The organism is Citrobacter werkmanii, from assembly GCF_008693645.1.
Taxonomy (GTDB): Bacteria; Pseudomonadota; Gammaproteobacteria; order Enterobacterales; family Enterobacteriaceae; genus Citrobacter; species Citrobacter werkmanii.
Window position 1 is genome coordinate 2,874,305 of the sequence record NZ_CP044101.1, and the last position, 57,671, is coordinate 2,931,975.

The following is a 57,671-nucleotide window of genomic DNA, read 5'->3' on the forward strand; positions in this document are numbered from 1 at the left end:
TGAACTTCCGAACCGTTATTACGCACCAGAGTCTGCTTTTCAGCAAGCTGCACACCCGCTGGCACAACTGCCGCCGTGGCCACATTTCCAGCGATTAGCGCAGTGAGGATCCCCGCAGCTACTAAACTTTTTTTAGTGATGTTCGTCATTGTGTTTGTACTCCCTCATTATTATGGCTGGTTTTTTAACCAGACTGTTAATCCTGTCAGGATCCCTGTACGGCACCGGAGATTTTCTGCCGTCAGGTGGTTTATTGTTTTACTGCTTGCTATCACCGACTTTATTTATTCTGGCGATTCGTACGACCGCCTTGCGTCGATTATCTACGTGTCTCCCCTGCCGGAAACACGCTATTACCCTGTTGAGAGAAAACAAGTGAAAATCATTCTCATCAACGTCAATTCTTCTGCAAAATACCTGGCCGGAAAGTACCAAATGCGTTTCTTCACCGCCAATACATTTTACAAATTTGTTAACCAATTCTCTTTTATTAGAAATAAATCTCGCTGACAAAGGCTTACGAATGAAAATTCATGGCAATAAAACATTAATAATCAATGGATTGGCTGATGGGCATAGTTGACGTCCCTGTCCGGTATCAACACCATGCCAAAATGCACATAAATTTAACAATTGATTATTAATTAGCACATTCATCTAAAAAAAACGCTGAAATAACTAATAACATTTCGATAATCCCACAGCAAGCCCCAGAGTATGATGTTAATAAAATAACAGCAATATCGTGCTCCCTCTGACGCAGTGCTGAGTGTTATATCCATAAAATCAATGAATAACTAAATCGTTAACCATCAGCATTTTTCATTACTGTTATGCTGATTATCAACTTTAGTGAGAAGTTTTACTGATAATGAAAGGAAACGGAGCCAACAGCGGCTCCGTTTATAGTGAAGAAGGAATATCAGGCAAGCAAACCGGGGAAAATGGATTTGATACCAGTAACAATGAATTCAATCCCTAAGGCCATGAGTAACAGCCCCATAATACGCGTAATAACGTTGATCCCCGTTTGCCCCAGCAAGCGCACTAACCACGGCGCCATGCGAAACAGCCCCCAACAACACAAGGCAAACAACGCAATCGCGATAAAAAAGCCAAACAGATTAATCGCACTGTGGTAACGCGTCCCCCAAACGATGGTCGAGCTAATTGCCCCCGGTCCCGCCATCAGGGGCAATGCCAACGGCACCACGCCAATGCTTTCACGAATGGCGGTTTCTGATTTTTCCTGTTTGTTCTGCTTATCTTCGCCAAGTTTGCCACTAATCATCGACATCGCGATAGTCACAACCAGAATACCGCCGGCAATCCTGAACGAATCTATAGAGATACCGAAAAGTTGCAGGATACCGTCGCCCAGGAACAGCGAAGTCCACAGGATGATAGCGACCGACAGGTTTGCCGTGAGATTGGTTTTGTTTCGCGCAGCCGCAGTTTGGTAGCTGGTCATACTGATAAAGACCGGGATGATCCCTACCGGGTTAACCAGGGCAAATAACCCAATAAAAAATTTAAAATAAACAGGAAAATCAAATAGCGTTTGGATCACGGTTAGCTCCGAAGCGTTAGCCGGATAAAATGAGTCATAAAAATTGGAAAAATCCGCGCTGAAGATACGCCTTTTGTCAGCATACTTCACCTTCTATCTGCGTATATCTACGTAAATACGCTACTAATACTTAGTGTTATTAATATGTATTAAATATGCTAATGTGATTAGCATTCACCACCTCAATTTTTTAACACTTACCGAGAAACGCTAAAAGGGCCTGCTGAAAGGTGTCAGCTTTGCGAAATCTTGATCCAGATCACGCAATTACTACTCAGAAGTGAGTAACCTTGCTTACGTCCCCTGGAGGTAAAGCGTAAAAGTTATCTGGCGCTTGCGTATAAGCTCTTTTAGTAAATCAAGGTAAAGTGGACGTTAATTAACCGTTTGATTTTCAAACCGTTACACAAATTTTCGTCGGTCTGTCTATACTCTCGTATCGAGCAGATGATTTACTAAAAAAGTTTAACATTATCAGGAGAGCATTATGGCTGTTACTAATGTCGCTGAACTTAACGCACTTGTAGAGCGCGTAAAAAAAGCCCAGCGTGAATATGCCAGTTTCACTCAAGAACAGGTTGACAAAATCTTCCGCGCCGCCGCTCTGGCTGCCGCAGACGCTCGAATCCCTCTCGCGAAAATGGCCGTTGCCGAGTCTGGCATGGGCATTGTCGAAGATAAAGTGATTAAAAACCACTTTGCTTCTGAATACATTTACAACGCTTACAAAGATGAAAAAACCTGTGGAGTGCTGTCTGAAGACGACACTTTCGGTACCATTACTATTGCTGAACCGATTGGTATCATCTGCGGTATCGTTCCAACCACTAACCCGACTTCTACTGCTATCTTCAAATCGCTGATCAGCCTGAAGACCCGTAACGCCATCATCTTCTCTCCGCATCCGCGTGCTAAAGATGCCACTAACAAAGCTGCTGACATCGTTCTGCAGGCGGCAATCGCTGCTGGCGCGCCGAAAGACTTGATCGGCTGGATCGATCAACCTTCCGTAGAACTGTCTAACGCGCTGATGCACCACCCGGACATCAACCTGATCCTTGCGACCGGTGGTCCAGGCATGGTTAAAGCGGCATACAGCTCCGGTAAACCGGCAATCGGCGTAGGCGCAGGTAACACCCCTGTTGTTATCGACGAAACCGCTGATATCAAACGTGCTGTTGCATCTGTTCTGATGTCTAAAACCTTCGATAACGGCGTAATCTGTGCTTCTGAACAGTCTGTTGTCGTGGTTGACTCTGTATACGACGCAGTACGTGAGCGTTTCGCCACTCACGGCGGCTACCTGCTGCAGGGCAAAGAGCTGAAAGCTGTTCAGGACGTTATCCTGAAAAATGGCGCGCTGAACGCCGCTATCGTTGGTCAGCCAGCCTACAAAATTGCTGAACTGGCAGGCTTCTCCGTACCAGAAACCACTAAGATTCTGATTGGTGAAGTTAAGGTTGTTGACGAAAGCGAACCGTTTGCTCACGAAAAACTGTCTCCGACGCTGGCTATGTATCGTGCGAAAGACTTCGAAGACGCAGTGGACAAAGCTGAAAAACTGGTTGCGATGGGCGGTATCGGTCATACCTCTTGCCTGTACACCGACCAGGATAACCAGCCAGAACGCGTTGCTTACTTCGGTCAGATGATGAAAACCGCGCGTATCCTGATCAACACCCCTGCTTCTCAGGGTGGTATCGGTGACCTGTACAACTTCAAACTCGCACCTTCCCTGACTCTGGGTTGTGGTTCCTGGGGTGGTAACTCCATCTCTGAAAACGTTGGTCCTAAGCACCTGATCAACAAGAAAACCGTTGCTAAGCGAGCTGAAAACATGTTGTGGCACAAACTTCCGAAATCTATCTACTTCCGTCGTGGCTCTCTGCCAATCGCGCTGGATGAAGTGATTACTGATGGTCACAAACGTGCGCTGATCGTGACCGACCGCTTCCTGTTTAACAATGGCTATGCTGACCAGATCACCTCTGTTCTGAAAGCGGCTGGCGTTGAAACCGAAGTGTTCTTTGAAGTTGAAGCTGACCCGACTCTGACCGTTGTTCGTAAAGGCGCTGAGCTGGCTAACTCCTTCAAACCAGACGTGATTATCGCGCTGGGTGGTGGTTCCCCGATGGACGCCGCGAAAATTATGTGGGTTATGTACGAACACCCGGAAACCCACTTCGAAGAACTGGCGCTGCGCTTTATGGATATCCGTAAACGTATCTACAAGTTCCCGAAAATGGGCGTGAAAGCGAAAATGATCGCCGTCACCACCACTTCCGGTACCGGTTCTGAAGTAACACCGTTTGCGGTTGTGACCGACGATGCAACCGGTCAGAAATATCCGCTGGCTGACTACGCCCTGACCCCGGATATGGCGATTGTCGATGCCAACCTGGTGATGGATATGCCGAAGTCCCTGTGTGCGTTCGGTGGTCTGGATGCCGTTACTCACGCTCTGGAAGCTTACGTTTCCGTACTGGCTTCTGAGTTCTCTGACGGTCAGGCTCTGCAGGCGCTGAAACTGCTGAAAGAAAACCTGCCAGCGTCCTACCACGAAGGTTCCAAGAACCCGGTAGCCCGTGAGCGTGTACACAGTGCAGCGACCATCGCCGGTATCGCATTTGCGAACGCCTTCCTGGGTGTATGTCACTCCATGGCGCACAAGCTGGGTTCTCAGTTCCACATTCCTCACGGTTTGGCGAACGCCCTGCTGATCAGCAACGTTATTCGTTACAACGCGAACGACAACCCGACCAAACAGACAGCATTCAGCCAGTACGACCGTCCGCAGGCGCGTCGTCGCTATGCTGAAATCGCCGACCACCTGGGTCTGAGCGCACCGGGCGACCGTACTGCCGCGAAAATCCAGAAACTGCTGGGCTGGCTGGACGAAATCAAAGCTGAACTGGGTATTCCTAAGTCTATCCGTGAAGCTGGCGTGCAGGAAGCTGACTTCCTGGCACACGTTGACAAACTGTCTGAAGATGCGTTTGACGACCAGTGTACTGGTGCTAACCCGCGTTATCCGCTGATTGCTGAGCTGAAGCAGATTCTGCTGGATACCTACTACGGCCGTGAGTACAGCGAAGGTGAAACCACCGCTAAGGCTGAAGCAGTAGCTGCACCGAAAGCTGAGAAAAAAGCGAAGAAATCCGCTTAATTCCTTCAGAAAAGTTTTAGTCTGACTATAAACGGTCCCTTTTCGGGACCGTTTTTTTTGCACCTTACACGACCAAAATCAGGTAATACCTGACTCAACCACTTGTAAGATATGGCCTGGTGAAGATTACTTGCAGGGAGGAAGCCAGGATGGCGTCAGAAGAGCGTGTGACAGGGTAGAGACACGCATGAATAGTTGTGCCTACCCTGTGTTTATAAGCGCCCAGAAGCGCATAGGGTTAATCGTGGCTGTGTCGTTCTTGTATTGCCGTCAGAGAGCCTTCAGACTGCGCTTGCTTATAATGCTTACGGCATACCGACACATAGCGCTCGTTTCCGCCTATAACCACCTGCTCGCCTTCGTTAAAAGGTCTTCCGGCCTGATCAAGACGTAGCACCATGCTGGCCTTACGGCCACAGAAGCAAATAGTTTTTAATTCAACCAGCTTATCTGACCACGCAAGCAGGTATTCACTGCCGCAGAATAGCTCACCACGAAAATCGGTGCGTAAACCGTAACACAACACGGGAATATCCAGCCGATCGACAACTTCAGATAATTCATAAACCTGTTGTCGCGTCAGAAACTGAGACTCATCAACCAGTACACAGTGAATTCTTTGCTGCGCATTGTCGGCGCGAATCTCTTCGAACAATGATGAATTTTGGTTAAACAATTTTGCAGGTGACGACAGACCTATACGTGAACTTACTTTTCCAGTGCCAAAACGGTCATCAATTTCCGCTGTATATACTACAGCGCGCATTCCACGTTCCTGATAATTGTACGAAGATTGCAGCAATGCAGTCGACTTACCGGCATTCATTGCAGAATAGTAAAAATATAGCTGTGCCATTGACCGTAGGCCCTCATCTGGGGAAATAAATATGGGCGGGATTGTAGCATATTTCACGAACATGTCGGTGCAGCGTTGTCCCGAAAGACGTATAAAGAAGCGTACCGACTCGCTCAGCGCCGCCTTAATAACCAGAGAATGCAGGTGCTCTTTATGGCTGGGAGTATGATAGCGCGACGTCTTAACCCAAACAGGCTGGGGCTGAACCGTATATACACATTCTTTCACAAATAGTGCTCATGAAATTGATCGGCCTCGCTTATCAAGGGTCGACAATTAAGAAACCGTTCCCTTATTGTTATTGAATCGCCCCACCGCCGCCATGTAATAGCGAATTCACGTAAGCAAAACTAATACAAAAGGTTGAAATCACTGCAAAGTGATACTATTTGAACACGATAAAATGTGACCTGAATCTTGAATTTTTACTCTCAACCGTTGAGAAGCCCCCCCGCCAATAAGCCTTTTTTATGCCCAACATCACGGAGAATTTAAGACAGAGGAATTAATTCTGATACTAAATAAAGCGCAATTTTGAATTCCTTACATTCCTGGCTATTGCACAACTGAAATTATCGCTCTATTATTAGCTCAACAAACCACCCCCAATATAAGTTTGAGATTACTACAATGAGCGAAGCACTTAAAATTCTGAACAACATCCGTACTCTTCGTGCGCAGGCAAGAGAATGTACTCTGGAAACGCTTGAAGAAATGCTGGAAAAATTAGAAGTTGTAGTTAGCGAGCGTCGTGAAGAAGAAAGCGCTGCCGCTGCTGAAGTTGAAGAACGTACTCGTAAACTGCAACAATATCGTGAAATGCTGATTGCTGACGGTATTGATCCGAACGAGCTGCTGAATAGCATGGCTGCTGTTAAATCTGGCACCAAAGCTAAACGCGCTGCGCGTCCGGCTAAATATAGCTATGTTGACGAAAACGGTGAAACTAAAACCTGGACTGGCCAGGGTCGTACACCGGCTGTGATCAAAAAAGCGATGGAAGAACAAGGTAAACAACTGGACGATTTCCTGATCAAGGAATAATTCAGAAATGGTTTGCTTAAAATCCCGCCACTGGCGGGATTTTTTTTACCTGTACTTCGCATGGCCCCTACCCGGATTAGGTATAAAAAAAACGGCGCTGGATTAACAGCGCCGCTCTGACCTGATAATTACTGGCGGTTACTTCTTAATACCCATCTCTTCTTCCAGCCAGGCTTTAAATTCAGCGCCGAGGGTATTATGGCGAATACCATATTCAACGAACGCCTGCATATAGCCCAGCTTATTACCACAGTCATGGCTTTTGCCCTTCATGTGATAGGCTTCAACCGTTTCTTTTTCAATCAGCATATCGATAGCGTCAGTGAGCTGAATTTCGTCACCCGCTCCCGGAGGCGTTTTTGCCAGCAGAGGCCAGATATCCGCACTGAGAACATAGCGGCCCACGACTGCCAAATTAGATGGCGCAACATTCGCTTTCGGCTTTTCAACAACGCCAACCATCGGCACGCTTTCGCCCGGCGCTAATTCAACGCCTTTACAATCCACTACGCCATAAGCGGTAACATCTTCTACGGGCTCGACCATAATCTGGCTGCTGCCGGTTTCATCAAAACGATGAATCATTTCGGCGAGGTTTTCACGGGATAAATCTGATTCATATTCATCCAGAATTACGTCTGGCAGAATAACCGCAACCGGTTCATCGCCAACAACCGGGTGCGCGCACAATACTGCGTGACCCAGACCTTTAGCCAGCCCCTGACGTACCTGCATAATAGTGACATGCGGCGGACAAATAGATTGCACTTCTTCCAGCAGCTGACGTTTTACACGTTTTTCCAGCATAGCTTCTAACTCAAAGCTGGTATCGAAGTGGTTTTCAATGGAATTTTTAGACGAGTGAGTTACAAGTACAATTTCAGTGATACCCGCAGCAATACATTCGTTTACCACGTACTGAATTAATGGCTTATCAACCAACGGTAGCATCTCTTTCGGGATTGCCTTCGTAGCCGGTAACATCCTGGTTCCTAATCCCGCAACCGGGATAACGGCCTTTTTGACTTTTGAATTAATAGCAGCCATTTAAAACTCTCCTGGACTGTTCATGTATTGAACGTGTTCATCAATCTGTATCGCATCCAAGTATATCAGTACAGCGGTAAGCCTCTGGTCTGAAAAGGACGCACGTCGGTATAATTAAGACAAATACGAATAAATCTGGCGCTGATAGTAGCACTCGCAGCATGAGGGAGGTGAAGCAATTTCATTCCTCCCTCGCTCAATTGTTCATTCCGCAGACAACATCAGGCGCAGGCGACCACCCGCCCCCCAAATTTGGCACTGCCATGACTCACAGCGCTGGCTCAACTGATTAAGATAGGTATTGCCAAGCGTTCCCAACGGTACGCCATTGCTGATTTGTACCTGATGGGAACCGGTATTTAATGTCGCATTCAGTCCTGCTGATACCAGAATCAGGTTTTTTAACCCGCTGTGGTAATACCCTACCAGCAAGGGAAACTGGCCGGGTAAATTAGCCTGACGCAGCAAATGGTTCACCTGTTTCAATAATGCCCCTAACTCTGGCAGCCGCTGATTTTGTTGCGTCAGTTGCTCCTGCAGCAAACCGTTAAATAGGGCTCGCAGTAATAATGCGGCCAGCACGCCATTATCCCCTGCCCGCGTGACATCCAGACAATAAAAAGCAAGGTCGTGATCCGACAGCGGCGCAATATCCAGCACCAGTCCCGGTTGATCGGCGGCAACCAATTGCCGATAGTTTATGCGACATTGTGAAATCACTTGCGATACAGGAGGCTGTAGCTCCTGCAACAGCTTTGCTGCAGCGGCAGGATCGTCCACCATGGCATCCCAGTCGCGAAACAGCCGCTCTTCTTCTTCAACCCGCGAATTGAACATATTGGGATACAGGCACGCAAAAACCGTTTCTCGCAGACGATTAAGATCCTTCACCGGTTTCAGAAGAACGTCGTCCACACCGAGTCGCAGCGCTTTGGCTATATCAGACATGTTTTCCGTCGCTGAAATCACCAGTATTGGCGTTTGATCGCCCCGATTGCGTAAATACTCAACCAGTTTAAGACCGTTCATTCGTGGCATTGCCAGGTCGCAGATCATCAAGTCAGGCGTAAAATGGCCAAGTAAATCCAGTGCTTCAAGCCCATCGCCGGCCACCGCCGTTGTCGCTCCCAAAGAGGAAAACCATGAGTCCATGAGTGAGCGGAATACCGGCTCATCCTCAACGATAAGAATCTGTTTTCCGACCAATGGCTGCGTCATATTCTCCCCCCTGACTGGCTTTAATAAATAGTGGCATGCTATTGCTACTCACGCCTGTCAGATTTAACTTAAGTATTGATAAAAAATGCCTAGACGTTGGTCTTCACCAGAGGTAGAAGCTCATCCATTTTCTTCTCAACCGCCAACTGCCCGGCAGCAATTGCTGCACTGGCGCGGTGGAAATCCAGCGTGGATATTTGCGGACAAAACGGCTGAATCAGGATATCAGGCGGGTCGCCAGCCATACGGTTACGTTTCAGACGATTTTCCAGAACCTGAATAGAGGTTGTCATGATCTCCATCGCCGTCGGCGCGGTCACTGTCCGCCTCGCCGTAATGTTGCTCAGACGCTCTTTCAGACGGCCATGCCATGAGAGTTCGTCAGCGCCATCGCCTGATTCAGCATCGCTACTGACGTTGAAGGAGAGTAAATCTTGCTGCATAAGGTGCGCATCGTGTTGCAGGTCGACCGCAATAACGATATCGGCGCCCAGCGCACGCGTCAGGGAAACGGGGACGGGATTCACCACTGCGCCATCGACCAACCAGTAGCCATTATGCGCTACAGGGGACATCAGACCAGGAATACTGCAAGATGCCCGGACAGCCAGGTGCAAATCACCTTCGGTGAACCAGAGTTCCCGACCCGTACTTAAATTGGTTGCAACAGTTGCGAAACGGCGTGTGCATTGTTCAATCGCTTCTACCGGCATGACATTACGGTACTGGTTGAACACACGTTCTCCGCGCAGTAGTCCTCCCCTGCGCCAGGAGAGATCCATCAGGCGTAAGACGTCCCAATAACTGAATGAACAAACCCACTGTTCGAGTGCAGGCAACTTATTGCAGGCGTAGGCAGCGCCAACCAGCGAACCAATGGAGCACCCTGCCACAATATCAACATCAATCCCCATATGCTTAAGGGCTTTAATCACGCCGATATGCGACCAGCCGCGCGCCGCGCCGGAACCTAGCGCCAGCCCAATTTTAATTTTTCTCATTGTACGTACAAACTTCCCCTGGCTTGCAGACGTAGCAACATCGCTACCGCTCAGTTAACATAGTGCCACCCTGGCGTTTTTACGCCGTTTTTTTATTCCAGGGAGTACTTTGTGTCTCAGCTTTGTCCCTGTGGTAGCGCTGTCGAGTATAGCCTATGTTGCTACCGTTATGTGTCCGGCGCGCAAGTAGCACCTACGCCGTCACACCTCATGCGTTCTCGTTACTGCGCTTTTGTGATGAAAGACGCAGATTACCTTATCAAGACCTGGCATCCGGACTGCCATGCCGCTGCGTTTCGTGACGACATTATCGCAGGATTTACGCATACCGAATGGCTGGGGCTGACCATTTTTGAGCAACACACGGCAGATTCAGAAAATATTGGCTACGTCAGTTTTGTCGCGCGGTTTTCTGAACAGGGAAAAACTGGCGCAATTATCGAACGCTCTCGTTTTTTAAAAGAAAACGGTCAGTGGTACTATATAGACGGTACACGCCCTCAAATTGGACGAAACGACACCTGCCCTTGTGGCTCGGGTAAAAAATTTAAGAAGTGCTGCGGCTAATCAACGCCCGACAGTATCAATTTTGCAAACATTCTCAATAGGATCACCGCTGCAAATGCATTCATTACAACGAAAAGTGCTGCGTACTATTTGCCCGGACCAAAAAGGTCTGATCGCGCGCATTACAAATATCTGTTACAAGCATGAACTGAATATCGTGCAGAATAATGAGTTCGTGGACCACCGTACCGGGCGCTTTTTTATGCGTACCGAGCTGGAGGGCATTTTTAATGATGTCACGCTGCTTGCCGATCTTGATAGCGCCTTACCAGATGGCTCCATCCGTGAATTAACGCCGGCAGGACGCCGCCGTATCGTTATTTTGGTCACCAAGGAAGCGCATTGTCTGGGCGATCTGTTAATGAAGGCCAATTATGGCGGGCTGGATGTTGAAATCGCTGCGGTGATCGGCAACCACGAGACGCTGCGTCCTTTGGTTGAGCGCTTTGATATTCCGTTTGAACTGGTCAGTCACGAAGGTTTAACCCGTGACGAACACGACCAGAAAATGGCCGATGCTATCGACGCGCACCAACCTGACTATGTCGTGCTGGCAAAATACATGCGCGTACTGACCCCGACCTTTGTTTCACGCTTCCCGAATAAGATTATCAATATTCACCATTCATTCCTGCCGGCGTTTATTGGCGCTCGCCCATACCACCAGGCTTACGAGCGCGGGGTGAAGATCATTGGCGCAACGGCCCACTATGTGAATGATAACCTCGATGAAGGCCCTATCATTATGCAGGACGTAATTCATGTTGATCACACCTACACCGCAGAAGACATGATGCGTGCCGGCCGTGACGTTGAAAAAAATGTATTAAGTCGCGCGCTGTATCAGGTTCTGGCTCAACGCGTATTTGTTTACGGTAACCGAACGATCATTCTGTAATCGATTGATAATTTAATTGGTTACCTTTACATCTTTACGCGTAAAAATCAGGCAACCAGTTCTTTTTTATCAACGGAATACTTTACAGGGGCGCATCATCTGTTATGATGCGCCCCGCTTCCAACAGAAGCAGGCCAGTAATAAGCATTACCCCGTGGTGGGGTTCCCGAGCGATCATAAGGGAGCTGACTGCAAATCTGCCGTCATCGACTTCAAGGTTCGACTCGAGCGATAGTGAGAGAACGTTGCCGCAGGCAACGGCCCGAAGGGTGAGGAGCTTTAGCTCCGAATAATCCTTCCCGCTATAGAATGCGAGCAGCATAATGAATATACCCTGTGGTGGGGTTCCCGAGCGGCCAAAGGGAGCAGACTGTAAATCTGCCGTCATCGACTTCGAAGGTTCGAATCCTTCCCCCACCACCATTCATTCCTGTAGATTCATAAAATTAGTATACCCCTGGTGGGGTTCCCGAGCGGCCAAAGGGAGCAGACTGTAAATCTGCCGTCATCGACTTCGAAGGTTCGAATCCTTCCCCCACCACCATCATTTCTCTGCCGCACTTCAGCGAAACCAAACCTTATTGCCCTATATTCTGCCTATGCAGGAAGGATGAGAAGCTTCGACCAAGGTTCGATTCGAGCGTCAGCGAGAAAGCGTTGCCGCAGGCAACGACCCGAAGGGCGAAGCGCGCAGCGCGCAGCGCGGAGTCATCCTTCCCCCACCACCATCACTTCATAAAGCATCAACACCCAATCCAACTGCAATGCCCTATCGTGCCCGCAATAGGCCTGATGCGCTGCGCTTATCAGGCCTACAGAGAGCTGACGTCTGCGTAGGCCGGATAAGGCGGTTACGCCGTCATCCAGCAAACAGGCATAAAAAAACCCCGCCGGAGCAGGGTTTTGTCTTACACAGATAACCGATTAGTGACGCGCGCGTACAATCTGGTATTTGCGGGTCAGATACTCGACCGGAACGCTCCAGATGTGCACCAGACGCGAGAACGGGAACAGCAGGAACAGCGTCATACCCAACACCAAGTGCATGCGGAAGATAAACGCCACGCCATCCAGATATTCAGACGCGCCGCCGTGGAAGGTCACCACAGTTTGCGCCCAGTTCACCAGTTTCATCATCTCGCTACCGTCCATATGCTGAGCGGAGAACGGAATGGTCAGCAGGCCAAGGGCGCACTGGATAACCAGAATGGACAGCACCAGAATATCCGCACCAGTGGTGGTGGCCCGCACGCGTGGGCTGAACAGACGACGTTTCAGCAGCAGCACGCCGCCGACCAGACACATCACGCCTGAGGCGCCGCCCGCAAACATAGCCATCTTTTGTTTCACTTCCAGCGGTAGCCACGCTTCGTACATCCAGTGCGGCGTCAACATGCCCAGAAAGTGCCCGGCAAAAATGCCCAGGATCCCGATATGAAACAGGTTTGACGCCAGGTTCATCCCTTTGCGATCCAGCATCTGGCTGGACGCCGCGCGCCAGGTATATTGTCCATAGTCATAACGCAGCCAACTGCCGATCAGAAAGACAGAACCCGCGATGTACGGATAGATGTCAAAGAAGAACGTATTCAGGAAGTGCATTATTGCTGTCCTCCGGTGGTGATATTCAGATACTGCGGCGCAACGGCCCCGGCAAAACGACGCTGGTGAGCGGAGATTTCCGACTCGCCACACCCCTGATCGGCGAAGAATTTCACCTGCTCTTCTTCCCAGACCGCATCAAGCGCTTGTGGTGTATCATCACGCGCTTCATCCGCAATTTTTTCAGCCACTTTGTCGCTGTCGATAACGGTATTCGCCAGTTTTAGCAGCAGATCAAACAGCACCGCATAACGGCTGTCACGCTGTTGCAAGCGAGCGCTGAGCAAAGCCAGAATCGGCGCGATATCCTGTAAACCACCTAACGCTTCGCTTTTCGGCAACTGCGCAAGGTATTCCAGATACAGCGGCAGATGATCGGGAAGTTCACGGCTGTCGAGCTGCAAACCGTGCTGCTCATACTGTGCCATCAGGTCAACCATCGCCTGACCGCGATCGCGGGACTCCCCGTGAACATGTTCAAACAGCAGCAGCGATGTGGCGCGGCCCCGGTCAAACAGTTCGCTGTAGGCGGCCTGTACATCCAGCATGTCCTGCGCGGTTAAATCGCGCAGGAAAACGCCCAGGGTCTGGGCATCCTCTTTATCCAGGTTCTCAGATGACGCGAGTGCATCGAAAAGCTCCTGCTGATGCTGCCATAAGGCAGCATCCGGGTACTCGAGCAGACGCGAAACAATGACGAGTTCAATCATTGGTGCGGCTCCGTTTTGCTGGTCACATCAACAGCGTCGATGCGGCGGCTGTTGAACAGATTGAATTTGGTATCAGAACCGTGGCAACCATCGCCGAAGGTAAAGCCACAACCGCTTTTCTCCGGGAATGCCTCACGCGCCAGTTCACGATGGCTGCTTGGCACCACGAAACGATCTTCGTAATTAGCAATCGCCAGGTAACGATACATTTCCTGTGCCTGCGCTTCGCTTAATCCCACCTCTTCCAGCGCACGGGTATCAACTTTTCCGTCAACAGTTTCCGCACGTTTGTAGTGACGCATTGCCAGCATACGTTTCAGCGCCAACAGTACCGGCTGAGTGTCGCCAGCGGTCAACAGGTTCGCCAGGTACTGAACCGGGATACGCAGACTGTCTACATCCGGCAGAATGCCGTTGCTGCCAAGCTCGCCCGCATCGGCGGCAGATTGAATCGGGGACAAAGGCGGCACGTACCAGACCATCGGCAGCGTGCGGTATTCCGGATGCAGCGGCAGCGCCAGCTTCCAGTCCATTGCCATTTTGTAAACCGGAGACTGTTGTGCAGCATCGATGACGCTCAGTGGAATACCATCTTTTAGCGCCTGTTCAATGACAGCCGGATCGTTCGGATCGAGGAACACGTCTAGTTGACGCTGGTACAGATCTTTTTCGTGCTCAGTGCTGGCCGCGCTTTCGATCGCATCTGCGTCATACAGCAGTACGCCGAGATAACGGATACGGCCAACACAGGTTTCGGAGCAAACGGTCGGTTGACCCGCTTCGATACGCGGGTAGCAGAAAATGCACTTCTCGGACTTCCCGCTCTTCCAGTTGAAGTAAATCTTCTTGTACGGGCAGCCGGTGATGCACATACGCCAGCCGCGGCACTTGTCCTGGTCGATCAGCACGATGCCATCTTCTTCACGCTTGTAGATAGCACCACTCGGGCAGGTCGCCACACACGCCGGGTTAAGGCAGTGCTCGCACAGGCGCGGCAGGTACATCATGAAGGTGTTTTCGAACTGGCCGTACATCGCCTTCTGCATGTTTTCGAAGTTCTGGTCCTTGGCGCGTTTTTCGAATTCGCCGCCCAGAATTTCTTCCCAGTTCGGACCGCTGGTGATTTTGTCCATCCGCTGACCAGTAATTAGCGAGCGCGGGCGGGCAATCGGCTGCGCTTTGCTGCCTTCCGGCGCGGTGTGCAGATTCTGATAGTCGAAATCAAACGGCTCGTAGTAGTCATCCATACCCGGTAGATGCGGGTTAGCAAAGATTTTACCCAGCAGCAGCGCACGGTTACCCATGCGCGGTTGCAGTTTACCGTTGATTTTACGGATCCAGCCGCCCTTCCATTTCTCCTGATTTTCCCAGTCATTGGGGAAACCGACGCCAGGCTTACTTTCCACGTTATTGAACCAGGCGTACTCCATACCTTCACGGCTGGTCCAGACGTTTTTACAGGTCACTGAACAGGTGTGGCAGCCGATGCACTTATCAAGATTCAGCACCATGCCGACTTGTGAACGAATTTTCATTTTACGCTCTCCTGTACCTGGTCATTGCCTTCGCCATCCAACCAGTTAATGTTCTTCATCTTACGTACAACGACGAACTCATCGCGGTTTGAACCGACGGTGCCGTAGTAGTTAAAGCCGTAGGCCAACTGTGCATAGCCGCCGATCATATGGGTCGGTTTCGGCGTAATACGGGTCACCGAGTTGTGGATCCCGCCACGCTGCTGGGTGATTTCTGAACCCGGCAGGTTAACGATACGTTCCTGCGCGTGGTACATCATGGTCATCCCGGCCGGCACACGCTGGCTGACAACAGCGCGGGCAGTTAATGCACCGTTGCTGTTGAAGACCTCGATCCAGTCGTTATCTTCGATACCCAGGTCTTTCGCATCCGTTTCACTCATCCAGACGATCGGACCACCGCGTGACAATGTCAGCATCAGCAGGTTGTCGCTGTAGGTGGAGTGGATACCCCATTTCTGGTGCGGCGTCAGGAAGTTGAGCGCTTTTTCCGGGTTACCGTTAGACTTCTCGCCCATCACCGCTTTCACTGAACGGGTATCGATTGGCGGACGGTAAACCAGCAGGCTTTCACCGAAATCACGCATCCACTGGTGATCCTGATACAACTGCTGGCGACCAGACAGCGTACGCCATGGGATCAGCTCATGAACGTTGGTATAACCGGCGTTATAAGACACATGTTCATCTTCCAGGCCTGACCATGTCGGGCTGGAGATAATTTTGCGCGGCTGCGCCTGTATATCGCGGAAACGAATTTTTTCGTCTTCTTTATTCAGCGCCAGATGCGTATGGTCACGACCGGTAAATTCACTCAGCGCAGCCCAGGCTTTAACGGCTACCTGACCGTTAGTTTCCGGCGCCAGGGTGAGGATCATCTCGGCGGCATCAATGGCGGTATTAAGCCAGGGCTGGCCTTTCGCCGGGCCTTCAGCCTTGGTGTAGTTGAGCTTACGCAGCAGATCCATTTCGCTCTGGGTATTCCAGGCAATCCCTTTCCCGCCGTTACCGATTTTTTCCATCAGCGGGCCGATGGAGGTAAAGCGTTCATAGGTTGCCGGATAATCACGCTCTACGGTCATGATGTGCGGCGCGGTAACGCCAGGAATCAGGTCGCACTCACCTTTTTTCCAGTCCTTCACGTCCAGCGGCTGCGCCAGCTCAGCGGCGGAATCGTGCTGAATCGGCAGCGTAACAACGTCGGTTTCTTTACCGAGGTGGCCCACGCACACTTCAGAGAATTTCTTCGCGATGGCTTTATAGATCTCCCAGTCGCTCTTCGATTCCCAGGCCGGGTCAACGGCGGCAGACAACGGATGAATAAACGGATGCATATCCGAGGTATTCATGTCGTCTTTTTCATACCAGGTTGCGGTCGGCAGCACGATATCGGAATACAGACAGGTACTCGACAGACGGAAGTCCAGCGTCACCACCAGATCCAGCTTGCCGTCCAGTCCGTTGTCCTGCCATTCCACTTCTTCTGGCTTCACGCCGCTCTGCTGGCCGAGATCTTTCCCCTGAATACCGTGTTCAGTGCCCAGCAGGTACTTCAGCATGTACTCGTGGCCCTTACCGGAAGATCCGAGCAGGTTGGAACGCCAGATAAACAGGTTACGCGGATGGTTTTTGCCGTTTTCCGGCTGTTCCGCCGCAAAGCGAAGAGAACCGTCTTTCAGGGCGTTAACGGTGTAATCCACCGGCGTCATGCCGGCTTTCTTCGCCTCTTCAGCGATACGCAGCGGGTTAGTCCCTAACTGCGGTGCAGACGGTAACCATCCCATTCGTTCAGCGCGAACGTTGAAGTCAATCAAATGACCGCTATAACGGGATTTGTCTGCCATCGGGGACAGCAATTCCTGTGCGGTAACCGTCTCATAGCGCCATTGGCTGGAGTGGTTATAGAAGTAAGAGGTGCTGTTCATATGACGAGGCGGACGCTGCCAGTCCAGCGCAAACGCCAGCGGCTGCCAGCCGGTTTGCGGGCGCAGTTTTTCCTGCCCGACATAGTGGGCCCAACCACCGCCGCTCTGGCCGATACAGCCGCAGAACACCAGCATATTGATCAGGCCGCGATAGTTCATATCGAGGTGGTACCAGTGGTTCAGACCTGCACCGACGATAATCATCGAACGACCGTGCGTTTTATCGGCGTTATCCGCAAATTCGCGGGCGATGCGCACGATTTGAGCGCGCGATACACCGGTAATTTTCTCTGCCCATGCCGGCGTATACGCTTTCAGGTCATCGTAGCTGGTTGCACAGTTTTCATCGTTCAGACCGCGTTCCAGACCGTAGTTGGCCATGGTCAGATCGTAAACGGTCGTCACCAGCGCGGTAGAACCGTCGGCCAGTTGCAGACGTTTAACCGGCAATTTGTGCAGCAGAATGTTTTCCAGTTCAACTTTATTGAAGTGTTCGGTACCTTCGCCGCCAAAATAGGGGAAGCCGACTTCAGCGATGTCATCCTGGCTACCGAGCAGACTGAGTTGCAGTTCGGTTTCATCGCCCGATGTACCGTCGCGCTGCTCGAGGTTCCATTTACCCTTTTCGCCCCAACGGAAACCAATTGAACCGTTTGGTGCAACCATTTCACCGTTGCTGTTGATAGCGACGGTTTTCCATTCCGGGTTATTTTCCTGGCCCAGAGAGTCAACCAGATCCGCTGCACGCAGCATACGACCAGCAGCATAATAGCCGTCGCGCTCTTCGAGCATCACCAGCATTGGCATGTCAGTATAACGACGAACGTAGTCGGTGAAGTACTGGCTCGGGTTATCGAGGTGGAACTCGCGCAACATGACGTGGCCCATCGCCATTGCCATCGCCGCATCGGTCCCCTGCTTCGGCGCCAGCCACAAGTCGCACAGTTTGGCGATTTCTGCGTAGTCCGGCGTAATCGCTACCGTTTTGGTGCCTTTATAGCGAACTTCAGTAAAGAAGTGCGCATCCGGAGTACGGGTCTGCGGGACGTTAGAACCCCATGCAAGAATGTAGCTGGAGTTGTACCAGTCAGCGGATTCAGGGACGTCGGTCTGTTCGCCCCAGGTTTGCGGAGAAGCCGGCGGCAGGTCGCAGTACCAGTCATAGAAGCTCAGGCAGGTACCGCCAATCAGCGACATATAGCGTGCGCCGGATGCGTAAGAAACCATCGACATCGCCGGGATCGGCGAGAAGCCTGCGACGCGGTCAGGACCATAGGTTTTGATGGTGTACACGTTAGAAGCGGCAATCAGTTCATTGACTTCCTGCCAGGAGGAGCGAACGAAGCCGCCGCGACCACGCGCTTGTTTGAAGCTTTTTGCTTTGTCGGCGTCTTCGATAATGGATGCCCAGGCATCTACCGGATCGCTGTGCAGTTTTTTGGCTTCACGCCACATCTTCATCAGACGTTTGCGCATCAGCGGGTATTTCAGACGGTTAGCGCTGTAGAGATACCAGGAATAGCTCGCACCACGCGGGCAGCCGCGAGGCTCGTGGTTTGGCATATCTGGACGGGTGCGTGGGTAGTCAGTTTGCTGGGTTTCCCAGGTCACCAGACCATTTTTCACATAGATTTTCCAGCTGCATGAACCGGTGCAGTTTACGCCGTGGGTTGAACGCACGACTTTGTCATGCTGCCAACGCTGGCGATATCCGTCCTCCCAGTCCCTGTTGGTATTGAGAAGCTGGCCGTGCCCATCGGCAAAGGTTTCGCCCTTCTGCTTGAAGTAGCGAAACCGGTCCAGGAATTTACTCATCGGTTTTCTCCTGTAGGAGCCTGACGGCTCTCTGATAAATCGACATTGCTTATTTGCCAGCGAAGGTAACGCTCTGAAAGGGCGTGAGAATTGATAACGATCAAGGCAGACAGGGATGAAAAATGAGGGACGTTTTTCACATACCCCCTAAGTGGGATATCAGTGAATTAATTAACGCATTGAATTTAAATAACTTTTTAAAATCCACTTATCATGCAAATGTTAAATTCTTTATAAGTGGGTATTAAGGGGTATCCCCCCTGCCAGGCATATTGCGAGCACCGTTCTCATAGGATGTTGTCATGTCACAACATAAAAGTATGTTGTAACTAATAGCAGGCAAAAAAAAGCGCGGTCTAACGCCGCGCAATGGATAATCAACCTACACTTCATCCTTCAAACTGCCTCTGCGTTGGCTGCGCTCGTTCTCCCCAGTCACTTACTACAGTAAGCTCCTGGGGATTTCTCACTTGCCGCCTTGACGCAATTCGAATGATTTTGTGTATACCACTTTTTTACTTTTTAGAATGACGTCCGTACACCGCCCAGGTGATAACCACGCAGGCGACATAGAAGATCACAAAGACTTTCATCGCATCAACAGGTGAGCCCGTTAACGCCAGGGAAGTACCAAATGCTTTGGGGATAAAGAAGCCGCCAATCGCGCCAATGGCAGAGATAAAACCGAGCGCAGCCGCAGTGTCGGTTGCCGCTTCACGCATCGCCTTCTCTTCTGACCCGCCTTCCGCTTTCACTCTGTCCATCGTCAGCTTGCGGAAGATAACGGAGATCATCTGGAAGGTTGAACCACTGCCCAGACCGGCCGTCAGGAACAGCGCCAGAAACACCGCGAAGAAAGCGGTAAAGTTGCCCCCTACGCCATTGGTTGGCAGCGTCAGGAACAGCAAGGCACTGAAGAGAGCCATCAGCACGAAGTTCACCAGCGTCACGCGAGTTCCGCCCAGACGGTCAGAAATTGCACCGCCAGCTGAGCGCGCCAGCGCGCCAATCAGCGGGCCAAAGAAGGCGTAATGCAGGATCTGTACCTCAGGAAACTGCGTTTTTGACAGCATCGCGAAACCGGCTGAGAAGCCGATAAATGAACCGAAGGTTGCCAGATACAACAGGCTCATGATCCACAGGTGTCCGCGCTTTAGCACCGGTAATTGCGCTTTCAGTGACGCTTTTGAGGTTGCCAGTTCGTTCATACCAAACCATGCAGCCAGCGTCAGCACAGCGAGGAACGGAACCCAAATCCATGCGGCGTTTGCCAGATACAACTGCGTGCCATCCGGTTGCTCAACGCCCTGGCTACCAAATGCAGCGAAGATTGACAATGAGACCACCAGCGGAGCAACCAACTGCATTACGCTGACGCCCATGTTGCCCAGACCACCGTTCAGACCCAGCGCACCGCCCTGCTTTTGTTTTGGAAAGAAGAAGCTGATATTCGCCATGCTTGATGCAAAGTTCGCACCAGCAAAACCGCACAGTAAGGAGATAATAATAAAGGTACTAAATGGCGTGGTGGTATCCTGTACCGCAAAACCTAACCATACGCATGGGACGATCAGGATACCGGTGCTGAATGCCGTCCAGCGGCGTCCACCAAACAGGGGAACCATAAAGGAGTACGGCACACGCAGCAGCGCGCCGGAAACCGATGGCAACGCCGTCAACATGAACAATTGCTCCGTGGTGAAATTAAAGCCGACTTTCGGTAAGTTCACCGCTACGGCGCTAAATAACATCCACACGCAAAACGCCAGCAGCAAGCAAGGGACGGAAATCCACAGGTTACGGCTGGCGATTCGTTGACCACGCTGTTGCCAGAAGACAGGATCTTCCGGCCGCCATTCTGTAATTACAGCTCCAGATGCCCTTTCCGGGGCAGATGAGTGACTCATAGACACCTCTGATACTTGTTTCGATGCCTGCAACCTTAGGGTTTACAGCTGGAGGTAAGTTGATATAAATCAAAGGAAAAGGTGTCATTATTCATGCCTAAAATTTATCATCACCCTAAATGAGTACATTACTTCGGTAAAAAAGATGTGGTTTTTCACGCTTCTGTCGTCTTCTACTCCCCCCGCCCCATGACCTCCCCCTTGGCTGGCAATTAAGAGGTAGCCCGTTTGAGGTATGGGTATACTCCAGTGTATCGCCGAGAATAACGCCACTGCCTGCAGCAGAACCGTTATTCAAAAGGGTTTCTGTTCTACGAAGACCCGAAGGAACAAGTCACCATGTTTAAACGTTGTCTCTCCCCGCTTACGCTGGTCAACCAGGTGGCGCTGATTGTTTTATTGTCTACTGCCATCGGCGTGGCAGGTATGGCTGTCTCCGGTTGGCTGGTTCAGGGCGTTCAGGGTAGCGCCCATGCAATTAACAAAGCCGGCTCGCTGCGTATGCAGAGTTATCGTCTGCTGGCGGCGGTACCCCTGGAAGCCGACGATCAACCGCTACTGGATGAAATGGAGAAAACGGCGTTTAGTCCAGAGTTAACGCGAGCCGCACAGCGCGATGGACAACAGGCGCAGTTAAAAGCATTACAGGATTACTGGCACACTGAGCTGGCGCCAGGGCTTGCCCACGCGCAAACGCCTGATGCGGTGGCGCAAGATGTAACGCGCTTTGTTGTTGGATTGGATAAGCTGGTTACCGCCTTCGACCATACCACCGAATTACGCATTGAACGCGTCGTCCTGCTACATCGCCTGATGGCGGCATTTATGGCCTTACTGCTGGTCTTCACCATTATCTGGCTACGCGTACGTCTGCTGGAACCATGGAAACAGCTATTGGCGATGGCGCGAGCCGTCAGCCAACGTGATTTTACCCAACGTGCGCATATCAGCGGGCGTAATGAGATGGCGGCTCTGGGCTCGGCGCTGAATAATATGTCGGAAGAGCTGGCTGAAAGTTATGCGGTACTGGAACAGCGGGTGCAAGAGAAAACGGCCGGACTGGAGCATAAAAATCAGATCCTCTCTTTTCTGTGGCAAGCCAACCGCCGCCTGCATTCTCAGGTGCAGTTGTGCGAACGCCTCTCTCCGGTGCTGAACGGCCTGCAGAATTTGACCCTGCTACATGATATTGAGCTGCGGGTTTATGATCTGGAGGATGAAGATAATCATCAGGAATTTACCTGTCAGTCCAATGTCAGTTGCGATGAGAAAGGATGTCATCTGTGCCCACGCGGTACGTTGCCCGCGATAGACGGTGGTATCACGCTGAAATGGCGGCTGACCGACGCACATACCCAGTATGGTATCCTGCTCGCTACATTGCCGAACGGACGCCATCTCAGCCACGATCAGCAACAACTGGTCGATACCCTGGTTGAGCAACTGACCGCGACGCTGGCGCTCGACAGACATCAGGAGCGCCAGCAGCAGTTGATCGTGATGGAAGAGCGTGCCACCATTGCGCGCGAACTCCATGATTCTATTGCACAATCGCTTTCATGTATGAAGATGCAGGTTAGCTGTTTGCAGATGCAGGGCGATGCGCTGCCCGAGAATAGCCGCGAACTGCTTAGCCAGATTCGTAATGAACTGAACGCCTCGTGGGCGCAACTGCGTGAGCTGTTAACGACCTTCCGTTTACAGCTCACTGAACCCGGATTGCGACCCGCGCTGGAAGCCAGTTGTCAGGAATACAGCGCCCGCTTTGGTTTTACGGTTAAGCTGGACTATCAGTTGCCGCCGCGCCTGGTCCCTTCGCATCAGGCGATTCACTTATTACAAATTGCTCGTGAAGCCCTGAGCAACGCCCTGAAGCACTCCCATGCTGATGAAGTCGTCGTGACGGTGGTGCAAAATGGCAAACAGATCAAACTCACAGTACAAGATAACGGCTGCGGCGTACCGGAAAACGCCGAACGCAGTAACCACTACGGCATGATAATAATGCGCGACCGTGCGCAGAGCTTGCGCGGCGATTGCCGAGTACGCCGTCGTGAGACAGGCGGTACTGAAGTTACTGTCACTTTTATTCCCGAAACAAACTTCACAGAAGTCCAAGGAGATACCCATGAGTAATCTGGAACCGGCAACCATCCTGTTGATCGACGATCATCCGATGCTGCGAACCGGTGTAAAACAGCTTGTCAGCATGGCGCAGGATATCACCGTTGTCGGTGAAGCCAGCAATGGCGAACAGGGTATCGAGCTGGCTGAATCTCTTGATCCCGATCTGATCCTGCTTGATCTCAACATGCCCGGCATGAACGGTCTGGAAACCCTCGACAAGCTGCGTGAAAAGTCCCTGTCTGGCCGCATCGTGGTGTTTAGCGTGTCCAATCATGAAGAAGATGTCGTTACCGCACTGAAACGCGGCGCGGATGGTTACCTGCTGAAAGATATGGAGCCGGAAGATTTACTGAAAGCATTACAACAGGCCGCCGCCGGTGAAATGGTACTGAGCGAAGCCTTAACGCCGGTTCTGGCCGCCAGCCTGCGCGCCAACCGCGCAACGTCCGACCGTGATGTCACCCAGTTGACGCCGCGCGAGCGCGATATTCTCAAGCTTATCGCCCAGGGCCTGCCCAACAAGATGATTGCCCGCCGTCTTGACATCACCGAAAGCACGGTTAAAGTTCATGTGAAGCATATGCTGAAGAAAATGAAGCTCAAATCACGCGTAGAAGCAGCGGTTTGGGTGCATCAGGAACGCATTTTCTGATAACGAAGTCGTGCATCATGGTTAACGAGGATCATTTGCCGAAACGCTGATAAACGGTTCGGTCAGTGATAGCGTGATCTCATTGGAAGAGACACGCTGGCCCAGTTCATCTTCTACCACTACCGACAGCCGCCAGCGGTTTGTCGCCCCTTCTCTACTGTCCCACTTCGGCATAATAATCGTCCAGCCCTGTGCGCTGCGGGTACTGCTGCCAGCGGTTAAGCTCAGCGCCTGAGTATCGCCCTGCCATGCAAGATGGCGAATCCCATGCAGGCTGCGCACTTGTACCTTCAGCGCCACCGTTTCTCCCGGCTTGAGATCCCAGGGCGGCGTGGCCAAAAATACCGACAGGGTTTTACGCTGGCGATACTCCAGCGTCGGCAAACTATTCCGCTGCGGATCGTCATAACGACTGCCGCGCAGCGAGCGGCTGTTCGCCACTTCGCTAACCATCAGCTGTTTTTTTAACGGAACGCCGAAACGATAATTCAGCGTTAATCCGAGGTTATTCTGACTGACGCCATTTTCACCCTGCTTATGCTGCGCAGTCATCGTAATCAGCGGCACCGGCGTATAGCTCAGCCCGAGGTTCACCGCTACCGGATTGTGATACCCGGTTCCTGAATGAAACAGATCCACCCGGTCGCCAAAATACTGTTCAACGCTGACGCTGGTATTGAGATGTTGATAGAACGGCATCCACATTTGCGCGGTAAGGTCGTAGCCGCGGGCCATCCGTTGTTCCTGTGTGGTGGAACGATTCTGCCAGGAGGAAAACGGCTGGTAGTAGTTAGCGGATAAACGTAAATACTCGCCCCACGCTTCTGCACCTAAGCCGCCCCGGGGCAAATTTTCATCCAACAGATTGTCATAAAACGTGTTGTAACCCAGTAGCCATCCGTCATGTACCCAGCGCTGCCCAATTCCCGCATTGCTGACTAAACCCTCATCCTGTTGCGTTAAGCCTAACTGGCTCCAGGTAAGATAGCGCTGATTGTCCTGCCACGGAATAAACCAACTTCCCCGGCTGCCGGTAAAGCTGCCCTCTTTATCAACCTGCAACCCGACGCTGGCATTTCCCCAGGGAGAGAGCCAGGATTCCAGTTGTTGATTCACCTGTTCGCTGACCGTGTCACGTACCTGACCAAACGCGAACTGCTTCGCCTGCTCGCCGGTATCAAGGCCGTTATCGGTCATACTGGCTTCACCGAATGCTTTCACCATTTCGGCGAAATGCTTTTCGCCTGCCCGCGATTCCGGCGCCATACCGAGATCGGGCAAGCCATCGCTATTGTTATCGAATGGGTTTTCAGCCTGGTGAATAAAAGAGGATTGTGCGCTGGCAGTACCCCCTGCCAGTGGCAAGAGTGCAAATACGGCGAGAGGGAAATAAATAATACGGCTCAAATCGTTAGTTATTTCTTACATCAATTAATCAGGCACACTTAACCTAAACCATAACGTCTTCAGCAATTAATTGCAGCCTTTATCCCCGTTTTCGGGATTTTCTGACCCGAATAATCAGGGGTAGCCACATGCTTTCTTTTCGATATCTGGTACAGGGAGTACCATACACGCCAGGAATTATCCCTCCCATCCGACAACAGGAGTCAAAATGCAAAAGATAGTGATCGTCGCGAACGGTGCGGCCTATGGAAGCGAATCGTTATTTAACAGCCTGCGTCTGGCCATCGCCTTGCGTGAACAAGAAGCCTGTCTCGATCTGCGTCTGTTTTTAATGTCGGATGCGGTTACGGCGGGATTACGCGGTCAGAAACCGGCGGAAGGATACAATATTCAGCAAATGCTGGAGATCCTGACAGCGCAAAACGTTCCGGTAAAACTGTGCAAAACCTGCACTGATGGCCGTGGGATCACCGACCTGCCTTTAATTGATGGCGTCGCCGTGGGCACGCTGCCAGAACTGGCGCAATGGACGCTGGATGCAGATAAAGTATTGACCTTCTGACAGCGCCTTACAGGCACGCGCACTGAAAGTGCCGGAAATTTCCGGATTTTATCTTAGATGGGCGCGGTTTCGTTGAACGTTAGCACGCCCTTTCAACCGTCTTGAGGAATTTTGTCACTTTTGTTTAATCGTTATGCCATTTTTTGATCAAAATCAGCATCCTGTTGCTCCCCCTTTGGTGTTATGCAATGAGTGAAATGTGAACAACATCACGCAGCACTTTCGACAGAAAGTACGTTGTTTTCAAGAACGGGGTGAAAAATGGCATTAGTGAAGGCGAGTTTAAAGTTATTTGGTGGCGATACGGTGGTTGTGCGCTGTTCCGAGCGCTGTCACATCCATCTGATGAGCGAGAAAAATCACGTCAAAGACACGCAGTCCGACATCTTAAGCGTGCAGGACCGTGATAACGCATGGTTGACCGTACCTTATACCGGCGTCTGGAACGTGCTGATCGACAGCCACAGTCAGTCGCTTGAGCATTCGATAAGTTTTATTGCAGCGTAATCGTGAAATGCCCGATAAGCACCTGGCTGTCGGGCACACAACACTCCGCCGACGCTATGCAAAACCTGGTCGTATAATCCCTTCCGGCAGGTTCTCTCCCAACAATCGTTTGACCGTAATCACCAGATCGTTAAGACAATCATCCTGCATTCCCAGCTTCACCAGTTCTTGTTCCAGCGAGAACAGATACTGGGCATTAGTGCCTAAAGGTCCGCTGGCCGCAGCGATAAGCGGCGCTATCACCTGCGCGCGTGTATCCGACTCAAACAGCGGATGGCGCGGATCCATAATAAAGACCAGCGCGTTTACCGTCCGTCCGTCATCCAGCGCCAACTGACACCAGGTCGGCAGGTAGCAACCGGTGATCATTTCACGCTTCCACAGCAGAGAAAGCTCTTGCTCCAGCGATGCGTCTGGTAAGCGATAAGCCACACCGGTAGTGCGTCCACCCTCTTTCAGGGCCAGCATCCGTCCCGGCTGACAGGCCGTTCCTCGCCCCGCCGTCAGACGCAGGCAAAATGCACGGTGCCAACCGACCAATGTTCCGGTACAGGACTCTTCAAATTCTAAGGCCGGGTTCCACATCAACGATCCATAACCGAAGATCCACACCGGTCCATCATCTGGTCGGCAAGCAAGCGTGGCGGCCAGTGAGGCTGCCCGTTGTTCCGCTGACCAGAGTAGTGATTCTTCAATAGCGCCAAACGCCGTCTTACAGTCGGCATTCAATAAAAAATCACGCGTTAACACCTTACACCTCCGCCACTGCAGCTTCCCTGCGACAACTTTTTTGACGCCTTCCGGGCATTTTTACTGCTCATTTTGAAACCAATAGCTGGACAATAGGCAATTCACCGCTCGCTTGCAAGCCAGTAACGGCGCGGCGTAGCACGATTCGCTAACGGATGACTCAGGCTAGTTTATAAAGGCATTATAATTGATACCGTTACGTCTTTTTATGCCATTTATCATCATCACCTTTTTGATAATCATTTTTCACCGCCGCCCACGCCACCTTGTGCGCTGTCTCTTCGCGAGTGGCATCATCGCGACGGTCAGATTTATCTTTATACTGTTCCCAGGCGCTGTTAAAGGCTTCTTTATAGATGTCCTGAGCATGGGATGGCAGAACATGCTGTACGCTGTCAGGCAGATCGCTTTTAGATTTATAGGGCATTGTGAACTCCTCTTTTTGGGCTAAACCTTAAGTGTGGTTAACAATGCTGCGATGCGCCAATAATGAACATTTTTAAATTACTTCTTCATCTAACTTTCTGTTAATTAAATACTCTATAAACAAGACGTTTGTTTTTGGCCACTTAGAGATGGAAAATAAGCGATGCGGTAAAATTTCGTAAAATGTCACCTACAAAACCGCTTTTTCTGTTATTTTTTACATTCTTTAATACTTTTATAATTATAAATACCTGCAGAGATGGAGAATTAACTTAATGACACAACTACATGAGGCGGTAAAAACCCGCCACAAGGAGACCTCTCTCGTCTTCCCGATTTTGGCACTGGTAGTACTGTTCTTATGGGGGAGCAGTCAGTCACTACCAGTGGTCATCGGTATTAATGCGCTGGCCCTTGTTGGTATATTAAGCAGCGCATTCAGCGTTGTCCGTCATGCGGACGTATTAGCACATCGACTTGGCGAACCCTACGGCTCGCTGATTCTCAGTCTGTCAGTTGTTATTCTTGAAGTCAGTTTAATTTCCGCGTTAATGGCGACCGGCGATGCCGCGCCTACGCTAATGCGCGACACGCTGTATTCGATCATTATGATCGTCACCGGGGGTTTAGTCGGTTTTTCATTACTGCTGGGCGGCCGCAAATTTGCCACTCAGTATATGAACCTGTTTGGTATTAAGCAGTATTTAATCGCCCTGTTTCCACTGGCCATTATTGTGCTGGTGTTTCCAATGGCGTTACCGGGAGCCAATTTTACTACTGCGCAGGCGCTACTGGTGGCGCTCATTTCTGCGGCAATGTACGGCGTCTTCTTGTTGATTCAAACAAAAACGCACCAGAGCCTGTTCATTTACGAGCATGAAGATGAGGGTGACGACGACGATCCGCATCACGGTAAGCCGTCAGCGCACAGCAATATATGGCACGCCGCCTGGCTCATCATTCACCTGATCGCTGTTATCGCCGTCACCAAGATGAACGCCAGTCCACTGGAAACCTTGCTGACTGAACTCAATGCGCCCGTGGCATTTACCGGTTTCCTGGTGGCGCTGTTGATCCTCTCGCCTGAAGGGCTGGGGGCGCTGAAAGCGGTGCTGAACAATCAGGTACAGCGGGCGATGAATTTGTTCTTCGGTTCAGTATTAGCCACTATTTCACTCACCGTACCGGTAGTGACGCTGATAGCGTGGGCAACAGGAAATGATTTGGTGTTTGCTTTGGGCGCGCCAGAGATGATTGTCATGGTCTCGTCGCTGGTACTGTGCCACATCTCTTTCTCCACCGGACGAACCAATGTGCTTAACGGCGCCGCGCATCTGGCGCTATTTGTCGCCTATCTGATGACGATATTTGCCTGATAACTAGTTTGGCGGGATCCACGGCCCTTTGCAGGGCCGTTTTCTTTTAGCGCGTTTATTGCTCCGGATAAACCTGTTGGCCATCGACAAACGTTAATAACGATTCCGTTTGATGCAGTTTGTCTGGCGCAATAGCCATAATATCTTGATTCAGCACCGCAAAATCGGCGAGCTTACCTGCTTGCAAACTTCCTCTTTGCTGCTCAGCAAAAGCCAGCCAGGCGGCATTTCGGGTATACATTTTTAACGCATCTTCCCGACTTAACTGGCGGGTGTCATGGCGTACTGAGCCGTCGAGCGCTTTACCTGTGACATGATATTCAATGGCATGCCACACTCCCGCAACGCCAATCCGCGTCGCATCTGTACCGCCGGCAACGATTACCCCCTGCTCTAACGCGGGTTGCACTGGCGATGATAGCGCCGCCACCGTTTTACCATTTGCGCGTTCAATGGCGGGAGATTCAAAATATGGCCCCATCTGGACAGAGTAGGCTAAACCGAGTTTCTTCATGCGGGCAATCGTTTCGGGCGTACCGGTATTAAGATGCGCAATAGACCAGCGCAACGGCGCAATATCATGCGATTTAGCCACCTCGCTAATGACATCTAAAATCGCATCCGCACTGTCATCGGTATAAGCATGTATTTCAACGGCAACACCTTCTTTGGCGGCAAGCTGAAGCACCTTTAATTGTTCTTGTTGGGACTCTGCTGGGGATGTGAACCCAGATGACATCCGCACGCCATCATTCATTGCCATCACCAGGCTTTCACCGAAGCCCAGAAAGGCTATTCTGCCGTCATCATGCATTGCCGGGCGAAACGCCAGGCGTTGTTTAAACCATTCCGTTTCATTACCAGGCGGTGCGGATAAACGATATCCAACGCGTATCCTGAGAGGTTGCTGCTGCTGAAGTTTAAAGAAGTCACGATAAGCTTGCTCATGCCCGGCAGAAGGATCGATAAACCCGACCACGCCGCGTTTATTTAAATAACGTACAAAGGCGTTAAGGTTCTTTTCCACATCGCCAGTCTGGCTAATCTGGGCGAAAAGCTGGTTAAAACTGCCAATGGTCCCGCGCAATTTCCCCGTTGCCAGCCCTTTATCATCGCGTTCTATCACGATCCCTGCCGGAACATCCGGCTGTGGACTATTAAGTTTTAGGGTCTCGATAGCCTTTTGATTTAACAGCGCATAGTCATAAAGGCTTTGTATATATGCAGGATGATGAGGCAGCGCCTGATTCAGTTCCTGAACCGTCGGATCCCGCTTTTCAGCAAATTGTTCAGGTATCCATGAACCCGCCACCGCTACCCATTGCTCAGCGTCTTTCTTTGCCGCAGATTGCGACAGTTTATTTAACGCATCGGGTAAATTTTTAGTATCAAACCAGTAGGTTTCAAATAAAAATGTCCTTCCCCCCCGAATGCCATGCAGATGCGCATCAATTAACCCCGGAATAACAGTTTGCCCCGTAAGATTAATTTCCTTCGTGTTCGGTCCGGACCATTTTTTCACCGTTTCATTATTACCCACCGCAATAATATGCCGCCCTTTTACCGCCAGCGCCTGCGCATTGGGTTGTTGTTCATCCATGGTAATCAACTTGCCGTTATACAAAATAACGTCGGCCTTGTCCTGAGAATGCGCCAGAAATGAAATTCCTATCAGAATTGCGGCCAACGCTACGTTGCGCATAGCCGGAGGGGGAGTATTAAAGCAAAGTCCCAGTTTACCCATCATATTTATCTACCTTTTCATGTGATGAAACTCGGGAAAGCTGATGCAGCACCGCATGGCTGGCGATGTGTGCGCTGGATAGCAAACGTTCGAGCGTATGCCCACAACGGGCTTTTCCCGACAGACCAAGCATCGTGGTACTGATGTAATCGGTCAGGCTATCAGCCACTTCGGGATGGCGCTGTGCAATAAAGTCATGAATTTTATGTTCTGCAACCGAGTAGAAAGCCCGGGCCACCTGCCGCGCCTGCGGATCGTTGCTATGCGTGCCCTCCAGAACCAAACAACCAGGCGCATGCGGATCCGCGGCGTAGCGTCGCGCCGCCTCTTCAAGCAACGCAGCAAGGCTTTCGGCAACCGGTCTGTCAGAACGCAAAATGTCATCAAACGGGATCGCATCAGTTTGTACATAGCGACCAAGCACGCGTTCATAAAGACCGATTTTGTTCCCAAAAGCGGCATAAAAACTGGGGGGCTTGATGTTCAGGGCCTGCGTAACATCCGCTACGCTCACAGCGTCGTATCCATGTGCGTGAAATAAGGGCTGTACTTTGGCAACAGCCAATTCCGGATCAAAATTACGTGGTCGGCCTGGGGCGCGCGAACATTTTGTAGTGCTCATTACAAATCCATTGACAGAAAACCATGCACCCATTATATATCGATCACTACATAATTGTTCAAGGAGTATCTCATGTCCCCATTTAACGGCAAATCAGTTCTGGTTCTTGGCGGAAGTCGGGGGATTGGCGCGGCTATTGTGCGCCGTTTCGCCGCAGATGGCGCAGCGGTTACCTTTACCTATTCAGGCTCCGCAGACGCTGCAAAAGCGCTTGCGGATGAAACAGGTTCCCACATGACGCAAACCGATAGCGCCGATCGCGATGCCGTCATTAACCGGGTACGGGAAAGCGGCCCGCTGGATGTGTTAGTGGTGAATGCAGGAATTGTGCTGTTCGGCGACCCGCTGGAGCAGGATCCCGATGACGTTGAGCGCCTGTTCCGCATTAATATCCACGCGCCCTGGTACGCGGCAGTAGAAGCGGCACGACAAATGCCTGACGGCGGGCGGATTATCATTATTGGTTCAGTGAACGGCGATCGTATGCCAATTGCCGGTATGGCTTCCTACGCGTTAAGCAAATCTGCTCTGCAAGGCCTGGCAAGAGGGCTGGCCCGTGATTTCGGCGCGCGTGGCATTACGGTCAACGTAGTGCAACCGGGGCCCATTGATACTGACGCTAATCCAGCAGAAGGTCCATTGAAAGAGCTGATGCACAGCTTTATGGCGCTAAAACGCCACGGTCGACCAGAAGAAGTGGCCGGAATGGTTGCCTGGCTGGCTGGTCCGGAGGCCGGGTTTGTGACGGGAGCTATGCATACAATTGATGGGGCGTTTGGCGCCTGACAGTAATAACAGGCCGGAGACAAGTGCCCCGGCCTGTTCAGCTGTCTTAGTTCTCAGTATCGAGCTCGTCGAAGCTTTTCACCAGGTCATCAATCGCTTTGATCTGCGTGAGGAACTGTTCCAGTTTCGCCAGCGGCAGTGCGGATGGACCATCGCATTTCGCATTGGCTGGATCCGGATGCGCTTCAATAAACAGGCCTGCCAGACCTACCGCCATGCCCGCGCGCGCCAGTTCAGTCACCTGACCACGACGGCCGCCGCTTGCGGCGCCAAACGGGTCGCGGCACTGCAGCGCATGGGTGACGTCGAAAATCACCGGCGAATTGCCAGAGACCTTTTTCATCACGCTAAAGCCCAGCATATCCACAACCAGGTTGTCATAACCGAAGTTCGCGCCACGGTCACACAGGATAACCTTATCGTTACCGCCTTCATGGAATTTATCCACGATATTACCCATCTGACCCGGACTAACGAACTGCGGTTTTTTCACGTTGATAACGGCACCGGTTTTCGCCATCGCTTCCACCAGATCGGTCTGGCGAGCGAGGAATGCCGGCAGCTGAATCACATCCACCACGTCAGCAACAGGCTGTGCCTGGCTGGCTTCGTGAACGTCGGTGATCACTTTTACGCCAAAAGTTTGCTTCAGCTCCTGGAAGATTTTCATCCCTTCTTCAAGGCCCGGTCCACGGTAAGAGTGGATGGAAGAACGGTTGGCTTTATCAAAGGAGGCTTTGAACACGTAAGGGATACCCAGTTTTTGAGTAACGGTTACGTAGTGCTCACAAATGCGCATCGCCAGATCGCGGGATTCCAGCACGTTCATTCCGCCAAACAGCACGAACGGCAGGTCATTTGCCACGTTGATGTCGCCAATGCTAACCACTTTTTGTTTCATAGGATCGCCTTAAACGGTAGGTAAAGTGTCATTAATCAATGCAATACAATTTGTTTGTGCGAAATGGTATTAATCTGCGCACGAATCATTTCGCTGATCGGGTCTTCCGGACACTGCTCAACGAAATAACTTAAATCTGTCAGCGCAACATGTTCACACTCCAGTTGCGCATATATCAATCCCCGATCGCGTATTTCATACGGGTCTTCAGGATTAAACTGTAATAATGCTTCACTGGCTCGCAGCGCCAGTTCCATTTGCCGCTCTTCCATCAGCGATGATTTCAGCGTGTCGAGCAGTTTGCGGATCACTTCTGCGTTATCCGCTTCATCCAGATCTTCATTAAACAGTTCCGCGACCGGGCTGATGTTCCCCTTCAGCCACACTTCCAGCGTGTGTTCATTTAACGTTTCGCCATTGAACGGATTGATTAGCCACATTTCGCCATCAAGCGATTCAATGCGCAGGATGAGTTGTGTCGGGAAAATCACCGGTACCAGCGGCAGATCCAGTCGGTTGGCAATCCATAATAAGATCGCGCCCAACGACACCGCACTGCCCTGACGATTTTTCAGAACCTGGTCGAGCCATAGTGCATCAGAAAGACGATAGACGCCGTGGGTATCCGTAAACCCCCATTCGCCGTAAAAAAGTGCCAGCAGTTTTTCCAGTTGCTCATCCTGAGACAGGAGCTGGCTAATTTCTTCTTGCGCCAAACTGACCAGACGTTCCAGTTCGTCATAGACAGTTTGTGTTGGAAAATCCAGACGGATAGACTCCGACGCCAGGATCATCCCATCACACAATGGCGCTTTATTAAATTCGAAATCAGCTAACGACCTCATGACTTACCCCAGTAACGGTATTTTTGTGGTGGCGAGTTTAATGATGATGTACAGCACCACCAACGCCAGCGGAAATGCGACTAATCGCGCCTGCTGGCTGCGCGCCCGACGGTAATCGAGCGCAATAAAACCCAAAACGATGTAAATGATAACCCCAAACAGCTTTTCAGTCAGCCATGTCCCTTGTTCGGTGAATGGCAGGATGTGCGTTTTAATCATTAACGCCACGCCGCTGACTAATAAAACGGTATCCACCACCGGCGGCACAATGCGCGTCCAGCGGGCACGGGCTAGACGCGCGTCGGTGTAACGCCACCAAAAACGCAGCGTCAGCAGACTAACGGAAAGCGCAATGCTGATGAGATGAACGTTGAGTAACACACTGATGGTACTCATGATGGGATGCGTCCAAGCGTAATTCGCTCGTTGCCGCCATAATCACGGCAGGTTTCAACCGCCAGATAACCCGCGCGCGTAAAGGCATCGCGCACGGCCTCACCCTGCTGCCAGCCATGTTCCAGCAACAGATAGCCGCCGGGCGTTAACACGTGCTGAGACCGATCGATAATATGTACGATATCCGCCAGTCCCTGATCGCCCGCCACCAGCGCCGACAGCGGCTCAAAGCGCACATCGCCCTGCGCCAGATGCGGATCCTGTTCGTCGATGTACGGCGGATTGCTGACAATCATGTCAAACTGCTGCCCCTGCAAAGCGCTAAACCAGTCGCTTTGCAGCACGCGAACATTGTCGATAGCCAGGTGCTGCGTATTACGCATAGCCAGCGCCACGGCATCCGGCATCCGATCAACCGCCGTCACCGCGCAATCCGGACGCTCGGTTGCCAGCGCCAGGGCAATCGCGCCCGTACCGGTCCCCAGATCGAGAATGCGACATGCACAGGCTGGCAAGCGAGCCAGCGCCTGCTCCACCAGACACTCGGTATCCGGACGCGGAATCAGCGTGGCTGGCGATACAAACAGCGGCAGCGACCAAAACTCGCGAACGCCGGTTAAGTGCGCCACGGGTTCGCCCCGCTGACGCCGCTCCAGTAACGTGTCGAGCTGCTCACACTGCGCCTCGGTTAACAGCGTTTCGCCAAAAGCCAGAATAAAGGTGCGCCCCTTACCGGTAACGAACTCAAGTAAAATCTCGGCGTCACGGCGCGGGCTTTCGCTTGCCGGTAATTGGCTTATCGCTTCACGCAGCCAGTGCTGATAGTCCATTAATCCTGCTCGGACAATGCCGCCAGTTGGTCGGCCTGGTATTCCTGGACAATTGGCTCAATGAGCATATCCAGTTTGCCTTCCATCGCTTCATCCAGACGGTAGAGCGTCAGGTTAATGCGGTGATCGGTCACGCGCCCCTGCGGGAAGTTATAGGTGCGGTTGCGATCGCTGCGATCGCCGCTGCCCAGCAGGTTGCGACGTTCAGAGGCTTCCGCCTGTTGACGCCTTGCCACTTCGGCCGCACGAATGCGCGCCCCCAGCACCGACATCGCTTTCGCTTTGTTTTTATGCTGTGAACGTTCGTCCTGACATTCCACCACGATGCCGGTTGGCAAGTGGGTAATACGGATTGCGGAGTCGGTGGTGTTAACGTGCTGGCCCCCTGCGCCTGATGAGCGGAAGGTATCAATACGCAGATCGGCCGGGTTGATGTCCGGCAGTTCAGCATCCGGCAGTTCCGGCATGACCGCGACCGTACAGGCAGAGGTGTGAATTCGTCCCTGTGATTCCGTCGCCGGTACGCGCTGCACGCGATGACCACCGGACTCAAATTTCAGTCGGCCATAAACGCCTTCGCCGCTAATCTTGGCAATGACTTCTTTAAATCCGCCATGCTCGCCTTCGCTGGCGCTCATGATCTCAACCCGCCAGCGACGCGCTTCAGCGTAACGGCTGTACATGCGGAACAGATCGCCGGCAAACAGCGCCGCTTCATCACCACCGGTTCCCGCGCGCACTTCAAGGAAGGCGTTACGTTCGTCATCAGGATCTTTCGGTAACAGCAGAACCTGCAGGTGTTGTTCCAGTTGTTCACATTTCTCTTTTGCTTCGCGCAGTTCATCCTGCGCCATTTCACGCATTTCAGGATCGTCGAGCATCATCTGAGCCGTCTCGATATCTTCCTGAACCTGTTGCCAGTCCGTAAAACAGCGCGATACATCGCTTAATTGGGCATATTCGCGCGACAGTGCACGAAAACGTTCCTGGTCTGCGATAGTACCCGCATCGCCGAGCAGCGCCTGAACTTCTTCATGGCGTTCATGCAGGGCTTCCAGTTTGGCAACGATAGAAGGCTTCATAGGCGTAAATGCACCCTGTAAAAATAAGATTGGTGTGCTGCTACTCCAGCCCGAGGCTGTCGCGCAGAATATTCAGGCGTTCACTATCCCCGTCACGGGCGGCCTGTTGAAGTGATTTGGTTGGTGCATGGATCAGGCGGTTAGTCAGTTTCCAGGCCAGATCCTGCATAATGGCTTGCGCATCACCGCCCTGTTGAAGAGCGGCCAACGCTTTGGCGGTCAGTTCATCACGGATCTGTTCTGACTGACTGCGATACTCGCGGATAGTGTCGCTTGCGCCCTGGGCACGCAGCCAGGCCATAAACTCACTGGTTTCCTGCGCTACAATCGTTTCGGCTTCCACAGCAGCCGCTTTGCGCTGCGCCAGGTTATGCGAAATGATGCTTTGCAGATCGTCAACGCTGTACAAGTAGGCGTTGGACAATTTGCCCACTTCCGGCTCGACATCGCGCGGTACGGCGATATCCACCAGCAACATAGGCTGGTTGCGACGGTTTTTAAGCGCACGCTCTACCATTCCTTTACCGATAATCGGCAGCGGACTGGCGGTTGAACTGATAATAATATCGGCATCCTGCAAGCGGGCGTCGATATCGCTCAATGAAATCACTTCGGCGCCGACTTCATCCGCCAGCACCTGCGCGCGTTCACGCGTACGGTTGGCGATGATCATATTCTTCACTTTGTGTTCGCGCAAATGACGCGCGACCAGCTCGATGGTCTCGCCTGCGCCGACTAACAGCACGGTTACCGTGGAGAGCGATTCAAAGATCTGCCGCGCCAGCGTACAGGCGGCAAAAGCCACGGAAACAGCGCTGGCACCGATATCGGTTTCGGTACGGACACGTTTAGCGACAGAGAACGATTTCTGGAACATGCGCTCCAGCGCACTGGCGTTCTGGTGGCCTTTCTGCGAATCCGCAAAGGCTTTTTTCACCTGTCCCAAAATCTGCGGCTCGCCGAGCACCAGCGAATCCAGACCACTGGCAACACGCATCAGATGGCTGACGGCGTCATTGTCCTGGTGCCAGTAGAGGCTATTGCGCAGATCTTCTTCATTAAGGTTATGGTATTCGCACAACCAGCGAATCAGCGCTTCTTGCAGGTTATCCTGCTCTTCCACGCTGAGGTAAATCTCTGTGCGGTTACATGTCGACAGCACTACCCCGCCCTGCACCATTGGCAGCGCTTGCAGGCTGTCCAGCGCCTGATCGAGCGTATCCGGCGAAAACGTTACGCGTTCTCGCAGCGATACAGGTGCCGTTTTATGGTTAATACCAAGCGCTAAAAGGGTCATGTGAGCGGGAATAGTACCAGCGTTGATAAGGTTAGACTGGGTGCATCATACAGGATGCGTGCGGTCAATAAAAGAGACAGCCCCCTTTTGGAGTAATAGCTTAGCGCACAAATTTAAGCGATTTAAGATAACTTGAACGTAGACGATGTCAGATGGTGGCGCTAGCATTGAGAGTTATAACTGCAACGTATCTCAAGGATTTGTCATCATTATGACCCTGCCTGATTTTCGCCTGATTCGCCTGCTGCCCCTTGCAGCCCTGGTTCTTAGTGCCTGTACCCTCAACGCGCCGAAAGGTCCCGGCAAAAGCCCCGATTCCCCACAGTGGCGCCAGCACCAGCAGGAAGTACGCGCCCTGAACCAATATCAGACGCGCGGTGCGTTCGCTTATATCTCCGATCAACAGAAAGTGTATGCCCGCTTTTTCTGGCAGCAAACCGGACAGGATCGCTATCGTCTGCTGCTGACCAACCCGTTGGGAAGCACGGAACTGGAACTCAATGCGCAGCCGGGCAACGTTGAACTTGTCGATAACAAAGGTAAGCACTACACCGCCGACGACGCCGAAGAGATGATTGGTAAACTGACCGGCATGCCTATTCCGTTGAATAGCCTGCGCCAGTGGATCCTTGGCCTGCCGGGTGACGCTACCGATTACAAGCTCGACGACCAATATCGTCTGAGTGAAGTGAACTACAGCAAAGACGGTAAAAGCTGGAAAGTGGTCTATAGCGCCTACGACAGCAAAACGCAGCCTGCGATGCCGGCCAACATGGAGCTGTCCGACGGCTCCCAGCGTATTAAGCTGAAAATGGATAACTGGATTGTGAAATGATGAGCCATTGGCCCTCTCCGGCAAAACTGAATCTGTTTTTATACATTACCGGGCAGCGTGCGGACGGTTACCACACGCTGCAGACGTTATTCCAGTTTCTCGACTATGGCGACGAGATTGGCATCAATCTGCGCCACGACGGTGAAATTCATCTCTTAACACCGGTGGAAGGCGTTGCGCATGAAGATAACCTGATCGTGCGCGCGGCGCGTTTGCTGATGAAGACGGCGTCTGCGACCGCTCGCCTGCCCGCAGGAAGCGGCGCGGACATCAGTATCGAAAAACGCCTGCCGATGGGTGGCGGCCTGGGCGGTGGTTCGTCAAATGCGGCCACCGTTCTGGTGGCGCTGAATCATCTCTGGCAGTGCGGGCTTTCGGTTGATGAACTGGCGGCAATCGGCTTGACGCTGGGGGCGGATGTTCCCGTGTTCGTGCGCGGCCACGCGGCTTTTGCCGAAGGCGTGGGAGAAATTCTGACGCCGGTCAATCCCCAGGAAAAATGGTATCTGGTCGCTCATCCGGGAGTCAGTATTCCAACGCCGGTCATTTTTAACGATCCTGACCTCCCGCGTAACACGCCAAAAAGGTCAATAAAAACGTTACTAAAATGTGAATTCGGCAATGATTGCGAGGTTATCGCAAGAAAACGTTTTCGCGAGGTTGATGCGGCGCTTTCCTGGCTGTTAGAATACGCGCCGTCGCGCCTGACTGGTACAGGGGCCTGTGTCTTTGCTGAATTTGATACAGAGTCTCGTGCTCGCCAGGTGCTTGAGCAAGCCCCGGAATGGCTCAAAGGCTTTGTGGCGAAAGGCGTCAACCTCTCCCCTTTGCATAGAGCGTTACTCTAAATCATTCGGGTTTCAGGAAGATGGCGAGATGACGGAGCGCCTGGCGCATACAACTGTATGTACTGGTGTGAGGAATTAACGCCAACGCACATGAAACGCGAAGGATGAAGGGTAAACCGGGCAAGCTGAGTTGCGGTGACAACGTCACCCTGTTCCAGACGTTGCATCGCGCTCTTTAATACACCGCATGGAGAGGATACTGCCTGGCCCGCACAGTTTTCGGCAGATTCTTTCCACCAATGGACGCATGCCTGAGGTTCTTCTCGTGCCTGATATGAAGCTTTTTGCTGGTAACGCCACCCCGGAACTAGCACAACGTATTGCCAACCGCCTGTACACTTCACTCGGCGACGCCGCTGTAGGTCGCTTTAGCGACGGCGAAGTCAGCGTACAAATTAATGAAAATGTACGCGGTGGTGATATTTTCATCATCCAGTCCACTTGTGCCCCTACTAACGACAACCTGATGGAATTGGTCGTTATGGTTGATGCGCTGCGCCGTGCTTCCGCAGGCCGTATCACCGCCGTTATTCCTTACTTCGGCTATGCACGTCAGGATCGTCGCGTACGTTCCGCTCGTGTACCGATTACCGCTAAAGTCGTCGCTGATTTCCTGTCCAGCGTTGGCGTTGACCGCGTCCTCACCGTTGACCTGCATGCTGAACAGATCCAGGGCTTCTTTGACGTACCGGTTGATAACGTATTCGGTAGCCCGATCCTGTTAGAAGACATGCTGCAACTGAACCTGGACAACCCGATCGTGGTTTCTCCGGATATCGGTGGCGTCGTGCGTGCCCGTGCAATTGCTAAACTGCTGAACGATACCGATATGGCTATCATCGACAAACGTCGTCCGCGTGCGAACGTTTCTCAGGTGATGCACATCATTGGTGACGTTGCAGGTCGTGACTGCGTACTGGTTGATGACATGATCGATACCGGCGGTACGCTGTGTAAAGCAGCAGAAGCACTGAAAGAACGTGGTGCAAAACGCGTATTTGCTTACGCAACCCACCCGATCTTCTCAGGTAATGCGGCAAACAACCTGCGCAACTCAGTGATTGATGAAGTCGTTGTCTGTGACACTATTCCACTGACTGACGAAATCAAAGCACTGCCAAACGTGCGTACATTGACCCTGTCGGGTATGCTGGCCGAAGCGATTCGTCGTATCAGCAACGAAGAATCCATCTCTGCCATGTTCGAGCATTAATCGAGCCCGGCTCAAAAACCCGCTGCGGCGGGTTTTTTTATCTGTAATACTTATTTGTATGACTTTTGCCTCCTTCACCTGCCATTTAGTTGACAGATGATGCGCTCATGGATGAAACATTATTGTGAACAGACTATTTTCCTCACATGTGATGCCTTTCCGCGCCCTCATCGACGCTTGTTGGAAAGAAAAATATACCGCTTCTCGCTTTACCCGTGACCTGATCGCCGGGATAACCGTGGGGATCATTGCCATTCCGCTGGCAATGGCCCTGGCAATAGGCAGTGGCGTTGCGCCGCAGTACGGTCTGTATACCTCCGCCGTCGCTGGGATTGTTATCGCCCTCACCGGGGGGTCGCGCTTTAGCGTCTCTGGCCCAACCGCCGCCTTCGTGGTGATCCTCTATCCGGTGTCGCAACAGTTTGGGCTGGCAGGCCTGCTGGTTGCCACGCTCATGTCCGGGATATTTCTGATCCTTTTCGGCCTCGCCCGCTTTGGTCGCCTGATCGAATATATTCCCGTGTCGGTTACGTTAGGCTTTACGTCGGGTATTGGTATCACCATCGGTACCATGCAGATTAAAGATTTTCTTGGCCTGCAAATGGCCCATGTACCGGAGCACTACCTGCAAAAAGTTGGTGCGCTGTTTATGGCCTTGCCGACCATCAACTTCGGCGATGCCGCCATTGGCGTTGTAACGCTGGGGATCCTGATTTTCTGGCCTCGTTTGGGGATCCGACTACCGGGCCACCTTCCTGCACTGCTGGCAGGCTGTGCGGTAATGGGGATTGTGAACCTGACCGGTGGTCACGTTGCGACCATCGGTTCCCAGTTCCACTACATTCTGGCTGACGGCTCACAGGGTAACGGTATCCCGCAGTTGCTGCCGCAGCTGGTATTACCGTGGAATATGCCGGAGTCAAACTTTACCCTGAGCTGGAGTTCGTTACAGGCGCTGTTACCGGCAGCCTTCTCGATGGCGATGCTGGGGGCGATTGAATCTCTGCTGTGCGCCGTCGTCCTCGACGGGATGACCGGCACCAAGCATAAAGCCAACAGCGAGCTGATTGGTCAGGGGCTGGGTAACATCGTCGCGCCGTTCTTTGGCGGTATCACCGCCACGGCGGCAATTGCCCGTTCTGCGGCCAACGTCCGCGCCGGGGCAACCTCACCCATTTCTGCGGTCATCCACGCGATTCTGGTGATCCTGGCGCTATTGGTTTTAGCGCCGCTGCTTTCCTGGCTACCGCTTTCCGCCATGGCCGCACTGCTGTTGATGGTGGCATGGAACATGAGTGAAGCCCACAAAGTGGTGGATCTGCTGCGCCATGCGCCAAAAGACGACATCATCGTCATGCTGATGTGTATGTCGCTGACGGTGCTGTTCGACATGGTTATCGCCATCAGCGTCGGGATCGTTCTCGCCTCTCTGCTGTTTATGCGCCGTATTGCGCGTATGACGCGTCTGGCGCCGGTCAACGTTGATGTACCAGGCGATGTTCTGGTGCTACGCGTCATCGGCCCGCTGTTCTTTGCCGCAGCGGAAGGCCTGTTCACCGATCTCGAAACACGCATCGCGGGTAAACGCATTGTGGTACTGAAATGGGATGCTGTGCCGGTACTTGACGCCGGTGGTCTGGACGCCTTCCAGCGCTTTGTGAAAAAACTGCCTGACGGCTGCGAACTGCGCGTCTCAAACCTCGAGTTCCAGCCGCTGCGTACGATGGCGCGTGCCGGGATCCAGCCGATTCCAGGACGTCTGGCCTTCTTCCCAAATAAAGATGCTGCACTCGCAGACATCATCTAACCCGTCGCGGGTTGTTCCTGCACTACAGGTAAAAAAAATGGCTCCCGCGGGAGCCATTTTTATTGCAACGTAATGACTTAGGCTTTCAGCAGTTGCTCAGCCGTTGCCTTCACGCTCGCCAGCAGGACTTTCACATCCTCCAGGCACACGGTCGGGTTCAGCAGCGTCAGCTTCAGGCAGGTGATGCCATCGGCTTCGGTGACGCCGACGTTGGCGCTACCGGAAGCCAGCAGCACGTCGCCGATGCGCTGGTTGAGCAGCGCAACAAACGCCATATCGTCGCTTGCCGGACGGAAGCGGAACAGCACGCTTGCCAGCTGCGGCTCCATTACCAGCTCCAGATGCGGCTGGGTTTTCACAAACTCAGCCACATCGCGGGCCAGCGTTACGCCGTTATCGATAATTTCGGCATACTGCTTTTTACCCAGCGCTTCGAGGCCCATCCACAGCTTCAGCGCGTCGAAACGGCGCGTGGTCTGCAGCGACTTCGACACCAGGTTCGGCACGCCGTGCTCTTCATCGAAATCAGAGTTCAGGTACGCCGCCTGGTAGCGCATCAGCTCGTAGTGACGCGCGTCTTTTAACAGGAACGCGCCACAGCTGATGGTCTGGAAGAACTGTTTGTGGAAGTCCAGCGTCACGGAGTCTGCCAGTTCAAGACCGTTCAGGAAGTGACGATACTGCTCAGACAGCAGTAACGCCCCGCCCCATGCCGCATCGACGTGCATCCAGATCTGGTGCTCTGCCGCCAGCGCCGCGATATCCGCCAGCGGGTCGATAGCGCCCGCATCGGTCGTCCCGGCCGTGGCGACGATCGCCATCACCTGCTCGCCGTTGGCTTGCGCCTGGGCCAGCTTGTCTTTTAGGTCAGCGAGATCCATACGTGAGAACGCATCGGTCTTCACCTGAGTGACGGAACGGTAGCCCAGCCCCATCAACGCCATGTTTTTCTGCACGGAGAAATGCGCGCTTTCAGAGCAAAACACTTTGATTTTGCTCAGGTCGCCGGTCAGGCCATTCTGCTGAATGGAGTGTCCCTGGCGAGCAAAGAACGCGTCGCGCGCCAGCATCAGGCCCATCAGGTTACTCTGGGTGCCGCCGCTGGTGAACACACCTGCATCACCTGCCGCATAGCCCACCTGCTCACGCAGCCATTCGATCAGTTTGATCTCAATGATCGTGGCCGACGGGCTTTGGTCCCAGGAGTCCATGCTCTGGTTAGTGGCGTTGATCAGCACTTCCGCCGCCTGGCTAATCACCAGGCTTGGGCAGTGCAGGTGCGCCACGCACTGCGCATGGTGAACCAACAGGCTGTCTTTGAGAAAGTATTCAACCGCACGCTCAATAGCGGCCTGGTTGCCCAGGCCCTGAGACGTAAAATTCAGGTTGATACGTTCGCGCAGCTGTTCAACGGTTTTGCCCTGATACATCTCAGGCTGCTTCAACCATTCAACGACCGCTTGCGTACTCTGCTCGATAGCGTCCTGGTAGGCAGCAATGCTCTGCGCCGAGCCGGACAGAATCGGGTTTACGTCTGACATTCGATCCAACTCCGTTTAAACCGGCTTCACGCCAGCGCCCAGCAGGGCGTTTTCGAATTTATCGAGGAACACTTCCAGCTCAGCGTTAGTGATCAGCAGAGATGGCAGCAGGCGCAGTACGCAACCGTTACGGCCGCCACGCTCCAGAATCAGCCCGTTTTCGAAGCATTTTTTCTGCAGCAGCGCAGACAGCTCGCCATCGGCCGGGTAGCAGCCCATGTGATCCTGCGCTTCGTTCGGCTTAACGATTTCCAGACCGATCATCAGACCCAGACCGCGCACCTGGCCAATCACCGGGTAGCGTTTCTGCAGGTCAGCCAGTTTGCCTTTCAGCCACTCGCCCTGGGCGGCAACTTTGTCGGCAATCTTGTCATCTTTAAGGATCTTCAGCGTTGTCAGGCCAGTCGCCATCGCAAGCTGGTTGCCGCGGAAGGTACCGGTATGGTGGCCCGGAGCCCACGCATCGAACTGCTTCTTAATCCCCAGAACCGCCAGTGGCAGACCGCCGCCCACCGCTTTGGACATGACGATGATGTCTGGCTCGATACCCGCATGTTCGAAGGCGAACAGCTTACCGGTACGCGCGAAGCCTGCCTGGACTTCATCGATGATCAGCAGAATACCGTGTTCCTGAGTGACTTTACGGATGCGCTGTAACCACTCGACCGGCGCCGGGTTCACGCCGCCTTCGCCCTGCACGGCTTCAAGGATAACCGCAGCCGGTTTACGCACGCCGCTTTCAACGTCGTTGATCAGGTTTTCGAAGTAGTAAGTTAATGCTTTCACGCCAGCCTCACCGCCGATACCCAGCGGGCAGCGGTACTGATGTGGATACGGCATAAACTGCACTTCCGCCATCATGTTGCTGACAGCTTCTTTCGGCGACAGGTTGCCGGTTACGGACAGCGCGCCGTGGGTCATCCCGTGGTAGCCGCCGGAGAAGCTGATAATGCTGGAACGGCCGGTTACTTTCTTCGCCAGCTTCAGCGCCGCTTCAACGGCATCGGCGCCGGACGGCCCGGTGAACTGCAGGCAATACTCTTTGCCCTGGCCCGGTAATAAAGACAGTAAATAAGATGAAAATTCATCTTTTAACGGCGTGGTAAGATCAAGCGTATGTAACGGTAAGCCGCTTGTGATGACACTTTGAATGCTCTGCAGCACTTCAGGATGATTGTGACCGAGCGCCAGGGTACCGGCACCTGCAAGACAATCAAGATATTGATTATTTTCTACGTCAGTAATCCAGACGCCCTGCGCTTTCGCAATCGCTAATGGCAGTTTACGTGGATAGCTGCGGACATTAGATTCAAACTCAGCCTGTCTTGCTAAAAAGGTATCATTGCTCTGCGGTAATGAATTAGCACTTAAAGTATCAATACGGACTTTATCCGTCATCATATCACTCCTACAACCAGGTGTAGATTAACGCCTGATTGAATAAATGGTTATAAGGATTACCTGTAAAAAAGCGCGGCTAATATATGTTGTTTTAGCACAGGACTCAATCATTTATTTTCCAACGTCTTAAATGAGCATTTTTACCTTAAAATTCAAAGCATAAAGCACATCCGACATTAGGAAATCATAAACAAATATAGCTATTTATTTTACAAAATTGTTGCCAGTCGCAACGTATACGATGTTATAAAAACCATGAGGTTTTCATGTTTTTATTATTTTTTTACATGTTTTTACCATTAATAATGTACGCGTTTATTCACTACGACATGATTTTTCACTTATTTTTCGATAAATCGAATAAAAAAGTCGATCCCTAAATATAAATCACTTAGTATGGCGCGCTTATTTACAGGCTCTGTAAATAAAGAACTAATGCGCAGCACCCGGTAACGCGTACAGGCGACACGCGTTATCGACAACAGGTATTCCCTGGGTTGTCAGCAGAAATGTTCGCGGGCGGACATTTCGTAAGGAGAACGTACGTTCCCTTATGCCGAGAATGAAAATTTTCTAGCCATACTTTTATGGCGCCCTGATATGAGATTGTTATGACTCGCATTTATCCACCATCCGTCGTTGCCAAATTTGGCGGCACCAGCGTCGCTGATTTTGATGCGATGAACCGCAGCGCCAGCATTGTTCTTGCTGATCAAGATGTCCGTTTAGTCGTTTTGTCTGCTTCCGCAGGCGTGACAAACTTACTGGTCGAGCTTTCTGAAGGTCTGGAAACACATCAACAATTAGATAAGCTTGAGACGTTACGCGCCATCCAATACAACATTATTTCCCGCCTGAAGCAGCCGTCCGTTATCAGCACGGAAATCGATAATCTTCTCAATAACATACGCCGCCTTGCAGAAGCGGCGACGGTTTCACCGTCCGATGCGCTAAGCGATGAGTTAGTCAGCCACGGCGAACTGATGTCCTCTTTGCTGTTTACTGAAGTATTACGTGAACGGCACGCCGAAGCCGGGTGGTTTGACGCCCGCAGCGTAATGCGTACCAACTCGAACTACGGCTGCGCTGAACCGGATCTCAGCACCCTGCACTACCAGGTGGAGACTCATCTGCGCCCGCGTCTTGAACAGGCTATTATGGTTACCCAGGGATTTATTGGTCGCGACGCAGGCGGGCATACCACAACGCTGGGACGCGGCGGGAGTGATTACACCGCCACGCTACTTGGTGAGGCGCTGCACGCCGCACGCGTGGACATCTGGACCGACGTTGCCGGGATCTACACCACCGATCCGCGCATTGCACCACGGGCCAAACGGATCGACCATATCTCATTTTCCGAGGCCAGCGATATGGCCGCCTACGGTGCGAAGGTTCTTCACCCGGCGACGCTGCTGCCTGCCATGCGGAAAAACATTCCGGTCTTTGTTGGCTCAAGTAAAGATACTTCTGCCGGTGGTACGCTGGTGCACAACACCACCGATAATCCTCCACGTTATCGGGCACTTGCCGTGCGCCGTAAACAGACGTTATTACGATTACACAGTCTGCAGACACAACCGCCCTGTGCTTTTCTGGCGCAGGTATTTGCCATTTTATCCCACCACGCGGTGGCAGTGGATTTGGTCACAACATCAGAAAATTGTATTGCGCTGGCGCTGGACGCCACTCATGCGACATCGGGTGAGGACCATATACTGAGCACGGCATTGTTTACCGCATTGTCCTCCCACTGTCGGGTGGAAGTGGAAACCGGACTGGCATTAGTCACTTTGGTGGGCAATAAACTGACCCAGGCTGCGGGGGTTTGCAAAGACGTTTTTGCCTGGCTCGAAGAGCATACGGTACGCATGATTTGCCACGGCGCATCAAACGATAACCTGTGCATTTTGTTACCGGCCGACGCGGCGGATAGCGCGGTTAAGACGTTACATTATCGATTATTCGAATAACATCTCTGCAAATGCGCAGCGAAGATAAGCGCATTTATCCAGGACAACATGAACAAGCAGAGGACTGGTTTTCAACCAGGACTCTGCCCGCAAACAGTGGCTCTCGCAGCGGAGAGGCTATTTAGTTGTGACGATGATTGGTATCACCGCGACGGCAGCGTTTGTCATAATGACGTACCCACCAGTAACGGTCACTGATTTGTTCGTGCCCGCCGACTCTGGCCCCCGCTAACCAGAGAACTCCGCCGACAAAAATACTGAGCACGGCACCATGTGCGAAAAACTGTGGCAGATTAAATTGCGGCAGTTGGTTTAAAATAGAGTAACCAACGCCACCCACCATCACCACCAACCCTAAAGCCATGAGCACGTTACCGAGTAACGAAGCGTTTTTGCGTTTCATGTGTCACCTCCGGAACTTTGGGTTGTTACAGGGAATACCCCTAATCCTTATGTGTAAAGTATAGACAACACTGCCGTTCGCAAGTGCGGGAGCGATCACAATTACAAACACCCGCGCAACAAAACTTTACAAATAAGCTACTGAACACACTCAATTTCTAATAGTCCATTTTCGCAATTATTCAGTTTTCGAGGATAAGCACGCAGTTTTTTGTCAAGCGCAGCGCCAGACAGTAAACTACACGTCGTTTATAGATACATTCAGGACAAAACACGTGACGATTAAATTGATTGTCGGTCTGGCAAACCCCGGCGCAGAATATGCGGCAACGCGGCATAACGCCGGTGCTTGGTATGTTGATCTACTGGCAGAGAGACTACGCGCTCCCCTGCGCGATGAGCCGAAATTCTACGGCTACACCTCCAGGGTTACGCTCGAAGGCGAAGATGTCCGCCTGCTGGTGCCGACCACATTTATGAATCTGAGCGGCAAGGCGGTCGGCGCGATGGCCAGTTTTTATCGCATCAACCCTGATGAAATTTTGGTTGCGCATGACGAACTAGACCTGCCGCCAGGGGTGGCGAAATTTAAGCTTGGCGGTGGTCATGGCGGACATAATGGCCTGAAGGACATCATCAGCAAGTTAGGCAATAACCCTAACTTTCATCGTTTACGCGTTGGAATTGGCCATCCGGGCGATAAAAACAAAGTTGTCGGATTTGTTTTAGGCAAACCGCCTGTTTCTGAACAGAAGTTAATTGATGAAGCGATTGACGAAGCGGTCCGTTGTACCGAGATTTTGTTCAAAGATGGCCTGACTAAAGCAACGAGCCGGTTACATACCTTTAAAGCGCAATAAGCAGCGATGTGCGGCATTTTGCTCGCGTGCTGTGTATAATAGGCGAAGTTATTTACTTTTCTACAATCTGTTTTCCATAACAGATTGAATATCAAAAGATTAAGGTGATTTAAACATGGGATTCAAATGCGGTATCGTCGGTTTGCCAAACGTAGGCAAATCCACCCTGTTCAACGCGCTCACAAAAGCGGGTATTGAAGCGGCAAACTTCCCGTTCTGTACTATCGAGCCGAACACGGGTGTTGTCCCGATGCCCGATCCGCGTCTGGATCAGCTGGCTGAAATCGTCAAACCGCAGCGCATCCTGCCAACCACGATGGAATTCGTTGATATCGCGGGCCTTGTAAAAGGCGCCTCCAAAGGAGAAGGTCTGGGTAACCAGTTCCTGACTAACATCCGCGAAACCGAAGCTATCGGCCACGTGGTGCGCTGCTTTGAGAACGACAACATCATCCACGTTAATAACAAAGTGGATCCGGCTGACGATATTGATGTTATCAATACCGAACTGGCGCTGTCCGATCTGGATACCTGTGAACGCGCTATTCATCGCGTACAGAAAAAAGCCAAAGGCGGCGACAAAGACGCCAAAGCTGAACTGGCTGCCCTGGAAAAATGCCTGCCGCAGTTGGAAAACGCTGGCATGCTGCGCGCGCTGAAAAATCTGACTGACGAAGATAAAGCGGCCATCAAATACCTGAGCTTCCTGACGCTGAAGCCGACCATGTATATCGCCAACGTCAACGAAGACGGTTTTGAAAACAACCCGTACCTCGACAAGGTACGCGAAATCGCCGCTGCTGAAGGTTCCGTAGTGGTAGCTGTTTGCGCCGCCGTTGAAGCCGACATCGCAGAGCTGGACGACGCCGACCGTGAAGAGTTTATGGCCGAGATGGGTCTGGAAGAACCGGGACTGAACCGCGTGATCCGCGCAGGCTATGAGCTGCTGAATCTGCAGACCTATTTCACCGCGGGCGTGAAAGAAGTACGTGCATGGACCATCCCTGTCGGCGCTACCGCTCCGCAGGCGGCCGGTAAAATCCACACCGACTTCGAGAAAGGATTCATCCGTGCACAGACTATCGCGTTTGAAGACTTCATCACCTACAAAGGTGAGCAAGGCGCGAAAGAAGCCGGTAAGATGCGTGCAGAAGGGAAAGATTACATCGTGAAAGATGGCGATGTGATGAACTTCCTGTTCAACGTCTAGACGCGTTTAACAATGAGATTTCAAAATCCACGCCTCGGCGTGGATTTTTCATTTTAGCCTTTTTTTAAATCCACACCTGTAATTTACTCAGGCATGTTCCAGCCAGTGCCTGAATATTGGAGTTTGCAGTATCCCTTGAAAATCAATCAACCCCGAACAACCAAGTTTCTTGATCAGATTTTGCCTGCTCAGGTAAATCGTTTTTAAGTGCAGGTTCAGCAAGCCAGAAATTTCAGAAATAGTCCGCCCTTCCCCTAATTGCGTTAAGATGTATTTATCCCGTTCAGTCAGGACGATATTTATTTCAGCTTGCTGGTCGTGTTCAGTATCAATGCTGATAATTTCAGCGATAAATTTTTTGATTGAGGCTACGCCACTGTCTACAGGAAGCCTGTAGAATGAAAGTTCATTGAGGTACTGATACAGATGACCATCAATGAGAAGCACCAGCCGATGCGTCCTGAGATCATAGTTTTGTTTTTTTACAGTGTTGAAGTAATTGATCGTAAAGAAAACAAGACGCACATTCTTATCTTTATACTCTATATCAGCGAGAATATTCTCCAGACCTTGCCTGATAAAAACATCATCAATCCACAAGTGTGCTTGTCTGGCGTGTTCCTGAACTGTATTCATCATTTATGACCTCTAAAAAATCACAATTAACCTGACGGGGTTCAGAACGAATAGCTGGTTGAAAGTGACTCATAATCTGCATATAAAGATCGGTTAATATAGCATTCTTCTCATTCTTCAGCTGTGCACTGAGCGCCTGAACAAGAACGTCATCACTGACATAACCCATTTTTAACATCACATTACGCTCTAAATTCTTGTATAAAGCGCACTGGAAAATATAATTCTCCGGAATTGAATTAATCATATCAAGCCCATAATAATGTAGTCTAAGAATGAGAAGATGCTATGTGTAGTCTTAATTCAAAGTATACAAATACTCAGCACATACTATGGATGCTGGAGCTTCATGATTATATAATAATTTTATTAGACGTCGTCAGCTGTATAGCGCAACACTATTTCCAGTGTTTTTCTGATGATATCAGCCTGAACAACATCTGTTGTCGATTCCAGTGAAGCAATTAGGCTTAAAATGATGTTTTTATTATTAACATTATCGCCAGCTAAAATCACATTTGTTACTGCCTGCCCCAATACAACGGATTCATCTGCTAATAGCTCACCGGCATTACGGAAGTAACTCGACAAAGCCTTATCTGCAATTGCTCTGTGAACATTCATTTCCTGAAGCATAGTCACCTCGCTTGTATAGTATGGAAAATGGTCTCTAATGTAATTTAGGCTTTTTACTGCCACTGAATACACTCTCATCAACAGTTCTTTCCGGTTTGGGGTTCATCCTTGCCGGATTAGAATCTGTGAAATCATGAATTATGCTGTCAATAAGATGTCTACGCCCGGCATCCACTTCACTCGCCTTCATAAGACGTAATTGCTTAATCAATGCGGGTAATGATATTACCGTGTTCATGCGCAAAATCTGTATAACAGCTAAACCTGTAATTTCGTGTTTCAAGCGTTCATGGTCAGTTTTCTTCATAACTACTTCACTACTTTCCCCATTTATATGTTTTAGGGTGTCCCTTTATTCGAAAAGCAGGCCGATTAGGGCATTGTAATGCTTCTGTTCGTCCTCACCAGATGCTTTTTCAAGACGGTTCAAAAGCTTGGCACAGAGTGACTTTCGGCTCAGGTTGCGTCCATCTTTTAGTATCTCAGTGACGATTTCTCCCAATGTTTCCTGCTGTGTAGGAAGATGCGCTTTTGCAAAGTAACGAGAAATTGCGTTTGCGGAATCAGTGAGAACTCTGTGCTGCTGCATATGTTGCTCCTGTAACAAAATGCTGATGAGTATTAAGTTTTATAACAGTAGCAAAGTTGTACCAAAAATGTGTACACGAAGATAAAGCAAATTTTAACATAAAGTGCTATATGATATTTTTCAATGAATTAGAGTAAAAATAAAAAGTACAACACCTCCAGGTACTGTACAGCCTTTGTTTCCCGGGAGCGGTTACGGCGTCTGTATAGCCTTACATGTGTAAATTTATGGTTAAAATAATGTATTGAAAATCAGGACATAACCGCGTTTGTCTGATACTGTCCTCACCTCATCCCTTAATCCCGGACTGTCCATGCTCACGACCATTATTTACCGTAGCCATCTACGTGATGACGCCCCCCTCTGTGCGATTGAGGATATGGTGATGGCCGCAAATCTGAAAAACAGGCGCTCTGATGTTACAGGGATCTTGCTCTTTAACGGTCAGCATTTTTTCCAGCTGCTCGAAGGCCCAGAGGAGCAAGTGAAGGAGATTTATCGTTGTATCTGTAACGACTCACGGCACTACAATATTGTCGAACTGATGTGCGATTATGCTCCTGCCCGCCGGTTTGGGAAGGTCGGGATGGAGTTATTTGATTTACAAAAACATGAACGGGCTGAGGTCTTACAAGCGGTACTGAATCAGGGGACGTCAAAATTCCAGCTCACCTATGATGACCGGGCATTGCAGTTTTTCCGGACATTCGTACTGGCAACGGAAAAATCGACTTATTTTGAAATCCCTGCTGCCGATTTCTGGGATTTTATCACCGATAAAAGTTGTACAACCCTTAATGAAGCAGAGCTCGCGTCAAATACCGACTACACCTTTGCCTTTCAACCAATTATCGACCCTATGTCACAACGCGTTATCGCTCTGGAAGCGCTTATTCGTGGTAAAGATGGGGAAACTCCGGCAGCGTACTTTGACAAATTAAGCACGGAAGAGATGTACACCGCGGATCTGGAAAGTAAAAAGACGGCATTTGCCATGGCCAGCGCTCTGAATCTTGGTGAAAAAATGTTGTCAGTCAATCTGTTACCCATGACGCTGGTGAACAGACCCGACGCAGTTAACTTTCTGATTCATGAAATAGCCGCAAATGGACTGGTCCCTGAACAAATCATCGTGGAATTTACCGAGAGCGAAGTCATCTCCCGCTTTGATGCTTTTGCACAGGCGGTAAAATCACTTAAAGCGGCAGGGATTTGTGTGGCAGTTGATCATTTTGGCGCGGGTTATGCTGGGCTTTTACTTCTGTCTCGTTTCCAGCCGGACAGAATAAAGATAAGCCGTGAACTCATTGCTGATGTCCATAAAAGTGGCCCAAGACAGGCTATCATTCAGGCGATCATTAAATGCTGTACTTCACTTGAGATTCAGCTTTCAGCCGTTGGCATTGAAAAACCCGAAGAATGGATGTGGCTTGAATCCGCTGGGATCGAGCTTTTCCAGGGTAACTTATTTGCAGCAGCCTTGCTGAACGGTACCCCTTCTGTGGCATGGCCTGAGAGAAAATAAATCGCCACACAATAAATCATTAATATTCAATGGATTATGAAAGTCATTTGTTACCTCCCCCCTTTTCTGAGGTTAAAGCCAGCAATATTCTCACGCGTGATAGTAAAGTAAATCTTAATTTTGCTAGAATGCTCTGTATGTTTTGTACAATTTGATGCATGTTGTACAAAGTGACAGGAACCGCATATCGGTGACGGAGAATCAGGAGTGTTTGGGGGAACTATGGCTTATTACAGCATCGGCGACGTCGCAGAACGTTGCGGGATAAATCCCGTAACCCTTCGGGCATGGCAACGACGCTACGGTTTACTCAAACCTCAACGAAGCGAAGGCGGACACCGACTCTTTGATGAAGAGGATATTCAACGTATTGAAGAAATCAAACGTTGGATTAGCAATGGTACGCCTGTCGGGAAAGTGAAAGCATTACTGGAAACCAGTACCCGCGAAACTGATGATGACTGGAATCAATTACAGGAAGAGATGATGAGCATTCTGCGGATGGCCAATCCGCCGAAGCTGCGGGCCAAAATGCTCTCTCTTGGCCGCGCGTATCCGGTCGATGCATTGATTGACCGAGTCTATCTTCCTGTACGCCAGCGACTCATACTTGATCATAATACCTCTCGCATAATGAACAGCATGCTTGACGGTGCGCTGATCGAATATGTTGCGGTACTTCTGTCAGAAACGCGTCGCAAGTCAGGGAAAGATGCCATTCTGATGGCCTGGGATGTTGAAGACAGAACCCGTTTATGGCTTGAGGCCTGGCGCTTATCGCAATCCGGGTGGCATATCGCCATTCTTGCAGAGCCTATTGAAACACCACGTCCTGAGCTATTCCCCGGGCAAACGCTTTTCGTCTGGACCGGTACGGCGCCAACCAGACGACAAAATGAACTGCTGCAACACTGGAATGAGCAGGGATATAAAGTTATTTTCCACGGGCCTTAAGCTGACGGACGCCGTAAAGACAGAATGCGTTAATACGTCCATTCAAAGCTTTCTTCTCCCCCCTTCTGACCGCTGTACGCATGATGATCTTATCTGCCAGGAGCCTGCGGCACGGGTAGCAGAAAAAAATAAAAACATACTCACTCATTGGTATTATTTTTTTGTAGGTGGCATCACCTTTTTCCTAAGTAAAATTTATTAGATCAACTGGCGGACGACTAATACTTATCCTAGGGTTAAATCATGTCTTCTTGTGCCACATTATTGTTTTTCTACAGTAATAAATGTGGTTATTTGAAAAAGGTTAAAGATATGGCTCTGGTCCTGGACAAACGCTTGATTCTTTTATGCTGCACCTTTTCCATTATTTCAGTGGCAAATGCAGCGACGACCAGTGGTACGTTTCAGGTATTGATGACGATTCAGAAGGCATGCACCGTTACCGCCGGTTCAGCTTCAAACATCACTCTTTTGCCTGTCAATTCTACAGCAACAAATACCAGTGCAAGTAATACCATTTCCATTAATTGTTCAAAGACTACCCCCTATTTTATTGGTCTGGCACCTTCAGCCGCCAATGGCGGAACAACGACAGGTTCTGGGGCAATGTCCTCCGTGGCTAACGCCGCCACCAATACGGATAAAGTGCCCTATCAACTGAACCGAACATCAGCAACAGGTCCGGTGTGGGGAAATACCGCCACTGACACCACACAAGGAAACGGCGTGGCGGCGACGGGCACCGGCCAGGCGCAGACGTTTACTGTTTATGCCACCGCTCCGAGCGCCAACTTCACTCCTGACGACTATGCCGATACGGTAACAGTTAACGTTAATTACTAGCCTCAGGTAACCACATGAGAATAAAACTGCCTGTTCAGCAGTGTGCCTGCGCATGCCTGCTAGGGATGGTTGTGAGCGTAAAATTTGCTGCCGCCAGCGGGCTGCAAATAGCCCCCGTTACGTTAACCTTGCAAGCAACGCAAAACGCCGATGGTATCTGGCTTAGCAACGCAGGGGAAAATATGCTTAATGCCCAGGTTCGGGTTTTTCACTGGACTCAGAATGCGTATAGCGACAGACTCTCACCCTCTCAAGGACTGGTCATTAGCCCACCGATGTTGGCATTAACCCCCGGAGAACGCCAGTTGATTCGCGTTATTCGCACAGGTCCGCCATCGACACATACTGAAGATGCCTATCGGTTATCAATTGATGAGTTGCCGCCAGCAAAAGTACAAAAAAATAAACTTCAGTTTGTACTGCATTATTCCGTGCCCGTTTTCATCCAACCGGTCTCAACAGCACCAGCAGAAGCAAAACTACAATGGAAATTGCAACAACTCGATGGCAAAAAATTTATTGAAGTCAGTAATAAGGGAAATGGGCATGCGCAATTATCTGCTGCAACTTATATAACCCCTAACGGCACTAAGAAAGTTATTACGCCGGGACTGTTAGGTTATGTTCTTCCAGGTTCCACAATGCGCTGGGTAGTCTCTCCGTCGGCCAGTGATACACATTACGGCGGGAAAGTTGAAGTAACAATCAATGGCCAAAAAACAGTACAAGATCTGTAAGAGATCCTGGTTTCTGGTGAGGTTTTGCTTTCTCAATGGAGTATTAATATCGGGAATGGTTTGTGCACAAACGCTGAATAATAATCTGAAGGAAAAGAATGTTATTAATGACGCACGCCGACTCGCGGGTATCGATCTCTATCTCGATGTTACCCTGAACGGAAATCCCGTTGGGCTGGTACATTTTGGCTATGACAGTGGAAAGCTCTATGCAGGCACAGACACTCTGCGACAAATGGGTTTCCGCTTTGCGCCAGATGCCATTGACTCTGTCTGCCTGAACGATATCCCCCAGCTAACCGTTGACTACAACGTTCAGTTGCAAACGCTCTCGATCACCGCGCCATTAAGTTCACTCGACCTTGCTATCACTCAGCTTAACTCGCCTGTAACGCCTGCGCCGTCGGTGACAACATCACGCGGGGCGCTGCTTAATTACGATATATACGCCCAGCAGGGAGATGAAAGCGCAGTGAATACCTTTAGCGAACTACGCGCTTTTAATGCTTCAGGTGTGCTAAGTACAACCCAGTTGACGCAATACTCCAACGAGGAATATGCAGATAACAGCTTTGCGCGTCTTGATACCAGTTGGCGATCGTCATTTCCCGAAACCATGTTAGCAGTGACCATTGGCGATACCCTGACAAGTTCACTCATCTGGTCACGACCAACCCGCATCGGCGGTATTCAGATAGGAAGCGATTTTGGATTGCAGCCTTATATGCCAACTACCCCGCTCCCCGCATACCTGGGCTCAGCGACGCTACCCTCAAACGTGGAACTGTATGTCGACGGCGTCAGGTACTACAACGGAGAAGTCCCTGCAGGGAGTTTCCAGATCAACACCATGCCCAATATCAGCGGCGCGGGGACGGGCCAGGTGATGATGACGGATGCGCTGGGCAGAACGAGTGTGCAAAACTTTTCGTTCTACAATGACCAACAGCTTTTACGGGAAGGATTAACGGCCTGGTCAGCAGAGTTAGGCACGGTACGCAAAAATTATGGTTACTCCTCATTTGAGTATGCCAGCGCGCCAGTGTTAAGTGGGACATGGCGTCGCGGATTCAGCAACACGTTCACGGCAGGTACTCATGCTGAAGCCAGCGATGGACTTATCAATACGGGATTCGGTAACGACTGGATCCCAGGGACCCGTAGCGGGACATTTTCTACCGCCCTGGCCGCAAGTACCGACTCAGGAACAAGCGGATTTCTGTACAGTTTTGGTTATCGTTGGTCCGGCGAACGCTTTAATTTCAGTACCAGTACCACCGCAACATCGGGCGATTATCGTGACGTTGCCACTCATTATGGCGAGCCGCCGCCCACGCTCAGCAGCAACACGGTAATTGGCTATTCGCTGGAAACAGCCGGTAACGTTAGCCTGAGCTACCTGCAGTTTCGTTATCCGCACGAAAACGCGGTGCGTTATGCCAACGCCAGTTGGTTTAAAACCATCACGGATAACATTTCACTCAATGCCGGGTTCAACCAGAATATTGATGATAACCGCGATCGCAGCCTCTATCTGATGGTGACGATAACGACTGAAAATAACCTAAGCGCCAGTAGCACCATACAACGCACCAACGATGAAACCGGCTACCAGTTCAATGCCAGCCGGACGCCACCTGCTGACGGCGGCTGGGGGTGGAATCTGGCAGCCAGTCAGCAGAGTTCCCGGCAAAGTGGTCAGGGTGAAGTAGGATACCTGGGGCGTTACGGCAAAGCCTATGTGGGACTCAGCCGTTTACCGGATAACCATTACGGCTATGCGGGTGCCACCGGATCGCTGGTGACCATGGGAGGCGGCGTGTTTGCAGCGCGAGAAATCAATAATGGTTTTGCCGTGGTATCAACTGACGGTGTGCCCGATGTGCCGATCAAATTGCAAAATAACCTGATCGGTCGTAGCGACGCCCAGGGTCTGCTGCTGGTCACCCCACTGAACAGTTATCAAAACAATTTGATCAGTATTGACCCGATGGATCTCCCCGCCAACATGCGGATCGCCCGCGTTGAAACAAATGCAACGCCTGCGGACCGTTCCGGTACGCTGGTTAGCTTCGGCATCACTCCCATACGCGCCGCGCAGGTTATCCTCGTGGACGACCAGGGGAAACCAATCCCGGAGGGGAGTATGGCGTACGCCACCAGCGGAGCAGGACAATCGTCAGTCGTTGGCTTTGACGGCATGACCTGGTTCGACACTCTGGAGCACCACAATACGCTCCGCGTCGATACGGAGATGGGGAGATGTCGCGTGCAATTTGACTATCCCGCCTCAGCGAAAGGGATTGTACAAATAGGCCCGTTGGTTTGCCGGCCACAATAACAGGAGTACGCTCATGAGGTTAAGACAGCTATTACTCATCGCTGCCGTGCTCTTTTATCCGGCGATTAGCCCTGCGGTGACCTGTTCGGTGAGCAATGTCCAACCCATCAATTTTGGCCCGGTAAATCCGCTGTCAGCCACCGGGACTA

The 57,671-nt window shown here is 51.3% G+C and carries 53 protein-coding genes, 2 tRNA genes and 2 other RNA genes (2 of these 57 running past the window's edge); 27 read left to right on the forward strand and 30 right to left on the reverse strand.

What is annotated here, in order from left to right; all coding sequences use genetic code 11:
• Positions 1 to 149, reverse strand: partial view of an oligopeptide ABC transporter substrate-binding protein OppA gene (gene oppA, locus FOB24_RS14520; RefSeq protein ID WP_150345091.1) — the 5' end (the start) only. It extends 1,483 nt beyond the left edge of the window; only the first 149 of its 1,632 coding nucleotides appear in the window; its start codon is at positions 147 to 149; its stop codon lies off the left edge, out of view.
• A 773-nt stretch (positions 150 to 922) separates the two neighbouring features.
• Complete coding sequence (ychE, locus tag FOB24_RS14530) at positions 923 to 1,570, reverse strand: NAAT family transporter YchE (protein ID WP_038643209.1); 648 nt, start codon at positions 1,568 to 1,570, stop codon at positions 923 to 925.
• Between the two features lie 487 nt (positions 1,571 to 2,057).
• On the opposite strand from ychE, the gene adhE reads away from it, so the two are divergent.
• Positions 2,058 to 4,736, forward strand: a complete 2,679-nt coding sequence (gene adhE, locus FOB24_RS14535) for a bifunctional acetaldehyde-CoA/alcohol dehydrogenase (RefSeq protein WP_038641104.1) — start codon at positions 2,058 to 2,060, stop codon at positions 4,734 to 4,736.
• Between the two features lie 238 nt (positions 4,737 to 4,974).
• Here adhE and tdk read toward each other — a convergent pair whose 3' ends face one another.
• Positions 4,975 to 5,592 carry a thymidine kinase gene (gene tdk, locus FOB24_RS14540; protein ID WP_038641106.1) on the reverse strand — a complete coding sequence of 206 codons (618 nt, stop codon included), beginning with the start codon at positions 5,590 to 5,592 and terminating at the stop codon, positions 4,975 to 4,977.
• A 630-nt stretch (positions 5,593 to 6,222) separates the two neighbouring features.
• Here tdk and hns point away from each other — a divergent pair.
• Entirely contained in the window at positions 6,223 to 6,636 is a 414-nt protein-coding gene (hns, locus tag FOB24_RS14545; RefSeq protein ID WP_003020723.1) for a histone-like nucleoid-structuring protein H-NS, read from the forward strand.
• Between the two features lie 138 nt (positions 6,637 to 6,774).
• Here hns and galU read toward each other — a convergent pair whose 3' ends face one another.
• From galU to rssA, 3 genes are all read right to left on the reverse strand, one after another.
• Positions 6,775 to 7,683 (reverse strand): UTP--glucose-1-phosphate uridylyltransferase GalU, encoded by a 909-nt coding sequence (galU, locus tag FOB24_RS14550; RefSeq protein ID WP_038641107.1) that lies wholly within the window; start codon positions 7,681 to 7,683, stop codon positions 6,775 to 6,777.
• A gap of 204 nt (positions 7,684 to 7,887) precedes the next feature.
• Positions 7,888 to 8,901: a two-component system response regulator RssB gene (gene rssB, locus FOB24_RS14555; RefSeq protein ID WP_038641109.1), complete on the reverse strand. Its 1,014-nt coding sequence runs from the start codon at positions 8,899 to 8,901 to the stop codon at positions 7,888 to 7,890.
• An 89-nt stretch (positions 8,902 to 8,990) separates the two neighbouring features.
• Positions 8,991 to 9,902, reverse strand: a complete 912-nt coding sequence (gene rssA, locus FOB24_RS14560) for a patatin-like phospholipase RssA (RefSeq protein ID WP_069324649.1) — start codon at positions 9,900 to 9,902, stop codon at positions 8,991 to 8,993.
• A gap of 111 nt (positions 9,903 to 10,013) precedes the next feature.
• On the opposite strand from rssA, the gene FOB24_RS14565 reads away from it, so the two are divergent.
• From FOB24_RS14565 to FOB24_RS14590, 6 genes are all read left to right on the forward strand, one after another.
• Complete coding sequence (locus tag FOB24_RS14565; RefSeq protein WP_150345092.1) at positions 10,014 to 10,469, forward strand: YchJ family protein; 456 nt, start codon at positions 10,014 to 10,016, stop codon at positions 10,467 to 10,469.
• Between the two features lie 55 nt (positions 10,470 to 10,524).
• On the forward strand, positions 10,525 to 11,367 hold the full coding sequence (gene purU / locus FOB24_RS14570; RefSeq protein ID WP_006684274.1) for a formyltetrahydrofolate deformylase: 843 nt from the start codon (positions 10,525 to 10,527) through the stop codon (positions 11,365 to 11,367).
• 168 nt (positions 11,368 to 11,535) lie between these two features.
• Positions 11,536 to 11,677: non-coding RNA, RtT sRNA (locus FOB24_RS14575), on the forward strand.
• A gap of 28 nt (positions 11,678 to 11,705) precedes the next feature.
• Positions 11,706 to 11,790, forward strand: a tRNA-Tyr gene (locus tag FOB24_RS14580).
• A gap of 36 nt (positions 11,791 to 11,826) precedes the next feature.
• Positions 11,827 to 11,911: transfer RNA gene (locus tag FOB24_RS14585), tRNA-Tyr, on the forward strand.
• Positions 11,912 to 11,956: 45 nt separating this feature from the next.
• A non-coding RNA gene (locus FOB24_RS14590) (RtT sRNA) lies at positions 11,957 to 12,095 on the forward strand.
• Positions 12,096 to 12,291: 196 nt separating this feature from the next.
• Here FOB24_RS14590 and narI read toward each other — a convergent pair.
• From narI to FOB24_RS14615, 5 genes are all read right to left on the reverse strand, one after another.
• Positions 12,292 to 12,969, reverse strand: a complete 678-nt coding sequence (gene narI / locus FOB24_RS14595; RefSeq protein ID WP_038641116.1) for a respiratory nitrate reductase subunit gamma — start codon at positions 12,967 to 12,969, stop codon at positions 12,292 to 12,294.
• Positions 12,969 to 13,679: a nitrate reductase molybdenum cofactor assembly chaperone gene (gene narJ / locus FOB24_RS14600; RefSeq protein ID WP_087856119.1), complete on the reverse strand. Its 711-nt coding sequence runs from the start codon at positions 13,677 to 13,679 to the stop codon at positions 12,969 to 12,971. The genes narI and narJ overlap by 1 nt, the downstream gene beginning before the upstream one ends.
• Positions 13,676 to 15,214 carry a nitrate reductase subunit beta gene (narH, locus tag FOB24_RS14605; protein ID WP_038641118.1) on the reverse strand — a complete coding sequence of 513 codons (1,539 nt, stop codon included), beginning with the start codon at positions 15,212 to 15,214 and terminating at the stop codon, positions 13,676 to 13,678. Before narH ends, narJ begins: the two co-directional genes overlap by 4 nt.
• Entirely contained in the window at positions 15,211 to 18,954 is a 3,744-nt protein-coding gene (locus FOB24_RS14610; protein ID WP_087856118.1) for a nitrate reductase subunit alpha, read from the reverse strand. Before FOB24_RS14610 ends, narH begins: the two co-directional genes overlap by 4 nt.
• Positions 18,955 to 19,469: 515 nt before the next feature.
• The gene (locus FOB24_RS14615) at positions 19,470 to 20,861 is read right to left on the reverse strand and encodes a NarK family nitrate/nitrite MFS transporter (protein ID WP_038641122.1); all 1,392 of its coding nucleotides are present in this window, start codon (positions 20,859 to 20,861) and stop codon (positions 19,470 to 19,472) included.
• 339 nt (positions 20,862 to 21,200) lie between these two features.
• On the opposite strand from FOB24_RS14615, the gene narX reads away from it, so the two are divergent.
• Both narX and narL read left to right on the forward strand, forming a co-directional pair.
• Positions 21,201 to 22,997: a nitrate/nitrite two-component system sensor histidine kinase NarX gene (narX, locus tag FOB24_RS14620; RefSeq protein WP_150345093.1), complete on the forward strand. Its 1,797-nt coding sequence runs from the start codon at positions 21,201 to 21,203 to the stop codon at positions 22,995 to 22,997.
• Positions 22,990 to 23,640: a two-component system response regulator NarL gene (gene narL / locus FOB24_RS14625; RefSeq protein ID WP_038641125.1), complete on the forward strand. Its 651-nt coding sequence runs from the start codon at positions 22,990 to 22,992 to the stop codon at positions 23,638 to 23,640. The genes narX and narL overlap by 8 nt, the downstream gene beginning before the upstream one ends.
• A 21-nt stretch (positions 23,641 to 23,661) precedes the next feature.
• On the opposite strand, the gene FOB24_RS14630 is transcribed toward narL, so the two are convergent.
• Positions 23,662 to 25,047: a YchO/YchP family invasin gene (locus FOB24_RS14630; protein ID WP_150345094.1), complete on the reverse strand. Its 1,386-nt coding sequence runs from the start codon at positions 25,045 to 25,047 to the stop codon at positions 23,662 to 23,664.
• Positions 25,048 to 25,255: 208 nt separating this feature from the next.
• Between FOB24_RS14630 and FOB24_RS14635 the strand changes: the two genes are divergently transcribed.
• Complete coding sequence (locus FOB24_RS14635) at positions 25,256 to 25,609, forward strand: DsrE/DsrF/TusD sulfur relay family protein (RefSeq protein WP_038641128.1); 354 nt, start codon at positions 25,256 to 25,258, stop codon at positions 25,607 to 25,609.
• Between the two features lie 261 nt (positions 25,610 to 25,870).
• On the forward strand, positions 25,871 to 26,116 hold the full coding sequence (locus FOB24_RS14640) for a DUF1883 domain-containing protein (RefSeq protein WP_038641131.1): 246 nt from the start codon (positions 25,871 to 25,873) through the stop codon (positions 26,114 to 26,116).
• 54 nt (positions 26,117 to 26,170) lie between these two features.
• Here FOB24_RS14640 and FOB24_RS14645 read toward each other — a convergent pair whose 3' ends face one another.
• Both FOB24_RS14645 and chaB read right to left on the reverse strand, forming a co-directional pair.
• On the reverse strand, positions 26,171 to 26,866 hold the full coding sequence (locus tag FOB24_RS14645) for a gamma-glutamylcyclotransferase (protein WP_038641133.1): 696 nt from the start codon (positions 26,864 to 26,866) through the stop codon (positions 26,171 to 26,173).
• Positions 26,867 to 27,062: 196 nt separating this feature from the next.
• A complete protein-coding gene (gene chaB / locus FOB24_RS14650; protein WP_038641135.1) occupies positions 27,063 to 27,293 on the reverse strand; it encodes a putative cation transport regulator ChaB in 231 nt (76 codons plus the stop codon).
• Positions 27,294 to 27,567: 274 nt separating this feature from the next.
• On the opposite strand from chaB, the gene chaA reads away from it, so the two are divergent.
• A complete protein-coding gene (gene chaA, locus FOB24_RS14655; RefSeq protein WP_038641137.1) occupies positions 27,568 to 28,668 on the forward strand; it encodes a sodium-potassium/proton antiporter ChaA in 1,101 nt (366 codons plus the stop codon).
• 55 nt (positions 28,669 to 28,723) lie between these two features.
• On the opposite strand, the gene FOB24_RS14660 is transcribed toward chaA, so the two are convergent.
• Together FOB24_RS14660 and FOB24_RS14665 are read right to left on the reverse strand one after the other, a co-directional pair.
• Positions 28,724 to 30,415 carry an amidohydrolase gene (locus FOB24_RS14660; RefSeq protein ID WP_085048085.1) on the reverse strand — a complete coding sequence of 564 codons (1,692 nt, stop codon included), beginning with the start codon at positions 30,413 to 30,415 and terminating at the stop codon, positions 28,724 to 28,726.
• Positions 30,405 to 31,034 (reverse strand): TetR/AcrR family transcriptional regulator, encoded by a 630-nt coding sequence (locus FOB24_RS14665; protein WP_150345095.1) that lies wholly within the window; start codon positions 31,032 to 31,034, stop codon positions 30,405 to 30,407. Before FOB24_RS14665 ends, FOB24_RS14660 begins: the two co-directional genes overlap by 11 nt.
• A gap of 72 nt (positions 31,035 to 31,106) precedes the next feature.
• Here FOB24_RS14665 and bdcA point away from each other — a divergent pair, with 72 nt between their 5' ends.
• Positions 31,107 to 31,820: an SDR family oxidoreductase gene (gene bdcA / locus FOB24_RS14670; protein WP_085048084.1), complete on the forward strand. Its 714-nt coding sequence runs from the start codon at positions 31,107 to 31,109 to the stop codon at positions 31,818 to 31,820.
• Positions 31,821 to 31,866: 46 nt separating this feature from the next.
• Here bdcA and kdsA read toward each other — a convergent pair whose 3' ends face one another.
• Genes kdsA through hemA form a run of 6 tightly spaced genes read right to left on the reverse strand, consistent with a single transcriptional unit; the run spans position 31,867 to position 37,171 of the window.
• Entirely contained in the window at positions 31,867 to 32,721 is an 855-nt protein-coding gene (kdsA, locus tag FOB24_RS14675) for a 3-deoxy-8-phosphooctulonate synthase (protein WP_038641145.1), read from the reverse strand.
• A 35-nt stretch (positions 32,722 to 32,756) separates the two neighbouring features.
• Positions 32,757 to 33,566, reverse strand: coding sequence for an invasion regulator SirB1 (gene sirB1, locus FOB24_RS14680; RefSeq protein ID WP_006684256.1), 810 nt, complete (start codon positions 33,564 to 33,566; stop codon positions 32,757 to 32,759).
• A gap of 3 nt (positions 33,567 to 33,569) precedes the next feature.
• A complete protein-coding gene (gene sirB2, locus FOB24_RS14685; protein WP_150345096.1) occupies positions 33,570 to 33,962 on the reverse strand; it encodes an invasion regulator SirB2 in 393 nt (130 codons plus the stop codon).
• Positions 33,959 to 34,792: a peptide chain release factor N(5)-glutamine methyltransferase gene (gene prmC / locus FOB24_RS14690; RefSeq protein WP_150345097.1), complete on the reverse strand. Its 834-nt coding sequence runs from the start codon at positions 34,790 to 34,792 to the stop codon at positions 33,959 to 33,961. The genes sirB2 and prmC overlap by 4 nt, the downstream gene beginning before the upstream one ends.
• Positions 34,792 to 35,874: a peptide chain release factor 1 gene (gene prfA / locus FOB24_RS14695; RefSeq protein WP_038641152.1), complete on the reverse strand. Its 1,083-nt coding sequence runs from the start codon at positions 35,872 to 35,874 to the stop codon at positions 34,792 to 34,794. The genes prmC and prfA overlap by 1 nt, the downstream gene beginning before the upstream one ends.
• A 40-nt stretch (positions 35,875 to 35,914) precedes the next feature.
• Positions 35,915 to 37,171: a glutamyl-tRNA reductase gene (gene hemA / locus FOB24_RS14700; RefSeq protein WP_038641154.1), complete on the reverse strand. Its 1,257-nt coding sequence runs from the start codon at positions 37,169 to 37,171 to the stop codon at positions 35,915 to 35,917.
• Between the two features lie 211 nt (positions 37,172 to 37,382).
• On the opposite strand from hemA, the gene lolB reads away from it, so the two are divergent.
• The 4 genes from lolB (at position 37,383) to dauA (ending at position 41,874) form a co-directional block, all read left to right on the forward strand.
• Complete coding sequence (lolB, locus tag FOB24_RS14705; RefSeq protein ID WP_003020792.1) at positions 37,383 to 38,006, forward strand: lipoprotein insertase outer membrane protein LolB; 624 nt, start codon at positions 37,383 to 37,385, stop codon at positions 38,004 to 38,006.
• Positions 38,003 to 38,854 carry a 4-(cytidine 5'-diphospho)-2-C-methyl-D-erythritol kinase gene (gene ispE / locus FOB24_RS14710; protein ID WP_150345098.1) on the forward strand — a complete coding sequence of 284 codons (852 nt, stop codon included), beginning with the start codon at positions 38,003 to 38,005 and terminating at the stop codon, positions 38,852 to 38,854. The genes lolB and ispE overlap by 4 nt, the downstream gene beginning before the upstream one ends.
• A gap of 265 nt (positions 38,855 to 39,119) precedes the next feature.
• Positions 39,120 to 40,067, forward strand: coding sequence for a ribose-phosphate diphosphokinase (gene prs / locus FOB24_RS14715; protein ID WP_001518537.1), 948 nt, complete (start codon positions 39,120 to 39,122; stop codon positions 40,065 to 40,067).
• Between the two features lie 151 nt (positions 40,068 to 40,218).
• Entirely contained in the window at positions 40,219 to 41,874 is a 1,656-nt protein-coding gene (gene dauA / locus FOB24_RS14720) for a C4-dicarboxylic acid transporter DauA (RefSeq protein WP_233638859.1), read from the forward strand.
• Positions 41,875 to 41,951: 77 nt separating this feature from the next.
• Here dauA and FOB24_RS14725 read toward each other — a convergent pair whose 3' ends face one another.
• Positions 41,952 to 43,415 carry a pyridoxal phosphate-dependent decarboxylase family protein gene (locus tag FOB24_RS14725; protein ID WP_087856109.1) on the reverse strand — a complete coding sequence of 488 codons (1,464 nt, stop codon included), beginning with the start codon at positions 43,413 to 43,415 and terminating at the stop codon, positions 41,952 to 41,954.
• A gap of 15 nt (positions 43,416 to 43,430) precedes the next feature.
• Positions 43,431 to 44,816: a diaminobutyrate--2-oxoglutarate transaminase gene (locus FOB24_RS14730; protein WP_038641163.1), complete on the reverse strand. Its 1,386-nt coding sequence runs from the start codon at positions 44,814 to 44,816 to the stop codon at positions 43,431 to 43,433.
• 611 nt (positions 44,817 to 45,427) lie between these two features.
• Between FOB24_RS14730 and lysC the strand changes: the two genes are divergently transcribed.
• Positions 45,428 to 46,789, forward strand: coding sequence for a lysine-sensitive aspartokinase 3 (gene lysC, locus FOB24_RS14735; RefSeq protein ID WP_038641166.1), 1,362 nt, complete (start codon positions 45,428 to 45,430; stop codon positions 46,787 to 46,789).
• Positions 46,790 to 46,910: 121 nt separating this feature from the next.
• Here lysC and ychH read toward each other — a convergent pair whose 3' ends face one another.
• Positions 46,911 to 47,192 carry a stress-induced protein YchH gene (gene ychH / locus FOB24_RS14740; protein ID WP_003833480.1) on the reverse strand — a complete coding sequence of 94 codons (282 nt, stop codon included), beginning with the start codon at positions 47,190 to 47,192 and terminating at the stop codon, positions 46,911 to 46,913.
• Between the two features lie 274 nt (positions 47,193 to 47,466).
• Between ychH and pth the strand changes: the two genes are divergently transcribed.
• On the forward strand, positions 47,467 to 48,051 hold the full coding sequence (pth, locus tag FOB24_RS14745) for an aminoacyl-tRNA hydrolase (protein WP_150345100.1): 585 nt from the start codon (positions 47,467 to 47,469) through the stop codon (positions 48,049 to 48,051).
• Between the two features lie 115 nt (positions 48,052 to 48,166).
• Positions 48,167 to 49,261, forward strand: a complete 1,095-nt coding sequence (ychF, locus tag FOB24_RS14750; protein WP_038641169.1) for a redox-regulated ATPase YchF — start codon at positions 48,167 to 48,169, stop codon at positions 49,259 to 49,261.
• An 87-nt stretch (positions 49,262 to 49,348) separates the two neighbouring features.
• On the opposite strand, the gene FOB24_RS14755 is transcribed toward ychF, so the two are convergent.
• The 5 genes from FOB24_RS14755 to ycgZ all read right to left on the reverse strand — a co-directional run bounded on the left by FOB24_RS14755 (position 49,349) and on the right by ycgZ (position 51,122).
• Positions 49,349 to 49,900 carry a LuxR C-terminal-related transcriptional regulator gene (locus tag FOB24_RS14755; RefSeq protein ID WP_121529139.1) on the reverse strand — a complete coding sequence of 184 codons (552 nt, stop codon included), beginning with the start codon at positions 49,898 to 49,900 and terminating at the stop codon, positions 49,349 to 49,351.
• Positions 49,851 to 50,144, reverse strand: coding sequence for a hypothetical protein (locus FOB24_RS14760; protein ID WP_038641174.1), 294 nt, complete (start codon positions 50,142 to 50,144; stop codon positions 49,851 to 49,853). The genes FOB24_RS14755 and FOB24_RS14760 overlap by 50 nt, the downstream gene beginning before the upstream one ends.
• A 122-nt stretch (positions 50,145 to 50,266) precedes the next feature.
• Positions 50,267 to 50,533, reverse strand: a complete 267-nt coding sequence (locus FOB24_RS14765; RefSeq protein WP_038641176.1) for a biofilm/acid-resistance regulator YmgB/AriR — start codon at positions 50,531 to 50,533, stop codon at positions 50,267 to 50,269.
• 34 nt (positions 50,534 to 50,567) lie between these two features.
• Entirely contained in the window at positions 50,568 to 50,840 is a 273-nt protein-coding gene (locus FOB24_RS14770) for a hypothetical protein (RefSeq protein WP_038641178.1), read from the reverse strand.
• A gap of 45 nt (positions 50,841 to 50,885) precedes the next feature.
• Positions 50,886 to 51,122 carry a regulatory protein YcgZ gene (gene ycgZ, locus FOB24_RS14775; RefSeq protein WP_038641180.1) on the reverse strand — a complete coding sequence of 79 codons (237 nt, stop codon included), beginning with the start codon at positions 51,120 to 51,122 and terminating at the stop codon, positions 50,886 to 50,888.
• Positions 51,123 to 51,435: 313 nt separating this feature from the next.
• Between ycgZ and FOB24_RS14780 the strand changes: the two genes are divergently transcribed.
• The 6 genes from FOB24_RS14780 to FOB24_RS14805 all read left to right on the forward strand — a co-directional run.
• Positions 51,436 to 52,647 (forward strand): diguanylate phosphodiesterase, encoded by a 1,212-nt coding sequence (locus FOB24_RS14780; protein WP_069324669.1) that lies wholly within the window; start codon positions 51,436 to 51,438, stop codon positions 52,645 to 52,647.
• A 222-nt stretch (positions 52,648 to 52,869) separates the two neighbouring features.
• Positions 52,870 to 53,601, forward strand: a complete 732-nt coding sequence (locus FOB24_RS14785) for a MerR family transcriptional regulator (RefSeq protein ID WP_038641185.1) — start codon at positions 52,870 to 52,872, stop codon at positions 53,599 to 53,601.
• 312 nt (positions 53,602 to 53,913) lie between these two features.
• Complete coding sequence (locus tag FOB24_RS14790; protein ID WP_038641187.1) at positions 53,914 to 54,444, forward strand: Csu type fimbrial protein; 531 nt, start codon at positions 53,914 to 53,916, stop codon at positions 54,442 to 54,444.
• Between the two features lie 14 nt (positions 54,445 to 54,458).
• Positions 54,459 to 55,181, forward strand: a complete 723-nt coding sequence (locus FOB24_RS14795) for a fimbrial biogenesis chaperone (protein ID WP_150345101.1) — start codon at positions 54,459 to 54,461, stop codon at positions 55,179 to 55,181.
• Between the two features lie 55 nt (positions 55,182 to 55,236).
• The gene (locus FOB24_RS14800; RefSeq protein WP_150345102.1) at positions 55,237 to 57,522 is read left to right on the forward strand and encodes a fimbria/pilus outer membrane usher protein; all 2,286 of its coding nucleotides are present in this window, start codon (positions 55,237 to 55,239) and stop codon (positions 57,520 to 57,522) included.
• A gap of 13 nt (positions 57,523 to 57,535) precedes the next feature.
• On the forward strand, positions 57,536 to 57,671 hold the beginning of the coding sequence (locus FOB24_RS14805; protein WP_069324672.1) for a Csu type fimbrial protein. 833 nt of this gene lie beyond the right edge of the window; 136 of the gene's 969 nt are visible here — the first part of the coding sequence; it begins with the start codon at positions 57,536 to 57,538; the stop codon falls past the right edge of the window.

Coding starts and splice junctions, on each gene's coding strand:
- galU (WP_038641107.1), bottom strand. CDS start 7,683: ATGGCTGCTATTAATTCAAAAGTCAAAAAGGCCGTTATCCCGGTTGCG.
- kdsA (WP_038641145.1), bottom strand. CDS start 32,721: ATGAAACAAAAAGTGGTTAGCATTGGCGACATCAACGTGGCAAATGAC.
- adhE (WP_038641104.1), top strand. CDS start 2,058: ATGGCTGTTACTAATGTCGCTGAACTTAACGCACTTGTAGAGCGCGTA.
- FOB24_RS14760 (WP_038641174.1), bottom strand. CDS start 50,144: ATGATTAATTCAATTCCGGAGAATTATATTTTCCAGTGCGCTTTATAC.
- FOB24_RS14660 (WP_085048085.1), bottom strand. CDS start 30,415: ATGATGGGTAAACTGGGACTTTGCTTTAATACTCCCCCTCCGGCTATG.
- FOB24_RS14725 (WP_087856109.1), bottom strand. CDS start 43,415: ATGTCAGACGTAAACCCGATTCTGTCCGGCTCGGCGCAGAGCATTGCT.
- FOB24_RS14785 (WP_038641185.1), top strand. CDS start 52,870: ATGGCTTATTACAGCATCGGCGACGTCGCAGAACGTTGCGGGATAAAT.
- prfA (WP_038641152.1), bottom strand. CDS start 35,874: ATGAAGCCTTCTATCGTTGCCAAACTGGAAGCCCTGCATGAACGCCAT.
- FOB24_RS14790 (WP_038641187.1), top strand. CDS start 53,914: ATGGCTCTGGTCCTGGACAAACGCTTGATTCTTTTATGCTGCACCTTT.
- FOB24_RS14800 (WP_150345102.1), top strand. CDS start 55,237: ATGGTTTGTGCACAAACGCTGAATAATAATCTGAAGGAAAAGAATGTT.
- sirB2 (WP_150345096.1), bottom strand. CDS start 33,962: ATGAGTACCATCAGTGTGTTACTCAACGTTCATCTCATCAGCATTGCG.
- FOB24_RS14770 (WP_038641178.1), bottom strand. CDS start 50,840: ATGAAGAAAACTGACCATGAACGCTTGAAACACGAAATTACAGGTTTA.
- hns (WP_003020723.1), top strand. CDS start 6,223: ATGAGCGAAGCACTTAAAATTCTGAACAACATCCGTACTCTTCGTGCG.
- narJ (WP_087856119.1), bottom strand. CDS start 13,679: ATGATTGAACTCGTCATTGTTTCGCGTCTGCTCGAGTACCCGGATGCT.
- dauA (WP_233638859.1), top strand. CDS start 40,219: ATGCCTTTCCGCGCCCTCATCGACGCTTGTTGGAAAGAAAAATATACC.
- FOB24_RS14755 (WP_121529139.1), bottom strand. CDS start 49,900: ATGATGAATACAGTTCAGGAACACGCCAGACAAGCACACTTGTGGATT.
- ycgZ (WP_038641180.1), bottom strand. CDS start 51,122: ATGCAGCAGCACAGAGTTCTCACTGATTCCGCAAACGCAATTTCTCGT.
- prmC (WP_150345097.1), bottom strand. CDS start 34,792: ATGGACTATCAGCACTGGCTGCGTGAAGCGATAAGCCAATTACCGGCA.
- ychF (WP_038641169.1), top strand. CDS start 48,167: ATGGGATTCAAATGCGGTATCGTCGGTTTGCCAAACGTAGGCAAATCC.
- ispE (WP_150345098.1), top strand. CDS start 38,003: ATGATGAGCCATTGGCCCTCTCCGGCAAAACTGAATCTGTTTTTATAC.
- FOB24_RS14795 (WP_150345101.1), top strand. CDS start 54,459: ATGAGAATAAAACTGCCTGTTCAGCAGTGTGCCTGCGCATGCCTGCTA.
- narH (WP_038641118.1), bottom strand. CDS start 15,214: ATGAAAATTCGTTCACAAGTCGGCATGGTGCTGAATCTTGATAAGTGC.
- purU (WP_006684274.1), top strand. CDS start 10,525: ATGCATTCATTACAACGAAAAGTGCTGCGTACTATTTGCCCGGACCAA.
- sirB1 (WP_006684256.1), bottom strand. CDS start 33,566: ATGAGGTCGTTAGCTGATTTCGAATTTAATAAAGCGCCATTGTGTGAT.
- lysC (WP_038641166.1), top strand. CDS start 45,428: ATGACTCGCATTTATCCACCATCCGTCGTTGCCAAATTTGGCGGCACC.
- rssB (WP_038641109.1), bottom strand. CDS start 8,901: ATGACGCAGCCATTGGTCGGAAAACAGATTCTTATCGTTGAGGATGAG.
- rssA (WP_069324649.1), bottom strand. CDS start 9,902: ATGAGAAAAATTAAAATTGGGCTGGCGCTAGGTTCCGGCGCGGCGCGC.
- ychH (WP_003833480.1), bottom strand. CDS start 47,192: ATGAAACGCAAAAACGCTTCGTTACTCGGTAACGTGCTCATGGCTTTA.
- FOB24_RS14635 (WP_038641128.1), top strand. CDS start 25,256: ATGCAAAAGATAGTGATCGTCGCGAACGGTGCGGCCTATGGAAGCGAA.
- narI (WP_038641116.1), bottom strand. CDS start 12,969: ATGCACTTCCTGAATACGTTCTTCTTTGACATCTATCCGTACATCGCG.
- narL (WP_038641125.1), top strand. CDS start 22,990: ATGAGTAATCTGGAACCGGCAACCATCCTGTTGATCGACGATCATCCG.
- FOB24_RS14615 (WP_038641122.1), bottom strand. CDS start 20,861: ATGAGTCACTCATCTGCCCCGGAAAGGGCATCTGGAGCTGTAATTACA.
- FOB24_RS14665 (WP_150345095.1), bottom strand. CDS start 31,034: ATGAGCACTACAAAATGTTCGCGCGCCCCAGGCCGACCACGTAATTTT.
- FOB24_RS14765 (WP_038641176.1), bottom strand. CDS start 50,533: ATGCTTCAGGAAATGAATGTTCACAGAGCAATTGCAGATAAGGCTTTG.
- chaB (WP_038641135.1), bottom strand. CDS start 27,293: ATGCCCTATAAATCTAAAAGCGATCTGCCTGACAGCGTACAGCATGTT.
- bdcA (WP_085048084.1), top strand. CDS start 31,107: ATGTCCCCATTTAACGGCAAATCAGTTCTGGTTCTTGGCGGAAGTCGG.
- chaA (WP_038641137.1), top strand. CDS start 27,568: ATGACACAACTACATGAGGCGGTAAAAACCCGCCACAAGGAGACCTCT.
- lolB (WP_003020792.1), top strand. CDS start 37,383: ATGACCCTGCCTGATTTTCGCCTGATTCGCCTGCTGCCCCTTGCAGCC.
- tdk (WP_038641106.1), bottom strand. CDS start 5,592: ATGGCACAGCTATATTTTTACTATTCTGCAATGAATGCCGGTAAGTCG.
- FOB24_RS14780 (WP_069324669.1), top strand. CDS start 51,436: ATGCTCACGACCATTATTTACCGTAGCCATCTACGTGATGACGCCCCC.
- FOB24_RS14730 (WP_038641163.1), bottom strand. CDS start 44,816: ATGATGACGGATAAAGTCCGTATTGATACTTTAAGTGCTAATTCATTA.
- FOB24_RS14610 (WP_087856118.1), bottom strand. CDS start 18,954: ATGAGTAAATTCCTGGACCGGTTTCGCTACTTCAAGCAGAAGGGCGAA.
- FOB24_RS14640 (WP_038641131.1), top strand. CDS start 25,871: ATGGCATTAGTGAAGGCGAGTTTAAAGTTATTTGGTGGCGATACGGTG.
- narX (WP_150345093.1), top strand. CDS start 21,201: ATGTTTAAACGTTGTCTCTCCCCGCTTACGCTGGTCAACCAGGTGGCG.
- hemA (WP_038641154.1), bottom strand. CDS start 37,171: ATGACCCTTTTAGCGCTTGGTATTAACCATAAAACGGCACCTGTATCG.